Source organism: Mesorhizobium sp. M0923, from assembly GCF_040319365.1.
GTDB lineage: Bacteria > Pseudomonadota > Alphaproteobacteria > Rhizobiales > Rhizobiaceae > Mesorhizobium.
In genome coordinates this window covers 1-56,697 of sequence record NZ_JAMYNW010000004.1, presented here as the reverse complement: position 1 = coordinate 56,697, position 56,697 = coordinate 1, and the positions used below count along the sequence as shown (strand labels likewise).

Here is a 56,697-nt window from a genome sequence, read left to right as displayed (position 1 = left end):
TAGATGATCTCGACGTCGCCGAGTTCCTTGGCCGCCTCTTCGGCGCCCTTGTTGGCGGCGTCGAAGAAGCCGTTGCCGAGCGACTTCACCACCAGCGCGATCTTGACGTTTTCGGCATAGGCGGCATTCACGAACATGGCGGCGGAAAACGCCGCCGTAACCATCAGTTTCTTCAGAAAGCTCATCGAATATCCTCCCTTGAGCGTTGCATTCCATCGCCGCTGCGGGCGTGAGTTTTCTCAGGCCTGCAGCGAAGATTCTTCCTTGTTGCTTGCCGTTGTGCGGGCGACGATCAGCGTCACGCCGGCGGTCTCCAGCATCTTGGCTTCGCGATCCTCGATGCCGTCGTCGGTGATCACCGTGGCGATGCGCGACAGGCCGCACAGGATCAGGCTCGAGCGCTTGCGGAATTTCGAGGAGTCGACCAGCACCACCAATTCGTCCGCCTGGTCGATAAGCTTCTGCTCGGCCTGGATCAGCAGCGGGTCGCCTTCCATAAGACCCAGCGGCCCCAGTCCCTGCGCGCCCATGAACATGCGGCGCGCGTAGAAATTGCGCGTCACGTCATTGTCGAAGGGCGACAGGATGATGTTCTGCTCGCGGTAGATGGTGCCGCCCGACAGCATCACCGTGTTCTTGGAATGCCTGAGCAGGTGCTCGGCGATCGGAAAGGAATTGGTGAAGATCGGCATGCGGCGGCCGCTCAGGAAATGCACCATCTGGAACGTGGTGGTGCCGCCATTGATGATGATCGGCTCGCCGTCCTTGCAGAGTTCCACGGCCTCTCGTGCGATCGCCCGCTTCTGCGAAGCGTTGATCGTCTCGTTGACGGAAAACGGCCGGCCGGCAAGGCCGATGAACTGCGGAGGCGAGAGCGCCTCGGCGCCGCCGCGCACCCGGCGCAGGCGCTTTTGCACATGCAATGCCGCGAAGTCGCGCCGGATCGTCGCCTCCGACGACTCCGTCAGGTCGACCATCTCCTGCACCGTCACCACAGGCTTTTCCTGGACGGCGGACAGAATGATCCTGTGGCGCTCTTTCTCGTGCATGGTTCCTCCCTGCTTGAGCATCTAGGCACCCCAAGCGCGCAGTGTCAATCATTTCCGATCAGATAATTTCATTGTGCAGTGCAATATGATTGGTATTGATCGTTTGTGATTGACAAGACGGCCGCTTGCGTAGAAATTCGGACAAAAGGGACCCGCGCCGTTTGCGTGTCCCAAAGGGAGGATTACCTATGCTCGACAAGCGCTCCGGCACGCGCCTCGCCAATCTTTGGGATGACGCAAAAGCGCAAGCGATGAGCGAGCCCGAACGTCTGGTCTATCGCTCGAATGTTCTTGGCTCCGACAAGCGCGTCACCAATTATGGCGGCGGCAACACCTCCTCCAAGATCTGGCAAAACGATCCGCTCACTGGGCAGAGCGTGGAAGTGCTGTGGGTCAAGGGCTCGGGCGGCGACAGCGCCTCGATCAAACTCGACGGCTTCGCCACGCTCTACATGGACAAATTGCGCGCGCTGAAAGGTCTCTATCGCGGCCTCGAACATGAAGACGAGATGGTCGGCTATTTGCCCCACTGCACCTTCAACCTCAACCCGCGCGCGGCCTCGATCGACACACCGCTGCATGCCTTCGTGCCGAAGCCTTATGTCGACCACATGCACCCCGACGCCATCATCGCCATTGCCGCCGCCAAGGATTCGCAGGCGCTGACCAAGGAGATCTTCGGCGACACGATCGGCTGGCTGCCATGGAAGCGCCCGGGCTTCGAACTCGGCCTGTGGCTGGAGAAATTCTGCCTCGAGAACCCCGAGGCCAAGGGTGTCGTGCTGGCAAGCCATGGCCTGTTCAGCTGGGGCGACACGCCGAAGGAATGCTACGAGACGACGATTTCGGTGATCAACCAGGCGATCGACTGGTTCGAGCGCAAGAGCCAGGGCAAGCCGATCTTCGGCGGCGAAATCGTCAAATCGCTCGATGCACCGGCGCGTCGCGCTGTGGCTGCAAAACTGATGCCGAGGATCCGCGGCCTGATCTCGGAGAAAAGCCACAAGCTCGGCCATTTCGACGATTCTCCTGCGGTGCTCGAATTCGTCAATTCCAGGGATTTGCGGCCGTTGGCGGCACTCGGCACATCCTGCCCGGACCACTTCCTGCGCACCAAGATCCGGCCGCTGGTCATCGAGTTCGATCCCAGGAATCCCGATGTCGATGCCGTCATTGCCCGTCTTGTCGACGATGTGGCGGAGTATCGCGTCGGCTATCAGGCCTATTATGACCGCTGCAAGCACGCGGATTCGCCACCGGTGCGCGATCCGAACGCCGTGGTCTATCTGATGCCCGGTGTCGGCATGTTCACCTTCGCTGGCGACAAGGCGACGGCGCGTATATCGGGCGAATTCTACGTCAACGCCATCAACGTCATGCGCGGCGCCTCGACGGTGTCGACCTATGTCGGGCTGCCCGACCAGGAAGCCTTCGATATCGAATACTGGCTGCTCGAAGAGGCAAAGCTGCAGCGCCTGCCGAAACCGAAAGCTCTTGCCGGCCAAATCGCGCTGGTCACCGGCGGCGCCGGCGGCATTGGCCGCGCCACCGCCAACCGGCTGCTGCGCGAAGGCGCCTGCGTCGTGCTGGCCGATATCGACGAGGCAGCCCTTGCCAGCGCCAATGACGAGCTTGCCAAGGCCTACGGCAAGGATTTCGTGCGGCCCGTCGTCATCAACGTCACGTCCGAGGATCAGGTGATCTCCGGCTTTGCCGAGACAGCGGTCGAGTTCGGCGGCATCGACATCCTGGTGTCCAACGCTGGCCTGGCCTCCTCGGCGCCGATCGAGGACACCACGCTGGCGCTGTGGAACAAGAACATGGACATCTTGTCGACGGGATATTTCCTGGTTTCGCGGGAGGCGTTCCGGCTGTTTCGGACGCAAAAGATCGGCGGCAACGTCGTCTTCGTCGCCTCTAAGAACGGCCTTGCCGCATCGCCAAACGCCGCCGCCTACTGCACGGCCAAGGCTGCCGAGATCCATCTGGCGCGCTGCCTGGCGCTGGAAGGCGCGGAAGCCCAGATCAGGGTCAATGTCGTCAATCCCGACGCCGTGCTGCGCGGCTCGAAGATCTGGACCGGCGAATGGAAGGAACAGCGCGCCGCCGCTTACAAGATGTCGACCGACGATCTCGAAGAGCATTACCGCTCGCGCTCGATGCTGAAGCGGTCGGTGTTCCCCGAAGACATCGCCGAAGCGATCTATTTCTTCGCCTCCGACATGTCGGCAAAATCGACCGGCAACATCATCAATGTCGACGCCGGCAACGCGCAGAGTTTTACGCGATAAGCGACCGTCTTTGAGGATTGCGCTGCCCCTCATCCGCCTGCCGGCACCTTCTCCCCGTAATAGTGACGCCGAGAAGGGAAGCGCTCCAACGCCGGTGATCTCCCCGTTCTTTACGGGGAGAGGGGTAAGGGTGAGGGGCAGCGCGACCAACGCAAATTGGGAGGAAACCACCATGTCCGAAACCATCATCTCCGCCGACCTCGTCGACAGGCACAATGCCGCGCGCAATGCCGACCTCAAGCGCGACTACGAGTCCCTCGGCGAGCGCCTCGACCGCCGCGGCATCGCCATCGATGCCATCCGCGACAAGGTCGAGAAATTCGCCGTCGCCATCCCGTCCTGGGGCGTCGGCACCGGCGGCACCCGCTTTGCCCGCTTTCCCGGCGCTGGCGAGCCGCGCGACATTTTCGACAAGATCGAGGACTGCGCCGTCATCCGCCAGCTGACGCAGGCGACGCCGACCGTCTCGCTGCATATTCCGTGGGACAAGGCCGATCCGAACCGGCTGAAGCAGGCGGCATCCCGCTTCGGCCTCGGCTTCGACGCCATCAACTCCAATACCTTCTCCGACGCCAGGGACCAAAAACTTTCGTATAAGTTCGGCTCGTTGTCGCATGCCGATGCCGCAACACGCCGGCAGGCGGTCGAGCATAATCTCGAATGCATCGAGATCGGCAGGACGCTGGGCTCGAAAGCGCTGACGGTGTGGATCGGCGACGGCTCGAATTTTCCCGGCCAGGTTAATTTCGCCAAGGCGTTCGAGCGTTATCTCGACGCGATGAAGGAGATTTATGCCGGACTGCCGGACGACTGGAAGCTGTTCACCGAGCACAAGATGTACGAGCCGGCCTTTTATTCGACCGTCGTGCAGGATTGGGGCACCAACTACATCATCGCCAAAGAGCTTGGCGATAAGGCGTTCTGCCTGGTCGACCTCGGCCATCACGCCCCCAACGTCAACATCGAGATGATCGTGTCGCGGCTGATCCAGTTCAAGAAGCTCGGCGGCTTCCATTTCAACGATTCGAAATATGGCGACGACGACCTCGACGCCGGCTCGATCGATCCCTACCGGCTGTTCCTGGTCTTCAACGAACTGGTCGATGCCGAGCTTTCCGGTGCCGAAGGGTTCGATCCGGCCCACATGCTCGACCAGAGCCACAACGTCACCGATCCGATCGAAAGCCTGATGCTGTCGGCGGTTGAAGTGCAGCGCGCCTATGCCCAGGCGCTGCTGGTCGATCGCAAGGCGCTCGAAGGCTTCCAGGACGCCAATGATGCGCTGATGGCAACGCAGACGCTGAAGATAGCCTATCGCACCGATGTCGAGCCGATCCTCGCCATGGCACGACTAAAGACCGGCGGCGCCATCGATCCGGTCGCAGCCTACCGCGCCGCCGGCTACCGGGCGAAGGTCGCAGCCGAACGGCCGGCGGTGGCGAGCGTCGGCGGCGGGATTGTTTGATGTCGGGGTGAAAATGAAAAACCCGCCACGTAGGCGGGTCGTTGGAGCCAATTAGCACCACACCCAGATTAGTAGCATAGCTGCCGGCACAAAGCAAGAACAAAGTTGCTCGCCAGCGTTGAATCGCGCCTTCATTTCAGCTTGGATTCCTCGCCCCCACGAAAGTGGGGGAGAGGTGGCTCGGCGAAGCCGAGACGGAGAGGGGGAGCCGCGCTCTACGAAGGCCCCCTCTCCGGCCGCTTCGCGGCGAGGAACCTCAGGTGTTGATAGAAGGTGCAAGCCTCGCCGATCCCATTATTGTCAGTAGACTCAACCGCTCCAAGCGCGTTTCCTAGGCTCACCCCAAGCCACGGAGAACGGCCATGCACCGCCGAACCCTAATCGCCGTCAGCCTTTCCCTCACCCTGACCTTCGTGCCGTTCCTCGCCTTCGCCGCTTCGCCGCAGCCGGCGAAGGGCGAGCACGGCATGGTGGTGACCGCCCAGCATCTTGCGTCTGAAGTCGGCGTCGAGGTGCTGAAGAAGGGCGGCAATGCCGTCGATGCCGCGGTCGCCGTCGGCTATGCGCTGGCCGTGGTCTATCCGACCGCCGGCAATATCGGCGGTGGCGGCTTCATGACCATCCGCTTCAAGGACGGCCGCTCGACCTTCCTCGATTTCCGCGAGCGCGCGCCGCTCGCCGCAACCAAAACCATGTATCTCGACAAGGACGGCAAGCCGGTAAAGGGCGCCAGTCTCGACGGCTATCTGGCCGTCGGCGTGCCGGGTTCGGTCGCCGGCTTCGAGATGGCGCGGGAGAAATACGGCACGCTGACGCGGCAGGACTTGCTGGCGCCGGCCATCCGCTTTGCCAGGGAAGGCTTCGTACTGGAGCAGGGCGATGCGGCCTCGCTCCAGGGCGGCGCGGAGCGGTTGGCGAGGGACCCGGCGGCGGCGGCCGTTTTCCTCAAGCCGGACGGCAAGCCTTACGCCGTCGGCGAGCGCCTCGTTCAGCCCGATCTCGCGGCTTCGCTTGCCGCCATTTCCGAACGCGGTGCGGATGCCTTCTACAAAGGCGCGATCGCGGACGCCATCGTCAAGGCGAGCGGCGAGAAGGGCGGCATTCTGGCCAAGGCGGATTTCGAAAACTACGCGGTGCGCGAGCTCAAGCCGGCGACCTGCAATTATCGCGGCTACGAGATCACGTCCTCGCCGCCGCCGAGCTCCGGCGGCGTCATCATCTGCGAGATCCTCAACGTGCTTGAGTTCTATCCGCTGTCCTATCTCGGCTCTGGTTCGGCCGAGACGGTTCACGTCATGGTCGAGGCGATGCGCCACGCCTATGTCGACCGGAATTCGGCGCTCGGCGATCCCGGCTTCGTCGACAATCCGGTCGCAAAACTGCTCGACAAGAATTACGCCAGGGAAATCCGCGAAAAGATCGATCCGTTCCGGGCCGGCGTGTCGCAGGAATTGATGCCGAAGGGCTTTGGCGAGAGCAACGAGACGACGCATTATTCGATCATCGACAATGACGGCAACGCCGTCGCGGTAACCTACACGCTGAACGGCTCTTTCGGCGCCGGCGTCGTCGCCGACGGCACGGGCATCCTGCTCAACAACGAGATGGACGACTTCACCCAGAAACCCGGCGTGCCCAATCTCTACGGCCTCGTCCAGGGCGAGGCGAATGCGATCGCGCCGAAAAAGACGCCGCTGTCGTCGATGAGCCCGACCATCCTCGCCAAAGACGGCAAGCCGTTCATGGTCATCGGCAGCCCTGGCGGTTCACGCATCATCACCATCACGCTGGAGGCGATCGTCAACGTCATCGATCACGGCATGAACATCCAGGAAGCGATCGACGCGCCGCGCACCCACCACCAATGGTTACCCGACACGGTCTATATCGAACCCTTCGGCCTGTCGCCGGATACCGAAAAGCTGCTTACCGGCATGGGCTACCATCTCGATCTCGCCGAGGCGAATTGGGGCCAGGCGGCCGGCATCCTGGTCGGCGGCAAGAGCCTGGCGGAAATCGAGAAGGGCGGCGGCGCCCGCTACAACGGCGCCATCGACAGCCGCGCCGCATCCGGTGAGGCTATCGGGTATTAGACCATGGTCTCAAAAGGCGGAACCGGTTTTCGGATAAGGTCACGGTCAATAGGAAGATTCGCCTTGCTTCAGGTGACCAGCGCGATGGTCGACGCAATCAGCATCAACGCCGCGACGCCGACGAACAGGGCGTAGATGCGCGGCCGATCGAGCAGGAGCGCGTTGCCGGATATCCATGCCGCGGTGGCGCCGCCAAGCGCGAAAAAGAAGGTGCTGCGGCGCCCGAAGCTCAAGCCGGCGGCCATCAGGCCGCCGATGATCAGGGCGCCGAATACGATGATCACGGCTACCGCGTATTTTTCGAAATCGTTGCTGCCGGCGCTCGGGCCGATCGCGTTCAACCTCGACAGATCGTCCGGATCGAACGGGCTGGTCGACCCATATTCGTCTTGACCGACAGGCTCATGCATCATTCGTTCTCCGCAAACCGACAGCAAATCATCAAGCCTCGCCGAGCGCAACCGCTCGCCGAATGTGATCGGCACGGTGTTCAACACTTTCTGGCGGCGGCTTGCCAGAGATTTTTGGGTTCGTGCTTTGATCGCCCCGCTGCTCGGTCGGGTCAAGCGTTTTGCCCGAGTTGAATCTTCAAGCCGCCCTGGCCAAAGACTGCGTCGCCTGAACGGAAGCTCCAAGCACCGCCTGTGCGGTGTCGGCCTGTCTTTCATCGACATGCGCCAGCACCAGGATCACACCTTGTGCGGCATCCGGCTGGCCCGGCTGCTTGCCGATACGGGACAATGTCGCGAAAAGTCTGCCGGCAACGCCGCCCAAGACTGCACCGACGAGGGCCGATGCCAGCCATCCCGCGCCGAGGGGATCGATGCCGGGCATATCAAAGGCGCCGAGGCCGGCCAACAAACCGGCTGCCGCACCAAGGACGGTACCCGTACCTGGATCGCGCAAGACGGCGCCGATTTCATCATCGTAGGGTCCGATGACGCTGATCTTCTGGCGAGCAATTCCTGCTGCCTGAAGCGTTTCGACGGCACGCGCCGCCTGGTCATGGGAATCGAAAAGTCTGCTGATTGTTCGCATTGAAACTGCCTGTGAGGCCCCCCGGCCCTCGACGGTAAAGCGGGTTCCAGCTGAGCGACAACGCCGAGGAACCGCCTGACGCAAACGTCACCCGCCGCTCATTTCCGAGCGACGGGTGACGGCTGCCCGAGTTTTCACGTCACTCGATGACCTTGATGATCTTGCGCGTGCCTGGGTCGACGACAACGGTGCGGTTGTCAATGACGACATAACGATATTTGACGTTCGGGACCTCATGAAGCTCGACGGTGTCGGGGAGCGTCGAGCCGATGTTGAGCTCCACCCCAGGGATTTTCACCGAGGCCAGCGGCTGCTTTTTCACATACTCCCTGATGACGGTTTCCTGCTGCGGTTCGATGACAACGTCTTGCGCCGCAGCGGCGCCGACACCTGCCAGCAGCAAAAGTCCCGCCGCCGCGGTGGAAAGATGCATTCTCATGGTCGTCTCCTTTGCGAACTCGGTCCGCTCTTCGCGCCAAGGCTCATTCGAACGGAAGCCAGCTGAAAACGTTCCGTCGACGGGGCTTCGGTCCCACCCGGCGGGGACCAATCGACGTGTTGCCGCAGGACCTAAGTCTGATCCTCGCGGGCAAAGGGTAGGTTTGTCGCGAAGCCCGGAACCGCCGCCGCTCAAACTCGTTGCTGGCTGCACGTTCCGGGAGGATTCTTTGGAAAATGTCGACGGTTGCTCGCACCGATCTTGGCTGTTTCCATTCCGATCGAACCCGGCATCTGCGCAGCCCTGTCCCTTCCTGCGCCGATGGGGTTCGCGCGTCACTTTTGTGGCGGGCGAACCCCCAATTGCAGCGTGCTTCTGACCAAAGTTGACCCTGAGGCGAGGAGAAGAGACGAGGAGAAGAGAAATGGCCGATGACAAGAGCAAGCGAGACTTCAGCGACCGCAACCGCGTGTCGGCGGATGAGTATTATGAAGTCGAATATTTCGCGCGGGAAAATGGTGTCTCGCCCAGCCAGGTGAGCAAGCTGATCAAAAGGACCGGTGGCGACCGGATGATCCTCTCGCAAGCGGTGAAAGCATTGCGCGAGCGCAAGTGAGACGGCGGCGGAGCCGGCGGTTGGAAAGGCACTGATCACGATCTGCCGAGAATTCCGGTCAGCTATCGACAACGTGCCCGGATGCCGCTGCTTCGGCCAAGCCAATGCCCCTTTATTTCTTCGATTCCGATGAAGACGGAATCGTCTATTCCGACGATCAGGGAACGTTATGTGACGATTTCCCGCTGGTCAGGAAAGAAGCCCTTCGCACATTGGGCGAGATGGCCAGGGATGGCCTTCCTCACCGTAGGATCACAGTCAAGGTCCGGAACGACCATGACGGTCTGGTGCTTGAAGTGGCTTTGACTTTTGCCGTCGAAACGCAGCATTTCGACGAACGGATTTTCCAGATCAACATGCGCATGAGTTGACGGCCCGATCGTTATCGTGCCGACCATGAGATTTCTGGTGCAGCCGGCATCTTCCCCAAGGGAACATTAGAAGTCTCTAATTGTTATCTTAAGCAGCGGGAACCTCCCGGGTTTCTGCTGCAGATCGGGGTGCAACCCGGTCGGCCCGCGCCCTCCGCCAGAGGCGCGGGCTTCGTTTGTTTAGCCGATGCGCAACGCCATGCGGCGGCAGCATATTGGAAACCTGCGGGAGCATAAGTAGCAGAAGTCGCTACCGCGGCGCCCTGGCGCCCAGGCAACGGAGCCCGTCGTCCGACAGGGCGGCGGGCTTTTTGATGCGGGCCGGGTCATCGCGCAACCGGTGGAAATCCAATGCATGTCGCGCAAAAGTGTGAAGCGGTTTTGCGTTAACGACATGCATCAAGACAAGAACCTTAAGCGCCTCGCATGAGGCCGGTCGAACGCGACGCGCATTAGCTGGGAGAGATGGCCGGCGCTGCTTCGTGAGGCGGCAGCGCCGGCCAAGCGGAAATCAGGTCCGCCGCAGCCAGATAGTAGCTGCGTTGGCGCGGCGGGTAATTGCGTGATCGCGGAAGCCACACCATTGCAGACCACTCGCACGAGCCCGGCCTGTGCAGCGGCTGACCCGAAGCATTCATTCATTCTGACGATGCACCGGACGCCCGGACGGCGGAAATTGGACGCCGCGCTCGCTCTCGATTCAGCGGCCAGCGGTGTTCCCTGCCGATTTCGGACGAAAGGCCATTTCACCCTTGTTGCGCCTGGATTCTTATCAGATCGTGGCAAGGATTGCTTTTCCCTCCGCGTTTGCCGGCGTTCTGCTGTTCGCCCTTTTGCCGGAGCAGCTCCTGCAGGGTCTTGGCCTGGCTTTCACGTTTGGTCACGACAAGCTCAATCACGCCGCCGCCTTCGTCGTGCTGGCGGCTCTCGGAAGTCTCGGCTGGCCGGAACACAAGGCGAAGCTGATCGTCCTCCTCGTGCTCACGGGCGCGGCGATCGAGGGCCTTCAGGCCGTGCAGCTGATAGGGCGCCACCCGGATCTATTCGACTGGGTGGCAGACTGCGCCGGAATGGCCTTCGGGCTGACAATTGCAGGCTGGACAAAGCGGCTCGCCGGCGGATTGCCATAGCTCGAAAGCGCATAACGGAATCGGCGCGCCCGTGCTGCAATATGGGGAAAATGGCCGGCGTCACTTGGGGGGCGCGTTGGGGTAAGTTGCCTGACGGACGCCGGCCAGGCGGAAAAATCAGGTCCGCCGCAAAGTAATGTAGCAGCGATGGCAAAGCGCGGCAGTAGCGTGATCGCGGAAGGTCCGCCTTCTCGCCTCCGATGCGGTGACCCGTTTTGGGTCAATAATTCTGGCACCTGAATTGCGCTGTAAGCAATGCCGGGGAACACTCCGGCGATCGTCCCCGAATATGGGGCCTCGCCGCTTCGCAAATGGAGCGGCGGGCCTTTTTGCCGGAAGTCGCCAAGCCTTCGCTGGCCCCATGGTTTCACGCCAGATAATACTTGCAGATCATCGACAATCCGCTCGGCACGAGATCGTCATCCGGCCGACCGAGCAGCCGTAAACGCTGCCGAAGATTCGCCGACGGCCAAGCGGGGAGATCTCGGCATGGGCCGTCACGGACCGGGCGCCAATCGAAGCTTGCTCAGTGGTAGGAGCCGGGCCGGCCCCGATCATGAATCCCGAGGCTGAGCTCGCCAATCATGCTCTTGCTGGAACCCTAGAAGCTCACGCAGCTTGCGATTTGAGATTGGCCCCTCAAATTGCTCTATCGAGCGTGTAATCGGCGTGCCTGGTGCATGCTTCTTGAGAAACTCTGCCGTTGGCGCATCGGCAACGATATTGTCGTTGACGGCATTGAATATCTGGAACCCCAAACCGTCCTTCTCGATGCAAAGATGCACGATCTGGCCCAGATCGCGCGCGTCCATATAGGTCCAGCCATCGCGCCGCCGTTTTGAAGCGTCCGCCAAAAACTCCGGAAAGCGGGCATAGTCTTGCGGCTCGACAACGCCACCTATTCGGAGCGCGTAAATGTCGTATCCGGTGCGGGAAGCGAAGGAGCGTGCGATCTTCTCGCCCAAGACCTTGGAAAGACCGTAGCTGTCGGTCGGATCGGTATCGTAGTCCTCTTCCACCGGAAACGATGTGAAATCGCGTTCGCCTTCGGCAAAACACACGCCATAGACCGTCTCGCTGGACGCGGTGATGATCTTGCGGATGCCGAGCTTGGTGGCGGCCTCGATTACATTGTAGGTCGACAGCACATTGGCGGCGAACATGGCGTTGTCCGGTCGCAGGAATATTCTCGGGATGGCCGCGAAATGGACCATGGCGTCGACTGGGCCACGGCCTTTCCCGCCAAAATATTCGCCGAAACCGAAATGCAGCGTCAGTGCATTGTAGGTCTCGCCGGCATCGGCAAGGTTGGTGATGATGGTGTCGACGCCTGGCACATCAAGTGCGTCAGGTCGAGGTTCAGGACCTGATGCCCACGCTTGAGCAGGTAAGGTATGACGTGACGGCCGATCTTGCCGCTGCCACCGGTGAAAATGATCCGCTTGCCCATGATTCCTCCAACGGACTTCTATCGGCGAGCGGAAATCTGGCCAAAAGGCATTTCCGCCCGGTCAAGAGCTATTCAGTCGCGCGCTATTCAAAGATGCCGTAGCCGGGCACGGCGTATTTGTGGACGCCATCCATGTCGAGATCGACGCCGATGCCGGGCACGTCGGGCACCACGATGTGGCCGTCTTCAACGATCGACCTGGCGCCGTCTGGCAGGCGCACATAACTGTCCCACACTTCCCGTTCTTCCAGGGCATGCCACTCCAGCACCAGGAAGTTCGGAACGCTCGCGCAGACATGGCACGTCGCCATTGTGCCGAGCGGCGTCGACACGAGATGCGGCGCGAACGGCACATAATACATCTCGGCGAGATTCGCGATCTTGCGGCTTTCCGCGAGGCCGCCGCATTTCGGCACGTCGGGCATGATGACGTCGGCGCCATAATTCTGGAACAACTCACGAAAACCCCAGCGCAGGTAGAGATTCTCGCCGACACAGATCGGGGTCTTGGTCCGCATGCGGATCTGCTTCAGTGCCTCAACATTTTCTGCCGGAATAGGTTCTTCCAGCCACAGAAGGTTGAACCGCTCCATCTCCCCTGCAATGCGGCTGGCGCTGAGCACGTCGTAGCGCGCGTGCAGGTCGATACAGAGATCGATGTCAGGGCCGATCGCCTGGCGCACCGCGGCCACGCGTTCCACCATGAAGCGCAGCTCCGCGCCGTTGATGGTGTGGTTTGCCGCGTCGAACTTTGCCGGATGGCGCAAATTGTCGATGTCGAATTTTAGCGCCGTAAAGCCCTCGTCCACCATGCGGCGCGCGCGCGCCGCGCATCCTTCCGGCGAACCGGTTTCTTCATCGCCGTCGCCGCAATCGGCATAGAGCCTGATCCGGTCGCGGAACTTGCCGCCGAACATGCGATAGAGCGGCTGGCCAGCAGCCTTCGCCGCTACATCCCACAGCGCCATCTCAAGCCCGGTCAGGGCAATGAGAAAGACGCCGGCCTGGGCGCCGGAGAACACATGGTCGCGGCGGATCTTGTCCCAGCAATATTCGACGTTGCGTGGATCCTGACCGATGAGCTCCGACTTGAGCTCCGAAATTAGCCCGACGATCGCGGCCGCGCCCGCATCGGGGTTCGCCTCGCCGTAACCGGAGATGCCGGCGTCCGTGTCGATACGGATCAGAGTCGCCTTGCCATGATAGGCGACGACCGCCGTCTTGATGTCCACGATCTTCATCGAACCCATCCTCCAATGATGGCGCCGCGCTTCAAACGCACCGTACGGGCGAATTGAACTTGTCCGATGAGCATATAAGATGAGAAGATGTGGCGTAAACCCCCTTTGAGCGATTACGCAGAAATGCACTTTGAAAGCACTGGAACCGTAGATCGCCGGGAATTCAGCCAAGCTAAAACCTACTTGTTAGACGAGCATATAAGCGTATAAATGAGTGGCAGCAAGGCGACAAGCACAGCCATGCATGCCGCAAACCGGAGGAACAGGATGCAACAGCGACAGCTAGGATCGTCGCCGGTCAAGGTGTCGGAGATCGGCCTGGGGACTTGGGGTATGTCCGGCGCGTTTTGGGGCGCGGCCGATGACGAGGAATCGATCCGGGTGATTCGCCGCGCCCTGGAGCTTGGCATTACGCTGATCGACACAGCCGAAGCCTATGGACATGGCCATGCCGAGGAGGTCGTCGGCAAGGCGCTGGCCGGCCGCCGGGACAAGGCGATCATCGCGACCAAGGTTGCGCCCAACCATCTCGAACCTGCAGCGATAGAGGCGGCGCTTGATGGCTCGCTGAAGCGGATGCAGACGGACTATGTCGACGTCTATTTTGTCCACTGGCCGAATTCGGATTTTCCCATCGGCCCTACCATGACGATGATGGAGAGGCTTCGGTCGTCAGGGCGGATCAAAGCGGTTGGCGTCTCGAATTTCAGCACAGCTGATATGGACAGCGCCCGCCAGCATGGCGTCATCGACGTGCTCCAGCCTCCTTACAACATGCTGTGGCGCGAGGTTGAGGGGCAAACTCTTCCCTATTGCCGCAAGCACAATATCGGCGTCATGCCTTACAGCGGTCTGGCCCAAGGGCTGCTCACGGGCTTGCTCTCGCCGGATACCAAATTCGTCGAGGGAGACGAGCGGCGCACCACCGTGCTGTTCCAACCGGGCACCTACGAGCGCGCCGTCGGAGCCGTCGATGCCCTCAAGCCGATAGCGGCCAAATACGGCAAGACGCTGCCGCAGCTTGCGATCCAATGGCTCACCAGCAGGCCGGGTGTGAGTTCGCCCCTTGTGGGCGCGCGGACGGTCAGGGAGCTTGAGGAAAACGTCGAGAGTGTCGGTTGGAAGATTTCCGACGTGGACGTCGCGGCCATCGACAAACTCACCGCCCCCATCTGGGCGGAAATCAAGGACAAAGGCGACATGTTCGGACATCGCGCAAGGCAGCGTCAGGAACAGGAAGCCAGAAGAGCTTAGTTCGGTCGTGTCCTCCCGACACGCAGGCGGCGCGGTCAGCCACGACAGCTGGCCGCGCCTGTAGAACGTTGCTTAGCTCGCCATTTCCTTGTCGGGCATGGCGACGGCAGTGGTTGCCTTCAGGTGGCGGCGCATCGCCTCTTCGGCGCGTTTCGCGTCGCGTGCGACCAGCGCCTCGTAGATCGCTCTGTGCATTTCCGTGGCGGAAGGAAGAGCATGCGGCATCTGGTTGCTGATGCGTCTGCTCGCCGCTTGCCACCACCGTGACGAATACATGAAGCGGTCAAGGATTCTGTTCCGGGAAGCGCGGCAAATTTCCATATGGAAATCCAGGTCAAGCTTCAGGTAGGCGTCCGGATTATCCTCGCTGGCGGACATCGCCGCGAGCAGGGTGCCGAGACGTTCGAGGTTTTCCTTGGTCATGTGTTTGGCCGCGATGGCGGCGATGGCGGGTTCGATGATTATTCGCGTCGCGTGCGCTTCCGCCAGGAGTTCGCGGACCTGTTCGGGCGGCAGCCAGTCGATCAGCAATGGACTGAGATAATCCCATTCTTCGGCAGGACGCAGCACCACGCGTCGTCCCTGTGCGATCTCGATCATGTCGAGAGAAGCTAGGATCTTGAGCGCTTCCCGCGCGACCGCGCGCGAAACCCCGAACTCCTGAAGGATCTGCTGTTCCGACGGCCCCTGGCTGCCGGCGACGCCGCCGGTGGCGATGCGACGCGCGAGCACGCCCGCCACCTGCTTGGGCAAAGTTTGAAGCTTGACCTCCATGGAATCGACCATTAACATCCACTTGTCTGATAAGCTTATAGGCTGATGGTTGGATATGCAGTCAACTTATCTCATGAATGCTCACTAACCCATAACTCCGCCCGCGGGAAGGGACGTTGGACTCTCAACTTCAATATCCCAGCCCAAGACGTTCGAGATCAGGACCATTGCGCGTCGGCTGACCGCGCTCATCGCATTGTGTCCGGCCGTCTCGACGGCTCGCGACGCACCGATTGCGTGGTTTGCGGGTCGCAGAGCCCGCCGGAAGGAAGGCAGGATGAAAGCAAAGGCTACCGCCGAAAGTCTCTGAGGCCATCGGCCTCGGCAGGGCAGGGCGTGATCCGGGCTGTGTCGCGGCGTGAGGAGCAAAGCCACACTGCGGCTCAAGGGAAAACCTGGCCGTCGTCGCTCGACCCCAAAAAAGGGGCCGACCAATTACAAACAAGGAGGAAATTGTGATGTCCGGAAACCTATCGAGACGCAAATTCCTGGCCGCGAGTGCCGCGGTGACGGCCGGCTCGCTTGCTACGCCGTGGATCGCTAGAGCAGAGGCGAACGAGATCACCGCGCTGCTGATCACCGGCGGCCCGCTCTATCCCAAATACTGGGAGAAAATCGTTCAGGATTTCACCGCCAAGACTGGCATCAAGGTTCGCTACGATCTGCTGGAATTCACCCCGCTGACATCGAAAGTCGTCACACTCAGTGCCGCGAAATCGAGCCAGTACGACGTCTACAGCACGCACACCGCCCAGATCGATTCCTATTTCAACCATTTTGCGCCGCTGAACAGCTATTTCAGCGACTCCGAACTGGCTGACTTCTATCCGGTTGCGGTCAAATACCTACGCGATCCCAAGACCGGCACTCTTGCCGCCATCCCGCGCAATATGGATGCGCGTGTGCAGTACTACCGCAGCGACATCTACCAGGAGAAAGGCCTGAAGCCGGCCGAAACCTGGGATGATCTGGTGGACGTCGGCCTGAAACTTACCGGCAATGGCCACTATGGGCTGGTCGTGCCGGGGCAGGGTGACCCCGCGCAGCGCACCTTCAGCGATCTCCTGTGGCAAGCCGGCGGGGACTGGGTCGATCAGGCCAACAAGCCGGCTTTCAATTCCGAAGCCGGCATCAAAGCCCTCACGTTCTACCGCGACCTCATCCAGAAGCACAAAATCGTGCCGCCGGACGCGGTCGGCTACCAGTGGAATGAAAATTCGACCGAATTCTCGTCCGGTACGGTCTACGCCAATTTCGACTGGCCAGGTGCCTTCGCAACCTTATCCAATCCGGAAACTTCGCGGGTCGTCAGCAAGTGGTCGACTGCACCCTACATCAGGGACAAGGCAGCGATTTCGTGCGCCATCTCCCATGCCATGGCTCTCAATGGACAATCAGGACGCAAGGAACCTGCCGTCGAATTCATCAGATATACGGTCGGTCCGGAGGCGCAGCGGCTGCAGTTCGATCAGTTCACCAACTTCCCCAGCAGTCAGGCGATCGCCAAGGAAGTGATTGCAGCGGCAAAAGGTCCCCAGGCCGTGTGGCTGCAGCAACTCGAGACGACGATAGCGAACGGCAAGGAATGGCCGAAGCTGGCTGGATTCTCGAAAGTCTGCACCTTGATGTTTTCGGCTATCGAACAGGCCCTGACCGACCAGGTCTCGCCGAGCGACTCGCTCAACCAGGCGGCGACTGAGGCGGAGGAGATCATGCGTCGGGCCGGAGCATACGACTGAGGATGCCGCCCGTCGCGCAGCACCAGGTCCCGGGGCGTCGGCGACGTTCGCCGCTGCCCTACACCTGGCAGAGGGGGTACCTCCTGGCCAGCCCCGCGCTCCTCGTCATGCTCGCCATCCTTATCTATCCGCTCGGATATTCTTTCATAATGAGTTTCTTTCGCTGGGATCTGAGCGGCTCAGCGCCATTCGCCGGAACTGGGAATTACACCGACGAACTCTTCGGCCGCCAGTTCAATCAGGCTCTGCGAAATCAGATCATCTTCAGCGTCGTTTCCATCACGGTGGAAGTGGTGGCTGGAATGGCGATCGCTGTGCTCGTCAACGGCAAATTGCGGGGAATGCGGCTCGCGCGCACCTTGCTGCTGGTGCCGCCGATGATCGCGCCCGCCGTCGTGGGGCTGAATTTCCGTTGGCTTTTCAACACCCAGTACGGGCTCGTGGACGCGCTGCTGCGCATGTTCAACCTGCCCGACATCCCCTGGCTCAATCATCCGACCTGGGCTCTTGTCTCGGTGATTGTCGCCGATGTCTGGCAGAATACGCCGCTGATGGTGCTGCTATTTCTTGCCGGTCTGCAATCCTTGCCGCAGGAGCCGCTCGAGGCCGCCACGGTGGACGGCGCCACGCCATGGCAGCGCTTCTGGCACATCGTGCTGCCACTGATGCGTCCGGTCATCATGATAGCGCTGATGCTTCGCATCATCGACACGTTCCGGACCTTCGACGTCGTATGGCTGATGACGCAGGGCGGGCCGGGAGGCGCCACAAACCTACTCACCGTCTATTCCTATCTGCTGGCGTTTCAGGCGGTGGATTTCGGACACGCGGCGGCGGTTTCCTACATCGCGCTGGGAATGTCGCTGTTCGTGCTCGGCCTCCTCTACGGGGTGCCGTGGCTGATTGCGAAACGGAGAGCGATATGACCGAAGCCGCGATCGTCAGCGCGCGTCCCAAGCCACGGCGCCGTCGCCGCCGGATCACGGCAGGCGCCGCCGGCCAATATCTAGCGCTGGTTCTGACCATCGCCCTCACCGTCTTTCCGCTGGCATGGCTGTTCCTGACCTCGATCCGCAGTTCAGCCGACATCTTCTCCGTCCCGGTGCACATCATCCCCGAGACCGCGACGATGACGCAGTACGTCTCCGTCTTCACCGAGTACGACACGATGGGTTATGTGTGGAACACCGTCATCGTCTCGGTCGCGACGGTCATCTTGGTCCATCTGCTGGCCATACCCTGCGCATACGCCCTGTCGCGCTTCAGGATGCCGGGCGTCATGCTGATTTTTGGCCTGCTTTTGATCATGCGCATGATTCCGGTCATCGCGCTCGCCATCCCGCTCTTCGCCGTGTTCGCCGCGCTCGGCCTGCTGGATACCATTTGGGCGCTGATCCTGAGCCATACGGCGGCTAAACTGCCCGTCGCCATCTGGCTGCTGCTGGGCTTCATCCAGGATGTGCCCAAAGAGATCGAGGAGGCTGCCCAGTCGGACGGCGCCGGCACGGTGCGCACCCTGGTCCAGATCGTGGCGCCGCTGGTTGCGCCTGGCATCGGGGCCAGCGCGGTCATCACCTTCCTTTTCACCTGGAATGACCTGCTGCTCGCATTGACGCTGACTTCCAGCAAGGCCGCACAGACGCTGCCAGTCGGGCTGACCAACTTCGTCTCGCAGTTCGGCATCGACTGGGGAGCGATGTCGGCGGCGGGCGTCCTCATGGTCATCCCGACCTTGGCGTTTGTCTGGTTTGCTCAAGGCCTGTTGGTCAAGGGTCTCACGACCGGTGCAGTTCGCGGCTGAATTGAGATCATGAAAAACTTGATCGAAGGGAGGATGAAACGTGGAAGTAGGCCAGGCAGCGGCAATAAAGGACATTTCTCGGCCACCGAGGCAGCTGGTCGACGCACTTGCAGCGATCGGTTCAGCGACCTTGGCCAGCGAGCTTTATCACAAGATGGGTATTCGCGATCCGCACATCCGAGGGCCGCGGCCGCTAACGCCCGGCCGCACGGCGGCCGGGCCGGCTCTCACCCTCCAGTGCATGCCGAAGCGCGAGGATCTCTACAACGAGACTGAGTATGAGGAGCCCGAACGCCAACTTCACCGTCACGTCCTGTACCCCACGCAGCCGGGCGACATGGTGGTCGTCGATGCGCGCGGCGACCTTGGCAGCGGTATCTTCGGTGAGATGATGTTGACCTATTTCGCCGGGCGTGGCGGGGCCGGCGTGGTTGTCGACGGGTGTATCCGAGATTCTGCCCAGGCGGCTGCCTTGGACATCGGCATCTGGGTGAGGGATGTCACGCCGAATTTCCACGCCCAGACCAACATCGTCCCCTTTGCCGTTAACGTCCCCATTGCCTGCTCGAACGTACTCGTCATACCGGGAGACATCATCGTCGCCGACGATGATGGCGTCGTCGTGGTACCGGTAGCCCTTGCCCCAAAACTGGTTGAGCTCGCCGGCGAACATATCGAGTGGGAGGAATTTTCCCGCACGCGCTTGGCCGAGGGAGGCGACCTGCGGAAATACTACCCGTTGAGCCCCGAAGGCGAGGCCGAATACCGCGCCTGGCGGCATGCTCAACGAAAATGAGTAGTGCCCGGACGGGAGGAAAATAGGTGTCTGCAATCCAGATAGATCAGCTCGGCAAGAGCTTTGGCGCCGTGGAAGTTCTGCGCGATGTGACGATCGAGATCGCCAGCGGCGAGTTTGTCGTCCTTGTCGGTCCCTCAGGCTGCGGCAAGTCAACCCTTCTGCGAATGATCGCCGGCTTGGAAGAACAGACGACAGGCGAGATCCGCATCGGCGGGCGGGTCGTCGACGAGATGCCGGCCAAATCGCGCGACATTGCGATGGTGTTCCAGAGCTACGCGCTTTATCCGCACATGAGTGTCGCGGACAATATGAGCTTTGCGCTTCGATTGGCGAAGGTCCCCAGAGAAGAGATTGTCGCGAGGGTGAAAGCGGCCGCTGAAATCCTCGGCCTGCAGGATCTGCTTGGCCGCATGCCACGCCAGCTGTCCGGCGGTCAGCGCCAGCGCGTCGCCATGGGCCGGGCGATCGTGCGCGATCCAGCCGCCTTCCTGTTTGACGAGCCGCTGAGCAACCTCGATGCCAAGCTGCGTGTCAAGATGCGCGCCGAGATCAAGAAGCTTCACCAGCGGCTGGGCCGAACGAGCATCTACGTCACTCACGATCAGACCGAAGCGATGACCCTTGCCGACCGTATCGTAGTGCTGAACCGGGGCCGCATCGAACAGATCGGCACACCTTCAGAGCTCTATGAGCAACCCGCCAACCTGTTCGTCGCCGGTTTTATCGGATCCCCGGAAATGAACCTGATCCCGGGCCGGATCGACAACGGCGCATTCGTCGCCGAGCAGGGTCTCCGCTTACCCTTACCGGAGGACGGCCGGATGGGGGACAGGGAAGAGGTGGTATACGGAATTCGTCCGCAGCACATTGCAATCGGCGGGAACCACGCTCGGGCGGAGGTTCAGGTGGTCGAGCCGACCGGCGAGGCCCAGGAACTTACCTTGAATGCAGGTGGCGTCGACCTCATGGCCGAGGTGCGGGATCAGCCCCCGTTCAGACCTGATCAGGAGATTGGCTTGGAGATCATGGTCTCCAAGGTGCATCTGTTCGATGCTCGAAGCGGCATCAGGATTGTTTAGGGGCTGGCGCTGACGGGCTTCCGGCGAATCTCGGCATCGACCTTGGCCGGCATTGTCGAAGAGGTCGGTGAGGCGTCAAAGGTTTCCGACGCGTAGGCACCGAAAAGCACGCCGATCAGCGGCGTAGCTGATGACGGTGTGCTTGCCCCATTTTCCCCCCCCAAGTGTTTATTCTCACAAGAGAAATTCTAACGCGCACAAGCTTCGGTGCTTGACACAGGTCGCGACAACTGGATAAGTGGATACACAGATACGCTCTGATTGGACCAAGGACATGGCAGCAGACGCAATCGAGCCGCTGGGCATCACGACCGCCGAGGAGGAGGCTTATCGCCACATTCAGCGTGCCTTGAGGATGGGGCGCTACCGCGCCGGGGACCGGCTTATCCCGGAAGAGATCGCGACGGAAATCGGCATGAGCCGCATGCCGGTTCGCGAAGCATTCCGCCAGCTGGCCGCGGAAGGTCTTGTGGTCATTCGCCCGAACCGTGGCTGCATCGTCGCCGGCCTTACCCTCGATGAGATATACGAAACGTTTGAAATGCGCTCGGTGCTCGAAGGGCTGGCGGTGAGGCTTGCCATGCCGCACATCGATATCGAAGTGCTTGAAGAACTGGAACGCCAGCTCGACCGCATGGAGCGCGCCAGCCAGACCGGCAGCAGCGACTGGGTCGTGCGCCATCAGGCCTTCCATTTGCAGATTTGCCAATTGAGCAACCGACCCAAGCTGGTCCGGCAGATTGCCAGCCTGCACGTCGTGATCGAACCCTACCTGCGCATCTGGTTCGACTATGTCGACAAGCCCGCCAGCGCGCGCGCCGAGCACGAGATCCTGATTGAGGTGTTGCGGTCAGGTGATGCCGGCAAGGCAGAGATCGTCATGCGGGATCATATCGTCGAGACAGCGCCCCTTCTGGCCAACTTCGCAAGTCCCGGCCGCCGCTAGAAAACGCCATCTAACTCGTTGAAGCCGGAAGATAATCCGGCACGACGAAAGGGAACTGCCATACCGGCAAAAAAGAGGAGAATGACATGAAAATTAGCCGCATCGCAGCCATTGCGTCGGTCTTGTTCGGCCTGGTCCAGGCCGCCGCCGCACAAGAAACACCAAAGGCAATTACCATTGCCACCGAAGGAGCCTACGCGCCCTGGAATTTCACAACAGCCGACGGCAAATTGGACGGCTTCGAAGTCGATCTCGCCAATGATCTGTGCGGGCGAATGAAGATCGAGTGCAAGATCGTCGCACAGGACTGGGACGGCATGATCCCCGCGCTGACCGTTGGCAAGTTCGACGTGATCATGGCGAGCATGTTCATCACTGAAAAACGTCTGAAGATCATTGACTTTACCCAGCCATATGCGGTGGATCCCTCAGGTTTCGCGGTCGCAAAGGATAGCGAACTGGGCAAGGTCGGCATTTCCAACGAGCGGTTCAAGCTGGAGAATGAAGCCTCTGCGCAGGCGGCAATCGACAAGCTCAAGCCATTGCTGAAGGGAAAGATCATTGGAGTTCAGGCCGCAACGGCGAACCTGGAATTTGTGAAAAAATACTTCTCGGACGTCGCTGAGATTCGCGAATACAAGACCACCGAGCAACACGATCTCGATCTTGCCGCGGGTCGCATCGACGCGCTCTTCGCACAGCAGACAGCGCTGGCCGCCACGCTGGGCAAACCGGAGTTCAGCGACTATACGCTTGCCGGGCCGGGATTTGTCGGGGGGCTCTTCGGTCTTGGCTCCGGTGCCGGTATCCGCAAAGAGGACATCAAGCTGAAAGATATGCTCGACGGGGCCATCGACGCCGCGATCGCCGATGGCACGATCAAAACCCTGTCGCTTAAATGGCTCAAGAGCGACGTCACTCCAGTCAAGTAGGCGCTTGTCGGCGAACGGCCATTCCTGACCCGTTCCGGAGCTGAGCCGTTCGCCCTGCCGGGGGTATCGATGGTTGACGCATTCCGGCTACTTGGTTTCCAGCACGGAGGTTGGGGGGCTGCTCTTCTCATGGCGGCCTCGGTTACAGTGCTTCTGTCTGTGCTGGGCTTTGCGCTTGGCGCTGTATTCGGTGGGCTGGCAGCGGCCGGCCGTCTCCGCAACTCCAAGGTATTGAGGTTCTTGGCCCTTGGCTATTGCACGGTTTTCCGAGGCGTGCCCGACCTTCTGACCATTTATCTGCTTTACTATGGAGGAAGTGTCGCCCTGACCTCGCTTGATCATAGCCTGGGCGGGTCCGGATTCGTCGGCGTTCCGGCCTTTGCCACTGGAACCTTGGCCATCGCAATCATCTCGGGCGCCTATCAAGCCGAGGTCTATCGAGGGGCTTACCTCGCCATCGACCAAGGACAGCACGATGCCGCTTGCGCGCTTGGCCTCAACCGGCTGCAGCGGCTGCGACAGGTTATTTTTCCCCAGCTCCTGAGCTACGCGCTGCCAGGTCTCGGCAACGTGTGGCAGTTGGTTCTGAAGGACTCGTCGCTGATATCGGTAATCGGCCTCGTTGAACTGATGCGCCAGGCACAGATCGCTGCAGGTTCGACCCGTGAACCATTCATCTTCTACATTGCTGCAGCCTTGCTCTATCTGGCTATCGCTTCCGTCACGGGCCATGCCTTTTACCGTCTGGAACGAAAGGCGCCGTGGCGCGTCCGGTCGGCATGATAGATTTCAGTTTTTTCCTCGAAATCCTGCCGAAGCTCCTCGCCGGCCTGCCGCTTACGATAGAATTGGCCCTGACTTCCATTGTTGCCGGCTTCGTCCTTGCCGTCACATTGGCGCTTGCCCAGCAATCGGAATCGCCCTTCGTCGTTTTGCCGATCCGTGGCTTCGTTGCCGTGTTCAGGGGCACGCCCCTGCTGGTGCAGATTTTTCTGACATATTATGGCCTTGGTCAGTTCCGGCACCAACTGTCGGCAATTGGATTATGGGCCGTTTTCCGCGAACCCTACTGGTGCGCAATCATCGCGCTGACACTCAACACCACCGCCTATGGCAGCGAAATCCTCCGCGGCGCGGTTCAGTCGGTGCCACGCGGCCTTGTCGAGGCGGCCCGGTCTGTCGGCCTGTCCACCTGTCTGACCTATCGGCATGTTATCCTGCCGCTGGCCTTTCGCCAGGCTCTGCCGAGTTACGGCAATGAAATCATCCTGATGATCAAGGGCACGTCTCTGGCCTCCATCGTGACCTTGATGGAGGTGACTGGAATTGCCCAGGGATTGATCTCCCAGACTTACCGCGCCTTTGAAGTCTTCATCTGCGCGGGCGCCATTTATCTCACTTTGAATTTCGCGATCATCCGTGCCTTGGCGGCACTCGAATACTGGATGTCGCGGCATCTGCGGCACCGCCCCTCGACGATGAGCGACGCCGCCTCTTGAGCACGATCAGAAGGGCATAGCATGCGAAATTTTGAGAAACCAACGCGCTCGGTCGTCGTTTCACGCGAGGCCATGGCCGCTACCTCTCATCCGTCGGCGACCCTGACGGCGGTGGAGATCATGGCGACCGGCGGCAACGCCATGGATGCCGCCATCGCAGCCTGCGCAGTGCAATGTGTCGTCGAGCCAGCCTCGACCGGCATTGGAGGCGATTGCTTCGCTCTTCTGTCGCGAAACGGATCCGGCGAGGTCATCGCCTATAACGGATCGGGCAGGACACCCGCCGCCCTCACAATTGACTGGTTCCTCGAACGTGGCATGGCGGAGGTAGCCCGCAATTCTCCTGGCTCCGTCACCATCCCGGGAGCCATCGATGCCTGGACCAGGTTGCACGCTGATCATGGGCATATGCCCTTCGATCAAATCCTGGCCCCCGCTATACGTTTCGCCGAGGAAGGCTACGCCATTTCACCGCGGGTCCATCGTGACTGGGCGTTGGAGGAAGAACTTCTGGCCTCCGATGTGACCGCGAAACGGATTTTCCTGCCAAACGGCCGCGCGCCAGGCGTTGGCGAAGTGCATCGCCAGCCTGAGTTGGCTGCAACGCTGCGGCTGATCGCCGAGAAGGGACGAGAGGCCTTCTACACTGGCCCTGTGGCCGAAGACATGGTCGCCTATCTTCGTGGGCTCGGCGGATTGCACACAGTCGAAGATTTCGTCTCGGCAACAGGCGAGTACGTGACCCCGATCAGCACGGCGTTTCGAGGCTGCGATGTGTTCGAATGTCCGCCGAATGGCCAGGGTGTGATCGCATTGCTGATTCTAAACATCCTCTCGCGCTTCGAAGCCCACGGCGACCCGCAATCCGCGGACCGGCTTCACCTGGAAATCGAAGCGACACGCCTCGCTTACGCCGCGCGTGACCTGCTCGTCGCCGATCCTGATGCGTCCGAGGTCCCGGTGGCCGACATGTTGTCGAATGCTTGGGCCGATCGTCTGGCGGGCATGATTGACCTAAAGCGCGCCCGCGCGGACCTGCCGGCGTTCGATATGCCGCTGCACAGCGACACGGTCTATATTTCCGTTGTCGACAAGGATCGCAATGCGGTCAGTTTCATCAACTCGGTCTTCGACAGCTTTGGCTCGGGCCTGGTCTCGCCACGCTCCGGTGTCGTCTTGCACAATCGCGGGCAAAGCTTTTCGCTTGACCCCAGGCACCCCAATGCAGTGGCGCCGAACAAGCGACCTCTGCATACCATCATACCCGGGATGCTTGCGAGAGGCGGCCGGGCAGAGATGCCTTTCGGCGTTATGGGTGGCTACTACCAGGCAATGGGCCACGCGCACCTGCTGACGAAGGTGCTCGACTTCGGGATAGATCTGCAGGAGGCGATCGATCTGCCGCGGGTCGCCCCTGTCAGCGGCACGATGAAGGTCCAGGCCGAACACGGGCTCGCTCGCGAAACCGTAGCTGAACTTAGCCGGCGCGGTTTCGAAATCATTCCTGCCACGGACCCGATCGGCGGTGCGCAGGCCATCCGCATCGATTGGGCAAACGGGACGCTGCTGGGTGGTTCTGAACCGCGCAAGGACGGCTGCGCCCTCGGTCTTTAGAGCGGTTGTGGCCGGAGCGGAATCCAAGATGCTGAAGGCGTTCTTCATCGCCATTTGGCCGGCGAGCAGGAGCCTCTGGCGCCATGGTCCAGATAATTCTTGCACGCCATCGACAATCCGCTCGGCGCGAGATTGTCACCCATGTCTAGGTATAAACTGTTACCTATGTCTCCGGGCCGTACAGGGAAAAAATGGTGCCCAGAGGCGGATTCGAACCACCGACACGCGGATTTTCAGTCCGCTGTCGGTGATTGATATTGTTCAGATTTTAGGCCGAATGTCGCGTTTGTGTCGCGTCAAGCCAAAACCGCCCGCTCGGCCTGAACTCGTTGCCCTGTTCAGCGCCCAAACGCGCGTGCGGTGGTGCCGACAGTCATTCAGATGGATGATGGTATGGTTCGGCACTCATAGTAAGCACTGATCCCCAGGCAATTTAGAGACTTTCTGAGGTCCATGTTCCCTATGGGCGCAAGCGGCGCGACGACGGAGGTGTTGGCGCAGGCGGCGGGGTCGGCGTCGTCGAGCCTCGCACGCCTGGAAGCCACGACGACCGACGTCGACCAACGGGCAACCGTGGGGTGCTCGATCGATCAGGAGATGGCACGGGCGACGAGCCAGTTCGACAGCGACAGGCGTGTCAACCAGCCGCAAGCGCAGGCGATCGAGAAGCAATTGCAAGTTCTCAAGTCAACCGGCAACGCTGTCGCGGCTCAACAGGCGGGACTGCACGCCATGGAAAGGCAGTCTTCCACCGCATCGCATCTCCTCCAAAGCTTTTTGCGGCGTCAGCAGGATGCCAGCGAGCGGGGTCAACTCGGCCAGGCGGATGCCAGAGTGTTTACGCTCGCCACACCGCCGGAGCGGGCGAGCTCGCTTCATCCGATCTTTCTGCTTCCTGTTCGGGAGATCCCTACATGATTATCGAGTTGTTCGGTCCGCCTGGTGCAGGCAAGACGACCCTTCTCCGCGCCCTTTGCCGTGAGCTGGCGAAACACGACATCCGTGTGAAGACAGTCAATGGCTATCGCCGGATTGATTTTGTGTCTGTCGGCAGCGAAGTCGATTCGGTCGAGGATGAAAGCCCGGAGACACGCCATGGTATCCAGCGTCTGGTGCACAAGCTCGCCACCGCGAGTCCGGTCTTGTTCTCGACCCCGCCGAGCGAGGGGGACGCTGCGCGGCTTTTGGCATCGATCCCTCCAAAAAGCCGAATATGGGCGTTGCGTCTGAAGATCGACGTCGTTTTGCTCTTCGAAGCCTGGAATACGGCGAAGGCCTCAGAAGGGTACTTCATTTTCGAAGAGGGCATCGTTCAGGCGTTGTGTGCGCTCGTCCTGTTGGGACGAAATCCAAGTATCGACATGGTTCGTAATTGCCTGACGTTCCTGCCGCGACCGGATCTCCTCATTCAAGTCGACGCGCCCGGGGAAACGCTGCGCCACCGCCTCATTGAGCGGTATGCGCGGCAGCCGTACCTCGAGCGCCTTCTCGAAGTCGGAGTGGTCAGGGGCCTGAAGCAAGCGGATATCGCGAGGGAGATCGGCCAATGCCTGCAAGACAAATGGCCGCTGATGCGTGTCGACGGCCTCGACCCACGCAATTTCGAACAGGTCGTCGCGCGCATCGTGGGGCACGGATTGCCCGCGACGGCATGCGTCGGGCCAGACTAGAGGCGCGAGTTGCATGGTGTTCACGGTGAGATCGTTCGTTGGCATTCGCAGATTTCTGCGGGCGCAGCGGCGACCGTTCGGGAGCGTCCATGAGAACCGTGCACCCGCTCGTCGGGATTACCGAGCAAGCCACCAGACGGCTGGGTACGGTGCCCATTACTCCGACACGTACCGGTCCGGCTACTATGCAGCTCTGTGGTCGGGTATCGAAAAGCCTTTGGTCGAACGTATTCTCCTGCCTGTCGGCGGGCCGAACCGGAAATGCCTGGACTTCGCATGCGGCACAGGCCGCATAGCAAATATCGCAGCTCCATTTTTTGGTGAAGTCGTCGGCGTTGACATCTCCCAATCTATGCTGGCTAGCGCACGGGTTCCGAAGAACGTGAAATTGGTCCGCGCTGATCTTACGTTCTCTCCGCTTGCCGAAAGGTTCGACGTGGTCACGGCATTCAGATTCTTCCTCAATGCTGAAGATGAGCTCAGGAAGGATGCACTGTCGGCCATCAGCGCGCATTTGAACGAAGGTGGATTGCTAATCTCGAATATCCACATGAATGCGACCTCCCCAATAGGGCTGGTCTGCCGCATTCTGAACCGTTATGCAGGAGGGACAGTCCGCCACACTTTGAGCATTAAAGGATACGAGCAGACGCTCATTGCAAATGGCTTTATTGTCGAGCGGATAGTTGGGTACGGTTTTTTGCCGCGACCCGGGAAATTGCTGCCAAGACTGTGCGAAATATTGATGGTGCCGTTTGAAAGGACCTGCGCAAGTGCCAGGATTCCGGCGGAGCTTGCGCAGAATTTCCTGGTGGTTGCCAGAAAGCGGTAAAGCCGGCGGGCACATGAAATTTGAAACCGAGCATTTGCCATGAGGCTGGTCTTTGTTGAAGTTCATGTCGCGTGGAGTTGCCGACAGTCGCAGGAAACCCTTGAAACTCAACGGTAACAGTTCGCAACACGGCGCGACATGAAATGCCGTAAGTCGCCAAGCTGGCGACACCGCAAGCCATTGACTTTATATGAGGAAGTAGTGGTGCCCAGAGGCGGATTCGAACCACCGACACGCGGATTTTCAGTCCGCTGCTCTACCAACTGAGCTATCTGGGCCTGCTCCGGCGGGCGGCAATCTGCACACCGGGTTCATGAAAGCGCCGTCGGCACCCCTTGAAAGCGCGTGGGTTATAGCACGGGAATCCGGCCTGTCCAGCGCTTAGAGCATGATCCCGAAAAGTGGAATCCGGTTTTCGGAAAAGATCATGCTCAAACAAAAAGCATGATCCCGAAAAGTGGAATCCGGTTTTCGGAAAAGATCATGCTCAGGCAAAACGCCAGAACCTGTTCCATCCGACTCTACCCGGATGGAACAGCTTCTGGACATTGAGTTCAGGCGGGAAGCGACAGGCAGTCGGCAAGGCCGATCATCGGTCACAATCGCGGCCGCGAAACCGTCCCGAGCTTGTGGAAAACTGCAGGCGGACGGCGCTATTTCTGGTGGTCGTCGTCGTCCTCGTCGTCGCGGCCCGGGATGACGTAGACGCCCTTCAGCCAGCGGTTGAGGTCGATGTCCTTGCAGCGCTTCGAGCAGAACGGGTAGGTTTCGCGCGCCGATGGCTTGCCGCATTCGGGGCAGGGCCGCTTGGGTCGCAGCGGCGTGACCTTGTCGTCCGGGCTCATATCCGCGCACCCGCCAGCCAGTTGACGTGTACCTTGAAGCCTTCGCCGCTCAGCAGCGCCACCGTCTCGTAGAGCGGCAGGCCGACGACGTTGGTGTAGGAGCCGACGAGCTTGACGACGAAGGCGCCGGCAAGCCCCTGGACGGCATAGCCGCCGGCCTTGCCGCGCCATTCTCCCGACGCGATATAGGCGTCGATCTCCTCGCGCGGCAGCCGCTTGAAGCGCACCCTGGTCTCGACCAGCCGCAAGCGCTGCTTGCCGCCCGGCGTGATCAGGCAGATGCCGGAATAGACCCGGTGCGAACGGCCGGACAGCAGCCCGAGGCAGTTGGCGGCATCGTCGAGCGTCTCGGCCTTGGGCAGGATGCGCCGCCCGACGGCAACCACCGTGTCGGCGGCCAGCACGAAGCTCGGCAGGTAGTCCGTCTCGGTTTTCAGCGAGACCAGCGCCTTCTCGGCCTTCTGCGTCGCTAGCCGCTTGGCCAGCGACCGCGGATGCTCCGCGCGCAGCGGCGTCTCGTCGACATCGGCCGGCAGCACGCGATCCGGCTCGATGCCGGCCTGCTGCAACAGCTCGATCCGGCGCGGCGAACCCGAGGCAAGCACGAGCTTCTGCAAAATGCCCATCGCGATCCCGGCCGGGTCCTTGAACTTACTTGAAGCGGTAGGTGATGCGGCCCTTGGTCAGGTCGTAGGGCGTCATCTCGACCAGGACCTTGTCGCCGGTCAAAACGCGGATGCGATTCTTGCGCATGCGGCCGGCCGTATGGGCGATGATTTCATGTTCGTTTTCGAGCTTGACCCTGAACATCGCGTTGGGCAGCAATTCCGTCACGACACCCGGAAACTCGAGGACTTCTTCCTTCGGCATTCGATACCTTTGCTTGGATGGGTACTTCCAGCGCCCCGGCCGGAAAGTTGCGCGGAACCTATATGATAAACGTCCGCTTGTGAACACGCTTAATCCGCGGCGTTTTCAGCCTCGTTGCCGAGAAAACGGCGGCCGATCCGCGCCTTCAGCCGCTCGCGCACGTCGCGATAGGCAGCCATGATCTGTTCGCGCGTGCCGCTGACGCCGGTCGGGTCGGGCATCGGCCAATATTCGACTTCGACGGCCAGCGAGCGGGTGAGTTCGAGCGCGGTGTGGTGGGCTTCCGGCGCCAGCGTCACGATCAGATCGAAATAATCGTCTTCGAGGTCGTCCATCGTTCTCGGGTGCCGTTCGCCGAGCGACAGCCCCTCTTCGGCCAGCACGGCATCGACGAACGGATCGCGTTCGCCGCCGCGCACCCCGGCCGAGGCGACGAAAGTGGTAGGCGGGAGCACCTTGCGCGCCAGCAATTCGGCCATCGGCGAGCGCACGGCGTTCATGCCGCAAACAAACAGGATCGAGCGGGGCAGGATCGAGCGGGGCAGCGGGGCGGCCAGTTTAACCTCGCCAGTGCAGCACGCAAACCAGCGTGAACAGCCGGCGCGCCGTGTCGAAATCGATGTCGATCTTGCCGGCAAGCCGGTCCATCAGCGTCTGCGAGCCTTCATTGTGCAGGCCGCGCCGGCCCATGTCGATCGCCTCGATATGGCTGGGCGTCGCGGTGCGGATGGCGTCGTAATAGCTTTCACAGATCATGTAGTAATCCTTGACGATGCGCCTAAGCGGCGTCAGCGACAGGATATGGGTGACCACGGCTGCGCCGTCCTCGCGCGCCACCGCGAACACCAGCCGGGATTCGGCCAGCGACAGTTTCAGTCGGTATGGCCCGGCACCGTCGTCATTGACCGGCTGGAAACGGTTCTCCTCGATCAGGTCGAAGATCGCCACCGCCCGCTCATGCTCGACATCGGGCGTCGATCGGCCGATCGTCTCGTCGAGCTCGACATCGATCAGCCTGGCGCGGGTTTCGTCGTAGTCGGACATTTCTACATGTTCAGCCGGATGGCGACGGAGCGTCCATGCGCATCGAGTCCTTCCGCCTTGGCCAGCGTGATCGCCGCCGGCGCCAGCGCCCGCAACTGTTCCGGCCCGAGCTTCAGGATCGAGGTACGCTTGACGAAATCGAGCACCGAAAGCCCGGACGAAAAGCGCGCCGAGCGCGCCGTCGGCAGCACGTGGTTGGAGCCGGCGACATAGTCGCCGATGGCCTCCGGCGTATGCCGGCCGAGAAACACCGCACCGGCATTGCGCATCCGCGCCAGGAAAGGCTCTGGGTCGTCGATGGCAAGCTCGACATGTTCGGCCGCGATGCGGTCGACCAGCGGCAGTGCTGCCTCGATCGTCGGCACCAGGACTATGGCGCCGAAATCGCGCCAACTCGCCGCCGCCGTCGCGGCGCGCGGCAGGTTCTGCAATTGGCGTTCAACCGCCTGTTCGACCGCGTCGCCGAAGGCAGGGTCGTTGGTGATCAGGATCGATTGCGACGACACGTCGTGCTCGGCCTGGGCCAGCAGGTCGGCTGCGATCCAGTCGGGGTCGTTGCTGCCGTCGGCGACGACCAGCACTTCCGAAGGCCCGGCGATCATGTCGATGCCGACCGTGCCGAACACCTGGCGTTTGGCCGCCGCGACATAGGCATTGCCGGGGCCGACGATCTTGGCGACGGGCTTTATCGTCTCGGTGCCATAGGCAAGGGCTGCGATCGCCTGGGCGCCGCCGACGCGGTAGATTTCGGAAACGCCGGCAAGGTCGGCCGCGACCAGCACCAGCGGCGGCACGTCGCCGCCGGAGGCTGGCACCACCATGGCAATGCGCTCGACGCCGGCGACCTTGGCCGGCACGGCGTTCATCAGCACCGAGCTCGGATAGCTCGCCGTGCCGCCCGGCACATAGAGCCCGACGGCCTCGATCGCCGTCCAGCGCGAGCCGAGCTCGACGCCGGCGGCGTCGGTATAGCGATCGTCTTTAGGCAGCTGCCGCTGGTGATGGGAGCGGATGCGCTCGCGCGCGAATTTCAGCGCCTCGACCGTCTGCGGATCGGCTGCATCGTAAGCCTTGGCAATGTCATCCTTGGACACCGCAATGCCGAGCCTTGTCAGGTCGCCGCCGCCGAATTTCTGCGTGTAGGCGACGAGCGCCGCGTCGCCGTCGGCGCGCACCTTGGCGATGATCTCGCGCACCACGGCGTCGACGTCGGTCGAGACTTCCCGCTTGGTCAGCAGGAACGCGGCAAAGCGCTGCTCGAAATCGGCGTCGGACTGGCGAAGCGTGATGGCCATCGGCTCAGACCCTGTGGACCGGGCGCGACGTCGCTTCCCAGGCACCGCCGACATCGGCAAGCCGCGCCTCGATGCATTCGACATCGAGCATGATGGCGCCGCCTCCCGCAAAGATCAGCTCGACGATGCCGGCCGGCTTGTCTAGCGCGAGAAAGCTGATCGCCAGCAGCGACAGCACCTCGTCCGGTTTGTCGCGGGCAATGCCGCTGGTCTTGGCGGCGAGCACCCGGTCGAAATGCAGCACCGCTTGCCGCCGCTCATTGTGCTGGCGCAAGAAGCCCGATTTCGCCTCCCAGACGAAGCGGTTCATGGTCAGCACGAAGCGCTTGACCGAAGGCAGGTATTCGAGATCGCTGACCTTCATCACGGCATCCTGGACATGCGCCGAGATGATGCTCAGATCCTGATCGTCGAGCGCGACAAGCTTAAGGCCATTCATGCGGAATTCGCACCTGCGAAGGTTTACATTTGGCCTTCTGTTAGGCGGTCTTGGCGATCCGCGCAACCGGACCGCAAGCCTTGCGGAAAGGCTTTAGCCCGAAATGCGCTCGATCTCCGCGCCGCAGCCGGACAGCTTTTCTTCCAGCCGCTCGAAGCCGCGGTCGAGATGATAGACGCGGTTGACCGTGGTCTCGCCTTCTGCCGCAAGGCCGGCGATGACCAGCGACACCGAGGCGCGAAGGTCGGTTGCCATGACAGGCGCGCCCTTCAGCTTCGCCACGCCGTCGACGATCGCCGTCTGGCCGGACAGCGTGATGTGGGCGCCGAGCCGGGCGAGCTCCTGGACGTGCATGAAGCGGTTTTCGAAGATCGTCTCGGTGATGCGCGACTTGCCCTTGGCCATCGTCATCAGGCCCATGAACTGCGCCTGCAGATCGGTCGGGAACGCCGGGAACGGCGCCGTCGTCACGTCGACCGGCGAAATGCCGGCGCCGTTGCGCCTGACGCGGATGCCGGAATTGGTCTGCGTGATCTCAGCACCGGTCTGCGAAATGATGTCCAGCGCCGTCTGCAACAAGTCGGGCCGCGCGCCTTCCAGCACGACGTCGCCGCCGGTCATCGCCACCGCCATCGCATAGGTGCCGGTCTCGATACGGTCGGGGATCACCCTGACGCGGGCGCCCGACAGCGCCTCGACGCCGTCGATGGTGATGGTCGCGGTGCCAGCGCCGGAGATCTTCGCACCCATGGCGTTGAGGCAGTCGGCAAGGTTGACGATCTCGGGCTCGCGGGCTGCGTTTTCGAGCACCGTCTCGCCCTTGGCCAGCGAGGCCGCCATCATCAGCACATGGGTGGCGCCGACCGAGACTTTCGGGAACACGTAGCGGTTGCCGACCAGCCGGCCGTTCCTGGTCTTGGCGATGACATAGCCGGTATCGACGTCGATGTCGGCGCCCAGCGCCTGCAGGCCTTCCAGGAAGAGGTCGACCGGCCGCGTGCCGATGGCGCAGCCGCCGGGCAGCGACACCTTGGCCTCGCCCATGCGGGCCAGCAGAGGGCCGATCACCCAGAACGACGCCCGCATCTTCGACACCAGCTCGTAAGGCGCCGTCGTGTCGACGATGTTGCGGGCGGAGAAATTGATGGTGCGCGAATAGCCCTCATGCTGCTTTTCGCGGCGGCCATTGACCGAATAGTCGACGCCGTGATTGCCGAGGATGCGGATCAGCTGCTCGACGTCGGCCAGATGCGGCACGTTTTCCAGCGTCAGCGTGTCGTCGGTCAAAAGCGCGGCGATCATCAGCGGCAGCGCGGCGTTTTTCGCGCCCGAGATCGGGATGCTTCCGGCAAGCTTGTTGCCGCCGACAATTCTGATGCGATCCATGAAGAGCGTCCCCTCGGCCGAAAAGCCGGTTTAAATCGGTTGAGTCAGTTGCGGCCCATCTAGACCATTGGCCGGCTTGGTTCAAGAAACAGGCTATTTCCCCGCGTTGGCCCACGATACCTTGGCCAAAATACCGGCGACCAACATAGCCGATTCGCGTTAATCCTTCTGCTTTGCCGCCTGCAGCCCGTCCGGCCGCTGGTCGGCCCCGCCGGTTCGCCGTGAGCGCGATTGCGCCTTGCGCTTCTGCAGATTGGCACGCAACTGCTCGGCCAGCCGGTCCTTCCGGCCAGCCTTTTTTGGTAGACCATCCTTGTTCGGAGAAATTGTCTTGTCGTTCATCGTCCCGTCCCCGGCCGGCGACCCGCCCGTGCGGATCAAGGGATAGCCAACATTGTGGCATGGCCATGTCCGGAACAATCGCCTGGTGCGGCCTTTCAACCCGTCTTTGTCTTGGCCTTGCGCTTGCCGGTTCGATATGGCAGAAGCCCCGCCATCGGCGGCTGCGGTAGCTCAGTGGTAGAGCACTCCCTTGGTAAGGGAGAGGTCGAGAGTTCAATCCTCTCTCGCAGCACCAGATCGTTTTCGCTAGCGCACCTTCCAAGGCCGCTTGACCTGCTCGATGATGATTGTGCACGGTTGGCGAGGTTGCCGAAAAATAGGCGCCCCGCGACCTGCCGAGTGCCACGCGCGCAGGCTTGTCAAAAATGATCGTCTTGCACGCTCACCTCCCGAGTCTCGAACGCGACTCAATCCTCTGTGATGTGATAGCTTACCGCCATGTCGGATCATATTCTGCCTGGCCAGAAGCAGCCCAAGCTGATCGTCGTCGTGGCGTTCGATCGTGGCGAGGACGGCGAACTGTTTCCCACCTTTGGTCCGGCTGATCAGCAAAGCGAGGAACGCGCCATCCGCACCGCTAAGACGCTCGCAGGGAAGCACGTTGGCGTAATCGCATGGAGCCGTGACGCGAACCCGGCGCTTGGTGACTACGGCCCGCCGACCGTGCTATTCACCAGCGGTGACGTGCCGGATATGGAGTAAATTCAGTCGGGGTCTATCTCACGGTGCTCGATGGGACGTGCTTTACAAGGACGATGAGCCTTTTTGCTCGATTCATCCTCGCCCTTTCAGTCTGCTTGATCTGTCTGCCTTTGGAATCCAAAGCGGCTCCAGGCTCCACAGCATCCCGCGATGTGCAGGAGGCCGAGGCGTGCAGTCCTCTAAACAAAGCCAACGAAAGAGTATTAAGGACGCCCGCCATTCAGGTTACGGACCACTTAATTAGGTATGGTGACCAACCTGGGTTTCTGCATCAAGAAGAGATCTACATAGGCGATATGGTATACTCACGACGCCAGCCTTTTGGGCGCTGGATCGCGACGGCACGTCCTCCGGGCAGCGACTTGAATCCGGACGGGACGCCGATAAACCGAACTTGCAGCCGCGTCGGTGAAGAGAAGTTGGACGGCATAAATACCGTGGTCATCAGATATGATAAAATGATCAACGACCAACACCAGTCGTACCGCTGCACCACTTGGCTTGAAACTCCAAAATACAGACCCCTAAAGATGGTGTGTAAAGGACCCTTTGAGTGGACAAGATATTGGTTCTACCGGACCGACATTAAGCCGCCGATGCCACCACCGAAGTGAGCGCCTCTCGCCGTTTCACCTCTCAAGTTCCGTTCATGCCGCATCATCGCATCCGCGATGACCTCGCGGTGGCGTGTATAGATGCCGGGGCTCGACACAATTGATGCAGGCGTGCCGAAGACGCACGGTTGATCGTTCCAAGCGATTGTGGGGGGACGGTCCATGTGCCAATTAATTGCGGTACACTGACGTGCCCGATTTGGAGAGCCTCATTTGAAATGCGCCGGCAAATTGATCGTCGCAACAGCACTGCTGATTGCTGGCTGTCAAAGCGATGGTAGAACCCAGTTTGAAGCAGGCAGAGCGAAACTGCAGAGTCCGGAACAGAGGCGCGCTGCAATTCAGCACTGCCTCAAAGGCGTAACATCGAAAAAGAGATGGGTTCGAGGACGACCTCCTCCCGGAGGCGTGAAGTGGTGCACCGACTTTGTCAATGCTTGGGCCACCGGCCGCTGGACCTATAACGACTATCGCAACGGAACTCCGAAGACCGGCTATGACTACAGAAGAGACAAGATCGTGAAACTTCCCGCCCCATGAAGGCCTGGACCGTCGTTGTCAGGCCTCGCTGGAAATATGAGCCCCGAGCGGGAAATGGACGGCTATGCAGGTCAGGCGAACCCAATCCGATGGCGTTGGGGTCAAAACCCACCACGCTGAACGACCCGAGTTCGACCCAGGGCAGACATTCACAGCTCGTTGACCGACTGTCTGCAACAGGTGGAGAGCGGAAGTACCACCCCGGGAAATGTCGCCTCTAGCTATAGCATATGTACCGCCTTACGGGGCGGACCAAATTTCGGGCCACCCTAGTGCGCCTGCCGCCAAAGAAGACTGTTCATGATGCCAAACCGTCTCGGGAGAGTTTTCAAGTATTGGAACTAGGTCGTCGCGGTGGCATTGGCTGCGATGACGAGTGCCAGCAGAGGAACGCGTGGCTCCTCCGGTCGTCAAATGGGTAGCCGACGGCCCCGTTTAGGGTTCGAAGCAGTCTTGCCCCCAGGCTACTGTGTCTGACGTGAGTCCAACGGTCCTGCCGTCCAAGATCGGCCCGCGCATGGCAGCCAGAGCCGCTCAGGCGGGCGCTCGAAAATGTCTGAGGTGCCAAGGTCGGCGCACAGCTCCGCTCGCATGCGCCATGATGCGTGCGGGGAAAGGCTTCTGGTCTGCCCCTGCTGCAGGCGGCTTAGCAAAGCTTGCAGCCGGGAACAACCACTCAACGACTCGCGTTTCTGCCAGGGCCCGCTTCTTTTGCAACAGGGCGGCGGGCGTCGAAGGCTCGCAAATGTCGCGCCGGCGTTTCAATAGCACTCGCCTCAGCCCTCACGATTTGGCTATTTGTGAACGCGTGTTTGATCAGGTTTGCGCAGATGAACACATTGACCTTTTAAGCCTGGATGCCGAAGCCTTAGCGGTGATGATTGTCGCAATCTTCCGAAACTTGACTACCAATGAGCGCGAACTGCTGGAGGAAGTTAGGTCTCTTCGTCGCTCAAAAGGCAGAGAGAAGGCGCACTAGCTTTGCGGCGTTCCGAGGTGAATTGGTCTAATCCCGCTTTGGCACAGCCGTTTGGCATCTGAATTGCCCATTGAGAATCGCCAGAGTGTAGCCACCGAGCTTGCGAAGGGGATGGAAATGGGCTTAGCCAAAGACTTATCGGATGTCGCGCTCACATTCGAATGTCCGGATTGCTCGCATCCGGCGGTAAGAAAGGGCTCTGCACTCAGAACAATCGCGCACTTCAAATGCGACGGGTGCAACGCAAAGGTGCGGATCACCTATCCGCAGAAGCTAGCGATTTTTGAAAAGCACAGGCTATTGGCCGCAGGCGACCGCCGCCAGCGAGGCCAGGAACACTACGGTGCCCGCAACATCGATCGGGCCGATGCGGCCGAAGTGGCTTCGCGACCTCTGCCGCGTGCAGCGACGCGTGCTTAAGCCTTCCTCATCCGCGCGGCCTTCGCCCTTTTTACGCATGTTGACCGTGAGAATGCCGTCCATCGGAATAATTCGGGCGAAGGGCTCGTTTGTTCCTTAGACGATGCTAAAATATAGCAAAGTGTCCGAATGTCACTTCATGAAGCCCGCCAGACAGGCTGCGGCTTGCTCTGGCCTAACCTCGAAGGGAACCAGGGATGAAAACGGCTGTTTCAACCTCTTTGACAAGACGAAGTGTTGTTGCCGCGCTGGCGCTGGCCGCCGCGTCGACGGCGGTATTGCCCGCCGACAACGCACTCGCCCAGGCCAAGAAAACCACAGCTGACAAAAGTCTGTATGAGCGGCTGGGGGGCGTATTCGCCATCGCAGCGGTGATCGATCATTTCAGCGACGCCGTCGTGAAGAACCCGATCGTCGGCAAGAAGTCGAAGAACCCACAATTGCGCAAATGGCACACCAAGAACCTTGAAAGGTTGCCCGGCCTCAAGTTCATGCGCACGCTGTGGGTCTGCGACGTTTCTGGCGGGCCCTTCAAGTTCGTCGCCACCAAGCCCGGCACGACGCCGCTCGGCCTCGAGGAGGCGCATCGCGACCTGCGGATTTCCCCCGCGGAATTCGATGAGGTCGCAGCGGAACTCGGGCGGACCCTGGATCATTTCAAAATTCCGAAGCCTGAGAAAACCGAAGTCTTGGAAGCTTTCGCCGCCCACAAAGACGAGGTCACCGCCGGCAACGTCAAGCGGGGCTGAAGCGCTTATATCGTGCGGGCGGATGCATTCGCATGGCGCCAGCGTCGCCCTGAATGCAGCGCGGCCCTGACCTCGAGGTCAGAGGGGCCTCGGGACATCGTCGACCCACCTCTACGAACCTTGCAGCTCAAGGTGAGAACGCGGAATTTTCGACAGACGCCAGGGAAGGTTCGGCCTGGACCTCCTCCGTCACGACTTCGAAGCGGGTAAGCCGCGAAAAACCGAAACTGGTTGAGATGGCGACGTCGGTCGCGTCGCGCCCGGTTGCCATCAATATCCGCCCGATGCGCGGGCGGTTGTGGCGAGGATCGAATGTGAACCAGGTGCCGGCGAGATAGGCCTGGAACCAGGCGCTGAAATCCATCGGATACGGCGCCGGCGGTACCCCGATGTCACCGAGATAGCCGGTGCAGTACCGCGCGGGAATATTCATGCAACGGCATAGCGCGATCGCCAAATGGGTAAAGTCCCGACAAACGCCGGCCTGGTCGGTGAAGCTGTCGTGAGCCGTCCGCAGCGGGTCGGCTTTCTGGTAGTCGAAGACGATGTGATTGTGAACGAAATCGCAGATCGCCTGGACACGCGCGCATCCAGGCGCGGTATTGCCGAATTTCGCCCAGGCAAAATCTCCAAGACGATCGGTATCGCAGTAGCGGCTGCCGAGAAGAAAGACGAGCACTTCGTCCGGCAGGTCCTTGATCTTGTGCTGCACAGCCTGCTCGGCGACCGCATCGGGCTCGCCGCTATCGTAGATATCGAAGGTGGTTGAGATCGTCGTCAGGCCCGAGGGCGCCTCGATCCTCGTGCAGGCGTTGCCGAAACCGTCGACGTAGCCGCGTGCTTCGACGGGACGATCGAAATCGATGACCTGTTCCGTCAACAGATCGACCCGGCGCGATGGATGGATTTCGAGCGCCAACAGCATCGGCGTTGGCTGCGGACATTCGTAGGTAAGGGTGTAACCTGCGCGGATCCGCATCGACGCTCCGATTGTTGTCATTCAGCAACCGGGCAAACTCCGCGTCGGCCAAACAGTTCCGGGAAAACATCAGCGGATGCTAATTTTCCTACGCACCGATCTCCTTCGCCACATTCACCTCGACGGTCATTGCAAGAAAGCTCGACGCGCTTCCCGAATAACTCCCGGAAAGCGGAATGGCTTGACGAGGATGCCGGGCCACGGCCACCCTGATCAAATCCCGATTGCCGACAATGCCATTGGTGGGGTCGAACTCGACCCAGCCGGCACCCGGCAGGTAGACCTGGCACCAGGCATGCGTCGACCCGCCGCCAAGAACCGTCGCGCTGTCGCGGCTCGGCACATAGACGTAACCAGTCACAAAACGGGCGGCAAAGCCGAGCGAACGAACCGCCTCCATCATGAACAGCGCAAAGTCCCGGCATGTGCCGCGACGCAGGTGCAACGTCATCAGCGGCGGCTGCGTCCCTGGCTCGCTTCGACGGGAATACACAAAGCTCTCGTGGATGGCATAGCAAAGCGTCATCAACAGATTGCCGGTCCCGGTGTGCCCTGCGGCACTGAGGAACTGTCGTGCCCACTTGCCAACCTCGTCACTGTCATCCTCGTATTGACGTTCCATCGTCTGGGAGAGATCTGCGGCTTCGTCGGGATCGTAGGAAAACGGATAGTGAAGCGCAGCTTCGTCGATACGGAAATCGGGCGCATGCTGCGGCGTGTGGTCCAGCCGAATGTCTGTCGCAAAGCGCAGTTCTTTCGCGGGGTTCTCGAAATCGATCACCGCCACGCAGTTTCCGAAAACGTCATGGATCCAGCGAACCTCTTTCGGCTCGGGATCGACAGACAAGGCGTGGTCCAGGAGTCTTTGATCGAAGCTGTCGCGCGGTCTGAACATCAGCCGATGCTCGCCGAACCTCACCGGCCGGCTATAGCGATAGACCGTCGTATGCTGGACTGAGAAGATCGGCATCAGTTTTGGTCGACAAGTTTACCTGCGATGTTGGCGCAATCATATAATCTTTTCCACGCTCATTCGATGGTTCCTACTCGGAACCTGCGCGAACTGTTTCCGCTCTGATCGACCCTTCCGGCAGCGGCCGCATGAGTTCAGCCTCGGACTTCGTCAGATGGATCCATGCCGCCCAGTCCGATGGCGGGAGCACAACCACTTGCCGATTGTGATATGGCGCCACGTCCGGCCCCGGATCGGTCGTCAGCATCGTGAACGTCGGCGGCTTGTTGCCGACACCCTCGCGCCAAAGCCCGGCAATCGCCATGAACGAATGGCCATTCAGCGTGAACTTGTGCTTGGCTTTCGGATATTTCGTTCCCGTGAATTCGAAGAATGCCGACGCCGGGACGAGGCAGCGTTTGCTGTTGCCGAATTGTCGACCCTCCGAGCGAAAGTTGAATACAGGTCCGCCTTTTGGTCCGGCCGGAGGAAAGCCGAACGTCATCGACGCCAGTTCGATTGTGTTGCCGGCAGCCCGCATTACAGGCGCGGGGTCGTTGATGTGGATGTCATCCGCCTGCGGCAGATCCAGTTCGGTTTGATGGCTGGGAATATTGAGCGCCAGCAAAGCCATCATCCGGCAGTACTCGGCCCAGGCGATGTGCTGCTCGTAGTCATTGCACATTAAATGGCTCCGGACGCTCGATCGAGATCAGTTTCAATATAGCGTTTTCGGTTCGCGCCGATTGCTGCCGGACTTGCCCTATTTGGGCCGGCGTGCGGCGGCGATGGCCTGCAACAGATTGATGCTGTTCATGTCGGGTTCGCTGGATGCGGCAACGGCAAGTGCGGCGGCCTCGGCTATTGTCGCGACGTCGTCGCTGCTGATTGTTCCGCGCTTTTCCAGCAGATTTATAAGTTCGACAACGAGAAGAAAGGCGTTCACGCCATATCGTTCGGCTTTGAGCTCGAACTCGCCTCGAGCCAATCTCTCCGCGTCTCCTTCAGCCCGTTTGTCCATCTCGGCGTCCTCTCCTATGGCGACAAGCTGTGAACGCTTAGCACGAATGGTTTAATCCTTCGAACTGGCCACACCTTTCGCCAGTTGCCGATTGCCCGAGCTTGGCACCGTGTCGCCGGCGGCAAGGGCACGGCTTCAGCCAAGGATGAGACCTGCCAATAGAACCGTAAGGATAAGGGACAGCACGACGGCAAGCAGCCCGCATGCCTCCAAGGTGTTGGTTTGCCAAACTTTCGTCGGGCGCCTCCGGTTTGAATTCCCGTTTCGCGAAACAAACTTCATCGGGCACCAGATTGGACGCGGAGCCGGCTTGAATTTGTGTAAGCGCTCGTCTTCATCTGTCCGGAACGGCAGATGCGCCGCGGCATCTCCACGGAACTCCGAAGCACTGCCTGCGCGGCGCCGGCCTGCTTTTCATCGACGCGGGCCATCACCAGAACGACACCCTCTGCGATCTTCGGCTTGCCCGGCTTCTGGGCAAAATTGGCGAAGGTTCCGAGAAGCCCGCCGCCAAAGCCGCCCCACGCCGCACCGACCAGAGCCATGCCGGTCATCCCCGCGGGATCAATGCCCTGAGCTCCAAAAGCGCTAAAACCGGCCAGCAGACCAGCCGTCGCGCCAAGTGCGGCCCCTCCGCCCGCACCCCGCCAGAGACCGCTCATCTCATCGTCGTAATATCCAGCAACGCTGATCGGTTCATCGTTGTCATTGTAAGATCCGACCACGCTGATCTGCCGGCGACGAATCCCGCCGGCCTGAAGCCTGGCAACAGCACGTGCTGCCTGGGCATGGGAATCGAACAGTCGGCTGATCGTTTGCATTTGCGCCCAAACCCGACGCTCGTTCGGAACGTCGGGCTTCTCCTCTCTGGCTTGAACTCTTCCGCCCAGACGCATCTTGGTCGCGCCAAAGCTCACTACAACGTGAGCCAGCCGGCTACGTTCCTCAGCCGGGGCTTCGGTCCATTCCTGGAGCGTCTTGCTTGGGACCTAAGTCTGACCAGCTTGGGTGTGCTGAGGCCATGCCGACCGGGCCGCCGGCTCGAAGAGAGGGCTCAGATGTGCTATCGCAGACCCAAAAAGCTCAAAATAGCGATTACGATCACGATGGCGCCGACCAGCCAGATAATGTTGTTCATGATTGCACTCCTTCGCCTCCGGGCTAGGCGCACGTCGGGGTGAAGCCCGCCACGCAAGTAGAACATTAGATACGGCTAAAGGTTCCTCCCGGGCCTCGCTGTCGAAAGGGCCCGCCGCACCAGTCGGCACGGCGGGCGACGCAGAGTTCACCCCGGTGGTGGGGCAGCAGACGGCGTTGCGTCCAAGACTCAGCTGATGCTTCTGGACCAGTCATCTACCTGGCGCTCTGCCTCTTCCTTGGCGATGCCATATCGCTCCTGGATACGTCCCAAGAGCTGGTCTCGGTTGCCTTCGATGCGATCAAGATCATCGTCGGTGAGGTCACCCCACTGCTCTTTCGCCTTGCCTTTGAACTGCGTCCATTTTCCCTTGATTTGATCCCAGTTCATGTGTTCCTCCTTGCTTCCTGGGGCCCGCACTAAAGCGGAGCGCGGACCGATCGAGCATTTCGATGTCGGTAACGAATGAAGATCAGCAGCCGCTAAAAGTTCCGGTGCCGGCGCAAAAAGCCCGCCGTGTCAGTGCCGGACTGTGAGCTGATGTTGATGATGTCCAGAGCTTGATGCTCGTTCGCAGCACCATCTTATCCCGTTGAAGGCGCTGAGCTTCTTGCTGGTTGGCCTTGGCTGGCAAGCCTCGAAAGGCTGCCCAGCAGCATTGTTCTGTCCTTGCCGATCATCAGCACGCCGCTGTCGGGCGCCAACAGTGCCGAGAACGGCAGCATCGCCGCGCCGATCGGCGAAGCCTCGGGGCCGAATTGTCCCGACACGATTTCCGGCGCCACGATGCCGATGGCGCTGATCCTGTTGAACTGGGTCTGCACCTTCGCCAGCAGCTCGAGATGGATCGGCCGCGGCAGGATGCTGTCGAGGACGATCGCCTCGATGTCGATCACGGAGGTGATGGCGATGATCGCCTCGACCAGCGCATTGGCACAATCGTCGATCCATTCCGACAGCGGCTCGCGCGCCCCCGGCGGCAAGGGATCGAGTTCGCGCGCACGATTGATCTCGACGCCGCGCGATTTGAGATGATTGACCAGAACATAGATCGAAGCGCGATGCAGCAGGCTCTGGTAGCGCGCCGGCTTGGCCGCCACCGAATCGAGGCTTGAAGGCGAGACCGGCAAAGGACCGAGCGCGGCGCTGTTGCCGTGCGGCCCGGTGTGGACCTTGCCGCCTTGCACCAGTCCGCCGCCGACAAAGGTGTCGATCGAGATATGCATGAAGTCGCGGAACCGTGCGCCGGTCCCCTGGATGAGCTCGGCGAGTGCGGCCGATGACGCGTCGTTTTCCACGAAGACCGGGGTCTTCGGTTTTGTGGCGAAGAATGTCGTCAGATCGATTGCTTCCCAGCGGCTACCGAGGTCGTCGGGAAAGCCGAGTTCCTCGCTCCAGCCGCCGAGGAAATATGGCGAAGCGATGCCGACGCCGACGATGCTGGCATCGCCAAGCCCCTCGACCAGCTTGTCGAAAGTGGCCAGCGACATGTTGCCGGCCTTGAGCACCAGATCGGGGTCCGGAAAGCGATATTCGTGCGACTCGCGCGAGCGGACCTCGCCGGCGAAGTCGACGAGCACGGCTTCCAGCGCGCGCCGGCCGATCTTGATGCCGACGCTGTAGATGCGCTCCGGTGCAAGTCGGTAGAGAGTGGACGGCGACCCCCGTTGTCCGAACCTTTTTCCCACTTGCTTTACGAATCCCGACGATTCCAGCCCGTCGACAATGGTGGCGACCGCGGCCGGCGTCAGATTTGCGGCGCGCGCCAGATCGGACTTGGATGCCTCCTTCAGGCGGCGGATGGCATCGAGCACGAAGCGCTCGTTATAATGCCGAACCTTGACCGAATTGCTGCCTTTTCCGGACAAACCGGCGCCTCCCCATTTCATTGCCGCGGAACTGCTCTAGTCGCCTGCAGCTTTGAAGTTGCCGCAGTCGAGCGCTCCAGCTGCACCCGTGCGCGAAGCGACAGTGCCCTTCGGGGCCACGGAAGTCAATTTTCCAGTTGCGGCGCCGGCCCATTTAATATAGCAAATTGAAGAAACAGGACCAGGGAGGAAGGGTGCTGCACTTGGGCGCATTAGGCGAAGCCGATGCCATGGTGAAGAGCGACGTGGCGGTCCCCGTTGCCCTGGTTCAGGCGACAAAGGCCTTCGGCGGCACCATTGCCCTCAAGGACGCGTCCTTCGAATTGCGCCCAGGCGAGGTGCTGGCTCTGCTTGGCGAAAACGGCGCCGGCAAGAGCACTTGCGTGAAGCTGCTGGCCGGCGTGTACCTCTCTACCGGCGGCCATATCGAAGTCGACGGCAAGCCTGTGGTCTTCCATTCGCCGCACGATGCCCAGGCTGCCGGCATCTCGGTCATGCACCAGCATCCTGGTCTTTTCCCGGATCTTTCGGTGGCGGAAAACATCTATCTCGGCCATATGCCGCGCGATCGCTTCGGCGGCATCGACAACGCTGCCGTGCTTGCCGGCGCGCGCAAGGTGCTGGCGACAGTCGGCCTCGACGTGCCGGCCGAAACCCGGCTCGGAACGTTGCGCACCTCCGAACAGCAACTGGTCGAGATCGCCCGCGCCCTGTCGCTCGACGCGCGGGTGCTGATCATGGACGAGCCGACGGCCGCCCTGTCGCAGCGCGAGGTCGAGCGGCTGTTCACCGTCGTCGCCGACCTGCGGCTGCATGGCGTGGCGATGATGTTCGTCGGCCATCGCATGGACGAGATCTTCCGCATCGCCGACCGCATCGCGGTGCTGCGCGACGGCCGCCTCATTGGCATCAAGCCGAAGGCCGAGCTTGGTCGCGCCGCCGCCATCGGCATGATGGTCGGCCGCGAAGTGACCGACCTCTATCCGGAACGAAACCACGCCACCGGCGCGCTGGTGCTGGAGGCGAGGGGGCTTTCGCATGCCGGCGGCTTTTCCAACATCGACCTCAAGCTCCACGCCGGAGAGGTGCTCGGGCTCGGCGGCCTGGTCGGCAGCGGGCGGACCGAGATCGCGCGCGTGCTGTTCGGCATCGACCAGCCGGATGCCGGCGAAATCCTGATCGACGGCGAGGCCGCGCACTTTGCATCGGCACGCGACGCCATGGATGCGCGCATCGCCTATGTCTCGGAAGATCGCATGGGCCAGAGCCTGGTGATGGACTTTTCGATCCTCGACAACGCGGTGCTGCCCGTGCTCGACAAGGCAGCTCGCTCCGGCTTCTACGGCACGGACCGCGCGATCGATCTGGTTTCGGACTGGCTGAAGCGGATGAAGCTTCGCTTTTCCGGCTACGGGCAGCCGGTAAAGGAACTGTCCGGCGGCAACCAGCAGAAGGTGGTGTTGGCCAAATGGCTGCGCACCGAGCCGCGCGTCCTCATCCTCGACGAGCCGACGCAAGGCATCGATGTCGGCACCAAGGCGGAAGTGCATGCGATGATCGCCGACCTTGCCGCACAGGGCATGGCTATCATCCTGATCTCCTCGGAAATGCCCGAGCTCATCGGCATGTGCGACCGCATCATCGTCCTGCGCGAAGGCCATCGGACGGCCGAATTTGCCAGGGGCGAAGCCACCCAGGAAAAGGTGCTGGAAGCCGCGACGAAGGCCGACAAACGCGCCGACCCGGCAGCGCAGGCCGCCAGCGAAGAGAAAAGAAAAGGACCGCTCGACATACTGAAGCGGCGGGAGTTCGGCCTGCTCGCCGCGATGCTGGCGGTCGCCATCCCGGTCACCATTATCAATCCGCGCATGGTGAGTGCGGCAAACCTGACCGCCGTGTCGATGGATGCAGCCCTGCTGGTAGTTGCAGCACTCGCTCAGATGCTGGTGCTGATCACCCGCAACATCGACCTTTCGATCGCCGCGGTGATCGGCTTGTCGGCTTACATGGCGGCGAGCATGGTCCAGGCCTATCCAGGGCTCGACATCGGCATCGGCCTGATGACCGCATGCGCGGTCGGTGGTGTCGCTGGCCTGATCAACGGCCTTGTCGTTACGAGGGGAAAGATCCCGGCGATCGTCGTCACGCTGGCCTCGATGTCGATCTTCCGCGGCTTCAACTCGATCTGGGCAGCCGGCGACCAGATCAGCGCCGACGAAGTCACGCAAGCCTGGCTCGACATGACCGGCCTGAAGATCGCCGGCGTGCCGCTGATCGTCATTATCGCGATCGTCATCCTGTGCCTGGGTTATGTGCTGCTCTATCGCACCGCCATCGGACGCGAACTGTTTGCCGCCGGCTCCAATCCCGACGGCGCACGTCTTATCGGCATCCCCGTCGACCGGCGGATTCTGCTGGCCTTTGGCATGGCCGGCCTGCTCGGCGGCCTGTGCGGTGCGCTGTGGGCATCCCGCTATGCGACCATCGATGCCCGCGTCGCGCTCGGTTTCGAACTCACCGTGATCGCGTCGGCGGTGGTCGGCGGCGTCGCCATCCGCGGTGGTTCGGGCACGCTGCTCGGCATCATCCTCGGCGCGCTCACGCTGCTCGTCATCAAGAACGGGCTGACGCTGGTGCGCGTCGACCCGCTGTGGCTGCAGGGCGTCTACGGCCTGGTGATCCTGGTCGCCATCGGCATCGACACCTTCATCGTGCGGCGTGCCGAGCAGGCAAGACAGGCGAGGGCGCGGTGAGAAAGTTCCTCCGTTCGATCGACTTCTGGGATCTGCTGCTGGCGACCTCCTGCGTGGCCATCTTCCTCTACGCGGCGATCGTCGTGCCGAATTTCGTCTCCGGCTTCAATCTCTCGCAACTGGCCGCCAGCGCCTCGGAAAAGGCGCTGCTGATCCTGCCGATGACGCTGCTCATCATCACCCGCGAAATCGACCTGTCGATCGCCTCGGTGCTGGCGCTGACGTCCGTCGTCTTTGGCTTGCTGGTACAGGCCGGCGTGCCAACGCTTGCCGCAATCCCGCTGACGCTCGTCGCCGGCGGCCTGCTCGGCGCTTTCAACGGCTACCTGGTCTCGGGCCTTGGACTGCAGTCGCTGGTGGTGACGCTCGGCACGATGGCGCTCTATCGAGGTATTGGCTACATCCTGCTCGGCACCGGTTCGGTCAACATCCTGCCGCCCGCGGTCGTGGATTTCGGCATCAACAATCTGCCGGGCACCGAGATACCGTGGACCATCGTCCCCTTCCTGGCGCTGGCGCCGGTGTTTGCGGTCGTGCTGCAGAAGACGCCGACCGGCAAGCGCATCTACGCGCTCGGCGGCAGCCCCGAGGTGGCGCGCTATTCCGGCATAAACGCGCGCCGGGTGGTGCTGAACCTGTTCGTCGTCTCGGGCGTCGTCGCGGCGATAGCCGGCATCGTCTATACCGCGCGCCTTTCCAATGCCCGCGCCAACAATGCGCTCGGCATGGAGCTCGACGTCATCACCATCGTGCTGCTCGGCGGCGTCAGCGTCTTTGGCGGCAAGGGCCGCCTGACCGGCGTCATGCTGGCGTTGGTCCTGATCGCCATCATCCGTAACGTGCTGGCGCTGAACCAGATCGGCGGCGACGCGCAGGGCATGATCATTGGCCTGCTTCTGATCGGCTCGCTGCTGGTCGGCAATTACTGGCGCTCCACACAGGAGCTGCTCAGCAGATCCCGCGCAATGCGCGAGACAAAGGGGTGATCTCGGGCCCCTTCCTTTAAGCCCGAATTTTGACGGAGGAGTCATAATGAAAGCGTTTAGATTAGCCCTGCTCGCATCCGCGGTTCTGCTCGCGCCAACCTCGCTGGCCTTCAGCCAGGAATGCGCCAAGGAACCCGTAACGGTCGGTTTCCTGCCCAAGCTCGACACAGACCCCTACTTCAAAGTGGCTTTTGGAGGTGCACAAGAGGCAGCCAAGGAAATTGGCGGCACCGCTACCCAGGTCGCCCCATCGCAGGCGACCGCCGAGGCGCAAATCGAATTCATCAACAGCCTCGTGTCGCAGAAGGTCGGGGTCATCGCAATTGCCGGCAACGACGCCAATGCCGTCGCGCCGGCGCTGAAGCGCGCCGTTCAGCAGGGCGTCAGGGTGATTTCCTATGACTCCGATGTGGCCGCCGATGCTCGCGCGGCATTTGTCAATCAGGTCAAGGGCGACAGCCTCGCAGAAATGATGCTGGAAAGTGCATTCGCCCTCAGCGGCGGTGAAGGCGAATTCGCGATCCTGTCGTCGACGCCGACGGCGACCAACCAGAACGCCTGGATCGACTTCATGAAGGCGAAGATGGCCGCCGAGCCGAAGTTCTCCAAAATGAAGCTGGTGCAGGTGGCCTATGGCGAAGAAAGTGAACAAATCAACCAGCAGCAGGCGCTGGCGCTGGTCCAGGCGTTTCCCGATCTCAAGGTGATCATCGTCCCGGCAGGCATCGGCCTTCCGGCGGCCGCGCGTGCGCTCGAGGAGGCGGGCATGATCGGCAAGGTCAAGCTGACCGGCCTCGCGCCGGCTACTCTGATCTCGAAATACATCAAGGACGGGGCGGCCCAGGATATCTGGTGGAACGTCACCGATCTTGGCTATCTTACCTACCAGACGGCCCAGGCGCTTGCGCAGTGCAAGATCACCGGAAAGGAGGGTGAGAAGTTCACGGCAGGCAGGCTCGGCGAATACACGATTGGCGCCGGCGGCGAACTGATCCTTGGTCCGGCCAAGATCGTGACCCCTGAAAATCTGGCCGAGTTCAAGTTCTGATCCTTAAGAGCTCGAACTCTGGCGGGGGCGCCGGTCCATCCGGCGCCCTTCCTGAACCTCTCGAATCAAAACAGTGCGGGGGCGGCAATGAAGATATTGCTTGCAGGCGAAACCTTTGCGGCGACGACGTCGGTCGCCGTCGGTAGCGATGTGCTTACAAGTGCGACCTCGACAAATGGCGCGACGGCCTTCAATGCCGCGCTGGCCGATGAGCGCATCGCGGTCACGCAGATCGGCGGCGAGCGTTGCGGCGCGGAGTTTCCCTATGACCTCGATGCGCTCGCCCAATATCGGGCGGTGGTGATCTCCGACGTCGGCGCCCTGACATTGCTGGTGACGCCGGATGCCCGCGCCGGGCGTGTCGGCGTCAACCGCCTCGATCTGCTCAAGGCCTATGTCGAACGTGGCGGCGGGCTGATGCTGGCCGGCGGCTATATGGGTTTTCAGGGCATGTTCGGGACGGCGCGTTTCCACGACACCCCGGTCGAGGACGTGCTGCCGGTCCGTTGCCTCCCCTACAGCGACGGCATGGAGGTCCCGCAAGGCCTGCAGACCTCCATCCTGCAGTCATCCCACCCGATTTTTTCCGGGGTGGAGGGGCCGTTGCCGCCGATCCTCGGCATGAACAAGCTGGAATTCAGGCACGACGGTTCGTCCCGGCTTCTGGCGACCTGCCACCACCGCGGCACCGACTGGCCGCTCCTTGCCGTCGGTAGCCATGGCCGCGGCCGCACGATTGCCTGGGCAACAGATATCGGCCCGCATTGGCGCTCGCAGAATTTCCTCGGATGGCCGTTCTACGGAAAACTGATGGCGAACATGGTCCGTTGGCTCGCCGGCAATGAATGAGAAAGCTGGACACCAGGTTTGACCGATGCAGTTCGCCTGCCGGCGCGGCCGATGCCGCGCGAGGCGCCGGTGACAGGCACCACCTTGCCGGCCAAGTCGAATTTCGGCGTGAACTCATTTGTCATGCGATTCCACCTTGTTCTTCAAATCGGACCGGCTGCCGTGCCGAACCGAATAGGCTCGCGTGAATTCGGCGCCCAGCAGAAATATCTCGGCCGAATAGTAGACCCACAACAGCACGACGAGCAGGGCGCCGGCCGCGCCGTACGACGATGCGAAAGCGCTGGTTCCGATATACCAGCCAATCAGCGACTTGCCGATGGTGAACAGAAACCCGGTGACGACGGCGCCAAGGCCGACATCGCGCCATTGCAGACTGCGGTCGGGCAGCACCTTGTAGATCGCGGCAAACAGCAGCGCGATCAGGGCAAACGAGACAATCCCGTTGACCGCGCTCAGGATGATGGTGCCGAACGGCAGATAGGCGTTGATGACGTCTCCGAGCGCCGAAATCGCGGCGCTTACAACCAAGGACACCAGGAGCAGGAAACCGAGAGCGGCGACCAGGCCCAGGCTTGCAATGCGTGCCCGCACCAGCCGTGAGATCGTTGCTGCCCTCGGTTTGACTTTCCAGATTTCGTTCAGCGCCAGCTGCATTTCGCCGAACACGCCGGATGCGGCGACGAACAGCGTGACCAGCCCCAGAATGCTGGCAAGGGTTCCCGCTTCCTTCTGCGAAGCGTTTTCGATCGTCGCCTGCAGCAGCTCGGCACTTTGCGGTCCCATCAGGCCGGCGATCTGTGCCGAAAGGGCGAGTTGTGCCGCCTCGTGCCCGAAGGCCATGCCGGCGATAGCGACGACGATCAGCAGGATCGGCGCAAGCGAGGTCGTGGCATAAAAAGCTATCGCCGCCCCATGGCTCAGCGCATTGTCATCGATGAAGCCGAGGACGCTCTGCTTGAGGAGCCTCCAGCTCTCTGCTGCCAAATTCCACATGTGGGCCTCGCATGCTGTCAACAAACAAGTAGCGGCGGCGCAGCGCTGGGCGAGGGAGGGGCGCGAAGATCGCAACGGAGCGGCACGACAGGCCACGACAAGAACACCTCTTGCCCGAACACTTGCCAAGCGCCGGCCATCATGATGCCATGGCGCTGTGGAAGATTGCACGCTGGGTTGGGGTGGGCGATGTTGTTTCCAGGTGCAACAGGGCGCATAGGCGTGGCGTTTGCCGCGCTGCTTTTGTGCGCGCTGGTTCCTGCTCGGGGCGAGGAGCCGAAGGCGCTAAAAGGCGTCGCGCTCGTCATCGGGCAGTCCGACTATGAGCATGTCGGCAAGCTGCCCAATGCGGAAAACGACGCCCGCGCCATCGAGGAGATGTTCGACAGGCTCGGCTTCGAAACCGATGTCGCGACCAATCGCGACGCACGCAAATTGCGGCGCGACCTCGAAGGCTTCGTCGACGATGCCGAGGGTGCCGACGTCGCCATTATCTACTATTCCGGCCACGGCATCGAAGCCGGTGGCGAGAATTTCCTGGTGCCCGTCGATGCCGACATTGCGGCGCTCGAGGATGCCGGCGAGAAGCTGGTCCCGCTGTCGTCGATCGTGGCCGAACTGAAGGCCAAGGTGCCGGTCACCATCGTGCTGCTCGATGCCTGCCGCAACGACCCGTTTCCGCCGGGCACGCTTTTGAAACTCAAGCCGGGTGAAGCGGGCAAGCCGATCGGCGCCGGCGGCCTCGGCGAAACGCGCAGCGTCGTGGCGCTGAACGACAGCGCGCCGGCCAAGGGTTCGGCCGACGACAGCGGTTCTGGCAACGACAGCTTGGGCCAAGTCATCGGCTTTGCCGCCGAGCCCGGCAAGGTGGCGCTCGACGGTCCCGCCGACGGCAACAGCCCCTACGCGGCAGCCATATTGCGTCACATCGACACGATGGGCGGCGAGGAATTCGGCACTGTGCTGCGCATGGTCGGCGAGGAGGTCTATCTCAAGACCGGCGGCCGGCAGCGGCCCTGGGTCAATGAGAGCCTGCGCCGGCTGCTCTATTTCGGCACGCCCGCCGAGGTGCCGAAAGGCGAGGAGGGCGAGATCCTCACAGAGCGCCGCCGGCTGCTGCTGACGATCTCGACGCTGCCCGACCCGCAACGCCGCCAGATCGAGACGATCGCCCGCGACGGCGGCGTACCGATGGACGCGCTCTACGCCATGCTGAAGACGCTGGGCACCGAGACACCCAGGGATGCAGCCGAACTCGACACATTGCTGCGCGGCCAGACCGAGCGGCTGAAACAGGTACTGGCCGAGCAGGCGACGCTGAAGAGCCAGGATCCGGAAATCGTCCGGCTTTCAAAACTGGCCGAACAAGCGGTGCAGGAAGGCGCGCTGGAAGCAGCGCAGAAAATCCATGAACAGGCCAAGGCCCGCGTTGGCGAACTGTCGAAGACCGTCGACCAGGCTGAAGCCGACCTCAAGGCGCGTCGTTTCGAGTTTGCCGAGGTTTTCGGCGACAGCGCCAAAACCTACGAAATCTCCTTCAGCTATCAGGCGGCAGCCCAGGACTATGCCAAGGCCTATGAGCAGGTCGAGAAATGGGACGACCATGAAGCCTGGTTCTACAAGGCAGCCGAGGCCCAGGCGCTCTCCGCGCATGGTTCTTTCTCGGGCGACAACGCCTTTCTGGTGCAGGCGGTCGCTGCCTATGAAAAGGCGCTGACCTATGTGTCGCGCGAAAACAGCCCGCGGCAATGGGCGGCCACGCAAAACAATCTCGCCACCACACTGTCGACGCTGGGCGAGCGCGAGGCCGGCCGCGAAGACCTCGACAAAGCGGCAGCCGCCTTCGATCAGGCGCTGAGCGTCTACACGCGCGACGCCAATCCGGACGACTGGGCCTCGACGCTAGGCAATCTCGGCACCGTCTATTGGCGGCTCGGCCAGCGCGAGAACGGCACGACGTTGCTCGACAATGCCGTTGCCTCGTTCCGCGCGGCGCTCGAGGTGCAAGTGTCGAAAAAGCTGCCGCTCGAATGGGCGGCGACTGAGAATAATCTCGGCATCGTGCTCTCCGAACTGGGTGAGCGCCAAGCCACCAGCGACAGCTTTCGCGCCGCCATCGAAGCGCATCGCGCCGCGCTGACCGAATACCGCAGGGAGCGCGGGCCGCTCGACTGGGCGTTGAGCCAGGTCAATCTCGGCGCGGCCTTGTTCCGCCTCGGGGAGCGTGAACAAGACGTACCGACGCTTGAGCAGGCCGTTGCCGCCTATCAGGCGGCGACGGAGGAAATGACGCGCGAGCGCGCGCCGGCGCAATGGGCGACGATCCAGAACAATTTGAGTTCGGCGCTGGAATCGATCGGCCAGATCAATGGCGACATTGCTACGCTTCAGCGTGCTCGGGAGGCGGCAGAGGCCGCACTGACGGTGTGGACGCGCGACCATGCGCCGGCCAGCTGGGCAAACGGCCAGTTGACGCTTGGCAATGCCTTGCAGCGTCTCGGCGCCAGGCAGGCCGGCAATGACGCGCTGCTCAAGGCGGTCGCTGCCTATGAGGCCGCACTTTCTGAATATCCGCGCGAAAAGCTGCCGCTCGACTGGGCTTCGTTGAACCAGAATCTGGGCTCGGTCTATGCGACGCTTGGCGATCGGGACACCGGCATCGACTATCTCCGGAAGTCGGCGTCCGCCTATCGCGAGGCCTCGCAGGTCTATACCGTCGCCGCCGCGCCGCTCGAATTCGCCTCAATAGAGCACAGTCTCGGCAACTCGCTGTCGACCTGGGGCGACCGTGCTCGCGACAAAGCGGTCCTTGAAGAAGCGGTCGCCGCCTATGATGCAGCGCTCACCGTGCGAACCAAGGAGAGCGCCCCGAAGGACTGGGCGAAGACGCAGTACCGGCTGGGCGCAGCACTTTCCATGCTCGGCAAGGCCGATGGCGGTTCGGACGAGGCGCTCCAGCGCTCGGCGGTGGCCTATCGCGCGGCGCTCGAAATGCAGAGCCGTGACAGCGACCCCGACGCTTGGGCGGCAACGCAATGGGGTCTCGGCCATGTGCTCCTGGTTCTGGGCGACCGCACGCAGGACGGCGAAGCGTTCAACCAGTCGGCGACGGCGCTTGAAGCGGCGCTGCCCTTCTACGACCTCGCCACGGTGCCGGAAGATCACGCCCAGCTGCAGAACGAACTCGGCAGCGCCTATTACTACCTTGCCGGCAGCGCCAATGACCCGTCGCTCTACCAGAAGGCGGCGGCCGCGCATGAAAAGGCACTGGCCGTCTATGCCACGCTGCCCGACCGCTCGCTCTGGGCTTCGGTCGAAGGCGACCTCGGCAATGTCCGCATGATGCAGGCAAACGCCAGTTCCGACCCGGACGCCATGGCCAAGTCTGTCCAGGCCTATGAGGCGGCACTGACAGTGATAAGCCGCGACAGGGATGCCGACGAATGGCTGCGCAACCAGACCAATCTGGCCAGCGCGCTTTCGACGCTGGGCTACTGGCGCGACGACGTTGCCCTGCTGAAGCGTTCGGCCGGCATCTATCGTTCGATCCAGAGCGTGCGCTCGCGCGACCGCGCCCCCGAACGTTGGGCCAGCACGCAGGCAAGCCTGGCCAATGTGCTTGGCATGATCGGCGCGAAAGAGCCTTCGCCGGCTTTGTTCCACGAGGCGGTCGCCGTCTACCGAGCATTGGCAGACCAGGTCGACCGCGACCGCGACCCCGAGCGCTGGGCGAGCATGCAAAACGAGATCGGCTATCAGCTGACGCTCGCCGGCCGCGCCGGAAACAACGTCGCCAAATTCGAGGAGGCGGTGCCGATCCTGCGCGAGGCCATCGCCGTGCAGAAGAAGATCGGTTCGGTGCCGGGCATCGCTTTCACCGAGGACAGCCTGTGCGACGTGCTTACCGATCTGGGTGCTGCTCGCAAGCAGAAGGCAATGGCCGAGGAAGCGATAGCCGCCTGCCAGCATGCGCTCGTCATCTTTCGGGATGGCAAGATGGACGACCTTGCCGCCGGCTCCGCAAAGAACCTTGCCGAGGCACAAGCCTTGCTGGCCGAATTGCAATAGCGCACAGGAAAAGGTGGCCGCGGCCGGTTTCGATTGGCAAAGGGTTGCCGTTCCCTGCTATTCCCGCTTCAAATCAAAAAAGCAGTGGACGTTTCCAGCATGACCAATGTCGCCTTGACCGGGCTTGCCCGGGATCTTGCCAAGCGCGCGGCGGAAGGCCGCCCGGTGCGCATCGGTGTCATCGGGTCGGGCGAGATGGGCACCGACCTGGTGACACAAGGCATGCTGATGCCGGGCATTTCGGTTTGCGCGATTTCGACCCGCCGGCCGCATACAGCGCGTGACGCCATCCGCATCGCCTATGGCGACGAGGCAATGGCAGCCGAAGCGGACAGCGCTTCGAAGGTCAGCCAAGCGATCGAGAGCGGCAAGATCGCAATCACCTCGAACGAGATGCTGGTCACCAATCCGCTCATCGATGTTGTCATCGATGCCACCGGCAAGCCCGGCGTCGCCGCCGATTTCGACCTGATGGCGATGCAGCACGGCAAGCATCTGGTGATGATGAATGTCGAGGCCGACGTCACTATTGGCTGCTACCTCAAGCAGCAGGCCGACCGGCTCGGCGTCGTCTATTCGGTCGGTGCCGGCGACGAACCGTCGAGCTGCATGGAGCTGATCGAGTTCGCCTCGGCGCTCGGCTACACCATCGTCTCCGCCGGCAAGGGCAAGAACAACCCTCTCAACCACGACGCCGTTCCCGACGACTACCGGGAGGAAGCGCTGCGCCGCAACATGAATCCGCGCATGCTGGTCGAGTTCGTCGACGGCTCGAAAACCATGGTCGAGATGTGCGCCATCGCCAACGCCACTGGGCTGGTACCCGACGTTCCCGGCATGCACGGCCCCAAGGCCGACCGTGACGAGTTGGTCAAGGTGCTGATCCCGCGCGAGCAGGGCGGCATCCTGTCGAAGAAGGGCGTTGTCGACTATACCGTCGGCAAGGGCGTGGCGCCCGGTGTCTTCGTCATCGTCGAGGCGACTCATCCGCGGATCATCGAGCGCATGGACGATCTGCATATCGGCCACGGCCCCTATTACAGCTTCTTCAGGCCCTACCATCTGACCTCGCTGGAAGTGCCGCTGACGGCCGCCCGTATCGCGCTTTACGGCAAGCCCGACATGGTGCCGCTGCCGAGGCCGGTGGCCGAGGTCTGCGCCGTGGCCAAGCGCGATCTGGCGGCAGGCGAGACGTTCGACGCGATCGGCGAGACCTGCTACCGCTCCTGGACCATGACCGTCGAGGAGGCTCGCGCCCACCACGCCGTGCCCGTCGGCCTGCTCGAAGGCGGCAAGGTGCTGAAACCGGTGAGGAAAGGCGAATTGCTCACCGCCGACAATGCCGCGCCCGACCCGACGACCAGGCTATTCGCCTTGCGCCGGCTGCAGGACGAGATGCTGTATGGGGCGGGTTAGGTGCGGTGCAGAAACTTTGACGTCGGCGGGACAGCGCCCCTCTCTGTCCTGCCGGACATCTCCCCCACATGGGGGGAGATCGGACGTCACGCCGGCTTTCGCCAATCTCCAACATCGCAGTTCGTGAGCGGAGCGCCCAAACTGCCAATCTCCCCCCTTGTGGGGGAGATGTCCGGCAGGACAGAGGGGGGCGCGAAGGATCGCTACAGAGCGTTTGCTATTGCCCCTGAAACGCACGGCCGACCCACGCCTCGACAGCTGTTACTTCCCCAGCTC

Annotated in this window: 54 protein-coding genes, 2 tRNA genes and 1 pseudogene (1 of these 57 only partly in view); 31 read left to right on the top strand and 26 right to left on the bottom strand. The window is 61.6% G+C overall.

Features of this window, described 5'->3' with window-relative positions; all coding sequences use genetic code 11:
- Together rhaS and NKH89_RS08360 are read right to left on the bottom strand one after the other, a co-directional pair.
- Window positions 1-185 carry the start of a rhamnose ABC transporter substrate-binding protein gene (rhaS, locus tag NKH89_RS08365; protein WP_023719466.1) on the bottom strand. The gene continues 811 nt to the left of window position 1, outside the view, so 185 of the gene's 996 nt are visible here — the first part of the coding sequence; its start codon is at window positions 183-185; its stop codon lies off the left edge, out of view.
- A gap of 54 nt (window positions 186-239) precedes the next feature.
- The gene (locus tag NKH89_RS08360; protein WP_352908592.1) at window positions 240-1,049 is read right to left on the bottom strand and encodes a DeoR/GlpR family DNA-binding transcription regulator; all 810 of its coding nucleotides are present in this window, start codon (window positions 1,047-1,049) and stop codon (window positions 240-242) included.
- A gap of 188 nt (window positions 1,050-1,237) precedes the next feature.
- Between NKH89_RS08360 and NKH89_RS08355 the strand changes: the two genes are divergently transcribed.
- The 3 genes from NKH89_RS08355 (at window position 1,238) to ggt (NKH89_RS08345) (ending at window position 6,898) form a co-directional block, all read left to right on the top strand.
- Window positions 1,238-3,340 carry a bifunctional rhamnulose-1-phosphate aldolase/short-chain dehydrogenase gene (locus NKH89_RS08355; RefSeq protein WP_023719464.1) on the top strand — a complete coding sequence of 701 codons (2,103 nt, stop codon included), beginning with the start codon at window positions 1,238-1,240 and terminating at the stop codon, window positions 3,338-3,340.
- Between the two features lie 172 nt (window positions 3,341-3,512).
- Window positions 3,513-4,805: an L-rhamnose catabolism isomerase gene (gene rhaI, locus NKH89_RS08350; protein WP_023719463.1), complete on the top strand. Its 1,293-nt coding sequence runs from the start codon at window positions 3,513-3,515 to the stop codon at window positions 4,803-4,805.
- Between the two features lie 362 nt (window positions 4,806-5,167).
- Entirely contained in the window at window positions 5,168-6,898 is a 1,731-nt protein-coding gene (gene ggt / locus NKH89_RS08345; protein ID WP_352592362.1) for a gamma-glutamyltransferase, read from the top strand.
- A 68-nt stretch (window positions 6,899-6,966) separates the two neighbouring features.
- On the opposite strand, the gene NKH89_RS08340 is transcribed toward ggt (NKH89_RS08345), so the two are convergent.
- Window positions 6,967-7,311: a hypothetical protein gene (locus NKH89_RS08340; RefSeq protein WP_198030499.1), complete on the bottom strand. Its 345-nt coding sequence runs from the start codon at window positions 7,309-7,311 to the stop codon at window positions 6,967-6,969.
- Window positions 7,312-7,372: 61 nt separating this feature from the next.
- On the opposite strand from NKH89_RS08340, the gene NKH89_RS08335 reads away from it, so the two are divergent.
- Complete coding sequence (locus tag NKH89_RS08335) at window positions 7,373-7,939, top strand: hypothetical protein (RefSeq protein WP_352908591.1); 567 nt, start codon at window positions 7,373-7,375, stop codon at window positions 7,937-7,939.
- A gap of 136 nt (window positions 7,940-8,075) precedes the next feature.
- Here the strand turns inward: NKH89_RS08335 and NKH89_RS08330 are convergent, their stop codons facing one another.
- Complete coding sequence (locus NKH89_RS08330; protein ID WP_352908590.1) at window positions 8,076-8,375, bottom strand: DUF1236 domain-containing protein; 300 nt, start codon at window positions 8,373-8,375, stop codon at window positions 8,076-8,078.
- A 424-nt stretch (window positions 8,376-8,799) separates the two neighbouring features.
- Between NKH89_RS08330 and NKH89_RS08325 the strand changes: the two genes are divergently transcribed.
- The 3 genes from NKH89_RS08325 to NKH89_RS08315 all read left to right on the top strand — a co-directional run bounded on the left by NKH89_RS08325 (window position 8,800) and on the right by NKH89_RS08315 (window position 10,492).
- Window positions 8,800-8,991, top strand: coding sequence for a DUF3606 domain-containing protein (locus tag NKH89_RS08325; protein WP_023719459.1), 192 nt, complete (start codon window positions 8,800-8,802; stop codon window positions 8,989-8,991).
- A 104-nt stretch (window positions 8,992-9,095) separates the two neighbouring features.
- Window positions 9,096-9,362, top strand: a complete 267-nt coding sequence (locus NKH89_RS08320) for a DUF6894 family protein (protein WP_352908589.1) — start codon at window positions 9,096-9,098, stop codon at window positions 9,360-9,362.
- 779 nt (window positions 9,363-10,141) lie between these two features.
- Complete coding sequence (locus tag NKH89_RS08315) at window positions 10,142-10,492, top strand: VanZ family protein (RefSeq protein ID WP_352908588.1); 351 nt, start codon at window positions 10,142-10,144, stop codon at window positions 10,490-10,492.
- A gap of 554 nt (window positions 10,493-11,046) precedes the next feature.
- Here the strand turns inward: NKH89_RS08315 and NKH89_RS08310 are convergent.
- Window positions 11,047-11,942, bottom strand: a pseudogene (locus tag NKH89_RS08310) (NAD-dependent epimerase/dehydratase family protein).
- On the opposite strand from NKH89_RS08310, the gene NKH89_RS08305 reads away from it, so the two are divergent.
- A complete protein-coding gene (locus NKH89_RS08305) occupies window positions 11,862-12,044 on the top strand; it encodes a hypothetical protein (protein WP_352908688.1) in 183 nt (60 codons plus the stop codon). The pseudogene NKH89_RS08310 and the gene NKH89_RS08305 sit on opposite strands and share 81 nt — an antisense overlap.
- Here the strand turns inward: NKH89_RS08305 and NKH89_RS08300 are convergent.
- Complete coding sequence (locus NKH89_RS08300) at window positions 12,026-13,183, bottom strand: mandelate racemase/muconate lactonizing enzyme family protein (RefSeq protein ID WP_352908587.1); 1,158 nt, start codon at window positions 13,181-13,183, stop codon at window positions 12,026-12,028. The genes NKH89_RS08305 and NKH89_RS08300 overlap by 19 nt on opposite strands.
- 267 nt (window positions 13,184-13,450) lie before the next feature.
- On the opposite strand from NKH89_RS08300, the gene NKH89_RS08295 reads away from it, so the two are divergent.
- Window positions 13,451-14,437, top strand: coding sequence for an aldo/keto reductase (locus tag NKH89_RS08295; RefSeq protein WP_352908586.1), 987 nt, complete (start codon window positions 13,451-13,453; stop codon window positions 14,435-14,437).
- Window positions 14,438-14,509: 72 nt separating this feature from the next.
- Here the strand turns inward: NKH89_RS08295 and NKH89_RS08290 are convergent, their stop codons facing one another.
- Window positions 14,510-15,211: a FadR/GntR family transcriptional regulator gene (locus NKH89_RS08290; RefSeq protein ID WP_352908585.1), complete on the bottom strand. Its 702-nt coding sequence runs from the start codon at window positions 15,209-15,211 to the stop codon at window positions 14,510-14,512.
- 458 nt (window positions 15,212-15,669) lie between these two features.
- Between NKH89_RS08290 and NKH89_RS08285 the strand changes: the two genes are divergently transcribed.
- From NKH89_RS08285 to NKH89_RS08225, 13 genes are all read left to right on the top strand, one after another.
- Window positions 15,670-16,950, top strand: coding sequence for an ABC transporter substrate-binding protein (locus NKH89_RS08285; protein ID WP_352908584.1), 1,281 nt, complete (start codon window positions 15,670-15,672; stop codon window positions 16,948-16,950).
- 149 nt (window positions 16,951-17,099) lie between these two features.
- Window positions 17,100-17,876 carry a carbohydrate ABC transporter permease gene (locus NKH89_RS08280; RefSeq protein WP_352515894.1) on the top strand — a complete coding sequence of 259 codons (777 nt, stop codon included), beginning with the start codon at window positions 17,100-17,102 and terminating at the stop codon, window positions 17,874-17,876.
- Window positions 17,873-18,751 carry a carbohydrate ABC transporter permease gene (locus NKH89_RS08275; RefSeq protein ID WP_352908583.1) on the top strand — a complete coding sequence of 293 codons (879 nt, stop codon included), beginning with the start codon at window positions 17,873-17,875 and terminating at the stop codon, window positions 18,749-18,751. The genes NKH89_RS08280 and NKH89_RS08275 overlap by 4 nt, the downstream gene beginning before the upstream one ends.
- A gap of 40 nt (window positions 18,752-18,791) precedes the next feature.
- A complete protein-coding gene (locus tag NKH89_RS08270; protein ID WP_352493805.1) occupies window positions 18,792-19,547 on the top strand; it encodes an RraA family protein in 756 nt (251 codons plus the stop codon).
- 26 nt (window positions 19,548-19,573) lie between these two features.
- Window positions 19,574-20,629 carry an ABC transporter ATP-binding protein gene (locus tag NKH89_RS08265; RefSeq protein WP_352482438.1) on the top strand — a complete coding sequence of 352 codons (1,056 nt, stop codon included), beginning with the start codon at window positions 19,574-19,576 and terminating at the stop codon, window positions 20,627-20,629.
- Between the two features lie 274 nt (window positions 20,630-20,903).
- Window positions 20,904-21,575 carry a GntR family transcriptional regulator gene (locus tag NKH89_RS08260; RefSeq protein ID WP_352482437.1) on the top strand — a complete coding sequence of 224 codons (672 nt, stop codon included), beginning with the start codon at window positions 20,904-20,906 and terminating at the stop codon, window positions 21,573-21,575.
- A gap of 86 nt (window positions 21,576-21,661) precedes the next feature.
- Window positions 21,662-22,507: a transporter substrate-binding domain-containing protein gene (locus NKH89_RS08255; RefSeq protein ID WP_352908582.1), complete on the top strand. Its 846-nt coding sequence runs from the start codon at window positions 21,662-21,664 to the stop codon at window positions 22,505-22,507.
- A 69-nt stretch (window positions 22,508-22,576) separates the two neighbouring features.
- Window positions 22,577-23,290 carry an ABC transporter permease gene (locus NKH89_RS08250; protein WP_352908581.1) on the top strand — a complete coding sequence of 238 codons (714 nt, stop codon included), beginning with the start codon at window positions 22,577-22,579 and terminating at the stop codon, window positions 23,288-23,290.
- Window positions 23,287-24,006 carry an ABC transporter permease gene (locus tag NKH89_RS08245; RefSeq protein WP_352482502.1) on the top strand — a complete coding sequence of 240 codons (720 nt, stop codon included), beginning with the start codon at window positions 23,287-23,289 and terminating at the stop codon, window positions 24,004-24,006. The genes NKH89_RS08250 and NKH89_RS08245 overlap by 4 nt, the downstream gene beginning before the upstream one ends.
- 21 nt (window positions 24,007-24,027) lie before the next feature.
- Window positions 24,028-25,620 (top strand): gamma-glutamyltransferase, encoded by a 1,593-nt coding sequence (gene ggt, locus NKH89_RS08240; protein ID WP_352908580.1) that lies wholly within the window; start codon window positions 24,028-24,030, stop codon window positions 25,618-25,620.
- Window positions 25,621-26,082: 462 nt separating this feature from the next.
- Window positions 26,083-26,538, top strand: coding sequence for a hypothetical protein (locus NKH89_RS08235; RefSeq protein WP_156948087.1), 456 nt, complete (start codon window positions 26,083-26,085; stop codon window positions 26,536-26,538).
- A complete protein-coding gene (locus NKH89_RS08230) occupies window positions 26,535-27,290 on the top strand; it encodes an AAA family ATPase (protein WP_352908579.1) in 756 nt (251 codons plus the stop codon). Before NKH89_RS08235 ends, NKH89_RS08230 begins: the two co-directional genes overlap by 4 nt.
- A 217-nt stretch (window positions 27,291-27,507) precedes the next feature.
- The gene (locus NKH89_RS08225) at window positions 27,508-28,122 is read left to right on the top strand and encodes a class I SAM-dependent DNA methyltransferase (protein ID WP_245278607.1); all 615 of its coding nucleotides are present in this window, start codon (window positions 27,508-27,510) and stop codon (window positions 28,120-28,122) included.
- A gap of 202 nt (window positions 28,123-28,324) precedes the next feature.
- Here the strand turns inward: NKH89_RS08225 and NKH89_RS08220 are convergent.
- From NKH89_RS08220 to NKH89_RS08175, 10 genes are all read right to left on the bottom strand, one after another.
- Window positions 28,325-28,400, bottom strand: a tRNA-Phe gene (locus NKH89_RS08220).
- A 375-nt stretch (window positions 28,401-28,775) separates the two neighbouring features.
- Complete coding sequence (gene yacG / locus NKH89_RS08215) at window positions 28,776-28,967, bottom strand: DNA gyrase inhibitor YacG (protein ID WP_023719447.1); 192 nt, start codon at window positions 28,965-28,967, stop codon at window positions 28,776-28,778.
- The gene (locus tag NKH89_RS08210; protein WP_023719446.1) at window positions 28,964-29,593 is read right to left on the bottom strand and encodes a Maf-like protein; all 630 of its coding nucleotides are present in this window, start codon (window positions 29,591-29,593) and stop codon (window positions 28,964-28,966) included. Before NKH89_RS08210 ends, yacG begins: the two co-directional genes overlap by 4 nt.
- Window positions 29,594-29,618: 25 nt before the next feature.
- Window positions 29,619-29,837, bottom strand: a complete 219-nt coding sequence (gene infA, locus NKH89_RS08205; protein WP_006200926.1) for a translation initiation factor IF-1 — start codon at window positions 29,835-29,837, stop codon at window positions 29,619-29,621.
- An 89-nt stretch (window positions 29,838-29,926) separates the two neighbouring features.
- Window positions 29,927-30,337 carry an arsenate-mycothiol transferase ArsC gene (locus tag NKH89_RS08200; RefSeq protein WP_023719445.1) on the bottom strand — a complete coding sequence of 137 codons (411 nt, stop codon included), beginning with the start codon at window positions 30,335-30,337 and terminating at the stop codon, window positions 29,927-29,929.
- Window positions 30,338-30,395: 58 nt separating this feature from the next.
- A complete protein-coding gene (locus NKH89_RS08195) occupies window positions 30,396-30,881 on the bottom strand; it encodes a UPF0262 family protein (protein WP_023719444.1) in 486 nt (161 codons plus the stop codon).
- Between the two features lie 2 nt (window positions 30,882-30,883).
- Window positions 30,884-32,176: a histidinol dehydrogenase gene (gene hisD / locus NKH89_RS08190; RefSeq protein WP_352908578.1), complete on the bottom strand. Its 1,293-nt coding sequence runs from the start codon at window positions 32,174-32,176 to the stop codon at window positions 30,884-30,886.
- 4 nt (window positions 32,177-32,180) lie between these two features.
- Entirely contained in the window at window positions 32,181-32,615 is a 435-nt protein-coding gene (locus NKH89_RS08185; protein ID WP_352482425.1) for a DUF2948 family protein, read from the bottom strand.
- Between the two features lie 93 nt (window positions 32,616-32,708).
- Entirely contained in the window at window positions 32,709-34,001 is a 1,293-nt protein-coding gene (murA, locus tag NKH89_RS08180; RefSeq protein ID WP_023719441.1) for a UDP-N-acetylglucosamine 1-carboxyvinyltransferase, read from the bottom strand.
- Window positions 34,002-34,160: 159 nt separating this feature from the next.
- Window positions 34,161-34,343, bottom strand: a complete 183-nt coding sequence (locus NKH89_RS08175) for a hypothetical protein (protein ID WP_023719440.1) — start codon at window positions 34,341-34,343, stop codon at window positions 34,161-34,163.
- Window positions 34,344-34,503: 160 nt separating this feature from the next.
- On the opposite strand from NKH89_RS08175, the gene NKH89_RS08170 reads away from it, so the two are divergent.
- Window positions 34,504-34,578: transfer RNA gene (locus tag NKH89_RS08170), tRNA-Thr, on the top strand.
- Between the two features lie 203 nt (window positions 34,579-34,781).
- Window positions 34,782-35,045 (top strand): hypothetical protein, encoded by a 264-nt coding sequence (locus tag NKH89_RS08165; RefSeq protein ID WP_023719439.1) that lies wholly within the window; start codon window positions 34,782-34,784, stop codon window positions 35,043-35,045.
- Between the two features lie 2,430 nt (window positions 35,046-37,475).
- Here NKH89_RS08165 and NKH89_RS08160 read toward each other — a convergent pair.
- Complete coding sequence (locus NKH89_RS08160; RefSeq protein ID WP_352482421.1) at window positions 37,476-37,661, bottom strand: hypothetical protein; 186 nt, start codon at window positions 37,659-37,661, stop codon at window positions 37,476-37,478.
- A gap of 134 nt (window positions 37,662-37,795) precedes the next feature.
- Here NKH89_RS08160 and NKH89_RS08155 point away from each other — a divergent pair, with 134 nt between their 5' ends.
- Window positions 37,796-38,347: a group I truncated hemoglobin gene (locus NKH89_RS08155; protein WP_352547877.1), complete on the top strand. Its 552-nt coding sequence runs from the start codon at window positions 37,796-37,798 to the stop codon at window positions 38,345-38,347.
- Window positions 38,348-38,474: 127 nt separating this feature from the next.
- Here the strand turns inward: NKH89_RS08155 and NKH89_RS08150 are convergent, their stop codons facing one another.
- The 7 genes from NKH89_RS08150 to NKH89_RS08120 form a co-directional block, all read right to left on the bottom strand.
- Window positions 38,475-39,326 (bottom strand): transglutaminase-like domain-containing protein, encoded by an 852-nt coding sequence (locus NKH89_RS08150; RefSeq protein WP_352547875.1) that lies wholly within the window; start codon window positions 39,324-39,326, stop codon window positions 38,475-38,477.
- An 88-nt stretch (window positions 39,327-39,414) separates the two neighbouring features.
- Window positions 39,415-40,296: a transglutaminase family protein gene (locus NKH89_RS08145; RefSeq protein ID WP_352493813.1), complete on the bottom strand. Its 882-nt coding sequence runs from the start codon at window positions 40,294-40,296 to the stop codon at window positions 39,415-39,417.
- Between the two features lie 73 nt (window positions 40,297-40,369).
- Window positions 40,370-40,963: an SOS response-associated peptidase gene (locus NKH89_RS08140; protein ID WP_352493814.1), complete on the bottom strand. Its 594-nt coding sequence runs from the start codon at window positions 40,961-40,963 to the stop codon at window positions 40,370-40,372.
- 78 nt (window positions 40,964-41,041) lie between these two features.
- On the bottom strand, window positions 41,042-41,299 hold the full coding sequence (locus NKH89_RS08135) for a hypothetical protein (protein ID WP_352493815.1): 258 nt from the start codon (window positions 41,297-41,299) through the stop codon (window positions 41,042-41,044).
- A 278-nt stretch (window positions 41,300-41,577) separates the two neighbouring features.
- Window positions 41,578-42,120 (bottom strand): hypothetical protein, encoded by a 543-nt coding sequence (locus NKH89_RS08130; RefSeq protein ID WP_352908577.1) that lies wholly within the window; start codon window positions 42,118-42,120, stop codon window positions 41,578-41,580.
- 506 nt (window positions 42,121-42,626) lie between these two features.
- Entirely contained in the window at window positions 42,627-42,827 is a 201-nt protein-coding gene (locus NKH89_RS08125) for a CsbD family protein (protein WP_023677416.1), read from the bottom strand.
- Between the two features lie 194 nt (window positions 42,828-43,021).
- Window positions 43,022-44,305 (bottom strand): ROK family transcriptional regulator, encoded by a 1,284-nt coding sequence (locus NKH89_RS08120; protein ID WP_352592370.1) that lies wholly within the window; start codon window positions 44,303-44,305, stop codon window positions 43,022-43,024.
- Between the two features lie 194 nt (window positions 44,306-44,499).
- Here NKH89_RS08120 and NKH89_RS08115 point away from each other — a divergent pair, with 194 nt between their 5' ends.
- The 4 genes from NKH89_RS08115 (at window position 44,500) to NKH89_RS08100 (ending at window position 49,941) form a co-directional block, all read left to right on the top strand.
- A complete protein-coding gene (locus NKH89_RS08115) occupies window positions 44,500-47,058 on the top strand; it encodes an ATP-binding cassette domain-containing protein (protein WP_352493818.1) in 2,559 nt (852 codons plus the stop codon).
- Window positions 47,055-48,044: an ABC transporter permease gene (locus tag NKH89_RS08110; RefSeq protein ID WP_352908576.1), complete on the top strand. Its 990-nt coding sequence runs from the start codon at window positions 47,055-47,057 to the stop codon at window positions 48,042-48,044. The genes NKH89_RS08115 and NKH89_RS08110 overlap by 4 nt, the downstream gene beginning before the upstream one ends.
- Before the next feature lie 46 nt (window positions 48,045-48,090).
- Window positions 48,091-49,092 carry a rhamnose ABC transporter substrate-binding protein gene (locus NKH89_RS08105; RefSeq protein ID WP_352488291.1) on the top strand — a complete coding sequence of 334 codons (1,002 nt, stop codon included), beginning with the start codon at window positions 48,091-48,093 and terminating at the stop codon, window positions 49,090-49,092.
- Window positions 49,093-49,179: 87 nt separating this feature from the next.
- Complete coding sequence (locus NKH89_RS08100; RefSeq protein WP_352908575.1) at window positions 49,180-49,941, top strand: glutamine amidotransferase; 762 nt, start codon at window positions 49,180-49,182, stop codon at window positions 49,939-49,941.
- A 114-nt stretch (window positions 49,942-50,055) separates the two neighbouring features.
- Here NKH89_RS08100 and NKH89_RS08095 read toward each other — a convergent pair whose 3' ends face one another.
- On the bottom strand, window positions 50,056-50,937 hold the full coding sequence (locus tag NKH89_RS08095; protein ID WP_352493821.1) for a YihY/virulence factor BrkB family protein: 882 nt from the start codon (window positions 50,935-50,937) through the stop codon (window positions 50,056-50,058).
- A 189-nt stretch (window positions 50,938-51,126) separates the two neighbouring features.
- Here NKH89_RS08095 and NKH89_RS08090 point away from each other — a divergent pair, with 189 nt between their 5' ends.
- Together NKH89_RS08090 and NKH89_RS08085 are read left to right on the top strand one after the other, a co-directional pair.
- Window positions 51,127-55,005, top strand: coding sequence for a caspase family protein (locus tag NKH89_RS08090; RefSeq protein ID WP_352908574.1), 3,879 nt, complete (start codon window positions 51,127-51,129; stop codon window positions 55,003-55,005).
- Between the two features lie 99 nt (window positions 55,006-55,104).
- A complete protein-coding gene (locus NKH89_RS08085) occupies window positions 55,105-56,421 on the top strand; it encodes an NAD(P)H-dependent oxidoreductase (protein ID WP_352493823.1) in 1,317 nt (438 codons plus the stop codon).
- Window positions 56,422-56,697: the final 276 nt, after the last annotated feature.

Coding starts and splice junctions, on each gene's coding strand:
- NKH89_RS08360 (WP_352908592.1), bottom strand. CDS start 1,049: ATGCACGAGAAAGAGCGCCACAGGATCATTCTGTCCGCCGTCCAGGAA.
- murA (WP_023719441.1), bottom strand. CDS start 34,001: ATGGATCGCATCAGAATTGTCGGCGGCAACAAGCTTGCCGGAAGCATC.
- NKH89_RS08200 (WP_023719445.1), bottom strand. CDS start 30,337: ATGAACGCCGTGCGCTCGCCGATGGCCGAATTGCTGGCGCGCAAGGTG.
- NKH89_RS08330 (WP_352908590.1), bottom strand. CDS start 8,375: ATGAGAATGCATCTTTCCACCGCGGCGGCGGGACTTTTGCTGCTGGCA.
- NKH89_RS08150 (WP_352547875.1), bottom strand. CDS start 39,326: ATGCGGATCCGCGCAGGTTACACCCTTACCTACGAATGTCCGCAGCCA.
- NKH89_RS08175 (WP_023719440.1), bottom strand. CDS start 34,343: ATGAACGACAAGACAATTTCTCCGAACAAGGATGGTCTACCAAAAAAG.
- ggt (WP_352908580.1), top strand. CDS start 24,028: ATGCGAAATTTTGAGAAACCAACGCGCTCGGTCGTCGTTTCACGCGAG.
- NKH89_RS08285 (WP_352908584.1), top strand. CDS start 15,670: ATGTCCGGAAACCTATCGAGACGCAAATTCCTGGCCGCGAGTGCCGCG.
- NKH89_RS08325 (WP_023719459.1), top strand. CDS start 8,800: ATGGCCGATGACAAGAGCAAGCGAGACTTCAGCGACCGCAACCGCGTG.
- NKH89_RS08210 (WP_023719446.1), bottom strand. CDS start 29,593: ATGGGCATTTTGCAGAAGCTCGTGCTTGCCTCGGGTTCGCCGCGCCGG.
- NKH89_RS08185 (WP_352482425.1), bottom strand. CDS start 32,615: ATGAATGGCCTTAAGCTTGTCGCGCTCGACGATCAGGATCTGAGCATC.
- NKH89_RS08140 (WP_352493814.1), bottom strand. CDS start 40,963: ATGTGCAATGACTACGAGCAGCACATCGCCTGGGCCGAGTACTGCCGG.
- NKH89_RS08340 (WP_198030499.1), bottom strand. CDS start 7,311: ATGATGCATGAGCCTGTCGGTCAAGACGAATATGGGTCGACCAGCCCG.
- NKH89_RS08095 (WP_352493821.1), bottom strand. CDS start 50,937: ATGTGGAATTTGGCAGCAGAGAGCTGGAGGCTCCTCAAGCAGAGCGTC.
- NKH89_RS08260 (WP_352482437.1), top strand. CDS start 20,904: ATGGCAGCAGACGCAATCGAGCCGCTGGGCATCACGACCGCCGAGGAG.
- NKH89_RS08295 (WP_352908586.1), top strand. CDS start 13,451: ATGCAACAGCGACAGCTAGGATCGTCGCCGGTCAAGGTGTCGGAGATC.
- NKH89_RS08250 (WP_352908581.1), top strand. CDS start 22,577: ATGGTTGACGCATTCCGGCTACTTGGTTTCCAGCACGGAGGTTGGGGG.
- NKH89_RS08085 (WP_352493823.1), top strand. CDS start 55,105: ATGACCAATGTCGCCTTGACCGGGCTTGCCCGGGATCTTGCCAAGCGC.
- NKH89_RS08230 (WP_352908579.1), top strand. CDS start 26,535: ATGATTATCGAGTTGTTCGGTCCGCCTGGTGCAGGCAAGACGACCCTT.
- ggt (WP_352592362.1), top strand. CDS start 5,168: ATGCACCGCCGAACCCTAATCGCCGTCAGCCTTTCCCTCACCCTGACC.
- NKH89_RS08135 (WP_352493815.1), bottom strand. CDS start 41,299: ATGGACAAACGGGCTGAAGGAGACGCGGAGAGATTGGCTCGAGGCGAG.
- NKH89_RS08090 (WP_352908574.1), top strand. CDS start 51,127: ATGTTGTTTCCAGGTGCAACAGGGCGCATAGGCGTGGCGTTTGCCGCG.
- rhaI (WP_023719463.1), top strand. CDS start 3,513: ATGTCCGAAACCATCATCTCCGCCGACCTCGTCGACAGGCACAATGCC.
- NKH89_RS08195 (WP_023719444.1), bottom strand. CDS start 30,881: ATGTCCGACTACGACGAAACCCGCGCCAGGCTGATCGATGTCGAGCTC.
- NKH89_RS08145 (WP_352493813.1), bottom strand. CDS start 40,296: ATGCCGATCTTCTCAGTCCAGCATACGACGGTCTATCGCTATAGCCGG.
- NKH89_RS08125 (WP_023677416.1), bottom strand. CDS start 42,827: ATGAACTGGGATCAAATCAAGGGAAAATGGACGCAGTTCAAAGGCAAG.
- NKH89_RS08165 (WP_023719439.1), top strand. CDS start 34,782: ATGTCGGATCATATTCTGCCTGGCCAGAAGCAGCCCAAGCTGATCGTC.
- NKH89_RS08300 (WP_352908587.1), bottom strand. CDS start 13,183: ATGAAGATCGTGGACATCAAGACGGCGGTCGTCGCCTATCATGGCAAG.
- NKH89_RS08105 (WP_352488291.1), top strand. CDS start 48,091: ATGAAAGCGTTTAGATTAGCCCTGCTCGCATCCGCGGTTCTGCTCGCG.
- NKH89_RS08245 (WP_352482502.1), top strand. CDS start 23,287: ATGATAGATTTCAGTTTTTTCCTCGAAATCCTGCCGAAGCTCCTCGCC.
- NKH89_RS08255 (WP_352908582.1), top strand. CDS start 21,662: ATGAAAATTAGCCGCATCGCAGCCATTGCGTCGGTCTTGTTCGGCCTG.
- hisD (WP_352908578.1), bottom strand. CDS start 32,176: ATGGCCATCACGCTTCGCCAGTCCGACGCCGATTTCGAGCAGCGCTTT.
- NKH89_RS08355 (WP_023719464.1), top strand. CDS start 1,238: ATGCTCGACAAGCGCTCCGGCACGCGCCTCGCCAATCTTTGGGATGAC.
- NKH89_RS08235 (WP_156948087.1), top strand. CDS start 26,083: ATGGGCGCAAGCGGCGCGACGACGGAGGTGTTGGCGCAGGCGGCGGGG.
- NKH89_RS08130 (WP_352908577.1), bottom strand. CDS start 42,120: ATGCAAACGATCAGCCGACTGTTCGATTCCCATGCCCAGGCAGCACGT.
- NKH89_RS08155 (WP_352547877.1), top strand. CDS start 37,796: ATGAAAACGGCTGTTTCAACCTCTTTGACAAGACGAAGTGTTGTTGCC.
- NKH89_RS08305 (WP_352908688.1), top strand. CDS start 11,862: ATGCCCACGCTTGAGCAGGTAAGGTATGACGTGACGGCCGATCTTGCC.
- NKH89_RS08280 (WP_352515894.1), top strand. CDS start 17,100: ATGAGTTTCTTTCGCTGGGATCTGAGCGGCTCAGCGCCATTCGCCGGA.
- NKH89_RS08100 (WP_352908575.1), top strand. CDS start 49,180: ATGAAGATATTGCTTGCAGGCGAAACCTTTGCGGCGACGACGTCGGTC.
- yacG (WP_023719447.1), bottom strand. CDS start 28,967: ATGAGCCCGGACGACAAGGTCACGCCGCTGCGACCCAAGCGGCCCTGC.
- infA (WP_006200926.1), bottom strand. CDS start 29,837: ATGCCGAAGGAAGAAGTCCTCGAGTTTCCGGGTGTCGTGACGGAATTG.
- NKH89_RS08320 (WP_352908589.1), top strand. CDS start 9,096: ATGCCCCTTTATTTCTTCGATTCCGATGAAGACGGAATCGTCTATTCC.
- NKH89_RS08160 (WP_352482421.1), bottom strand. CDS start 37,661: ATGGACGGCATTCTCACGGTCAACATGCGTAAAAAGGGCGAAGGCCGC.
- NKH89_RS08275 (WP_352908583.1), top strand. CDS start 17,873: ATGACCGAAGCCGCGATCGTCAGCGCGCGTCCCAAGCCACGGCGCCGT.
- NKH89_RS08290 (WP_352908585.1), bottom strand. CDS start 15,211: ATGGAGGTCAAGCTTCAAACTTTGCCCAAGCAGGTGGCGGGCGTGCTC.